The organism is Promicromonospora sp. NPDC052451 (assembly GCF_044547525.1).
Taxonomy (GTDB): Bacteria; Actinomycetota; Actinomycetes; order Actinomycetales; family Cellulomonadaceae; genus Promicromonospora.
On sequence record NZ_JBIUAP010000002.1, the window covers coordinates 429,621 to 487,291 of the forward strand.

Here is a 57,671-nt window from a genome sequence, read left to right on the forward strand (position 1 = left end):
GGTCGGTGCCCGCCGCGGGCGCGCCGGCCGGGTCGTGCGGGACGACGGCGGTGATCACGCCGTCGGCGACGTGCAGGTCGGACCGGGCACCGCCCCAGGGGCGGACGTCGCGCAGGACGGTGACGGGGGAGGTGCTCATGGGGTTCCTTCCGATGGTGACGGCGATGTCGGTGGCGATGTCGATGTCGATGGTGATGGCGCGGGCAGCGTGACCGGGACGATCGACTGCGGGCGTCCCGGGACCTCGAGCTCGTACGACTCGTCGGTACCGTCGAGGGCGGCCGCGAGCGGCAGCACGGTCAGCCCGTCCCAGGCGCCGTCCTGGGTGTAGCCGCCGGCCAGCACACCGAAGGCGGCGCCGCCGTCCTGCCAGACGGCCACCGTCTCGTGGCGGCGATCCGTGGGCAGCACCACCGAGCGGCCGTCGGGGGCGACGACCTCGATGCTCGCGCCGCTCGCCGCGTTGCCGAACGGTCCGTTCCCGGCGATGACGAGCGTGCCGTCGTCGGTGCGGGCCACGCCGTGCTGGTGGGTGTCCGCCTGGAGGGCGGTGGTCGTGACCCGGCCGGAGGCGGGGTCGACGCGAGCCAGCGCCCGGCCCTGGTACGGCAGGAGCAGGTCGCCGTCCGGGGTGAGCACCGCGTAGTGGGGCTTCTCGAACGACGCGAGCCCGCCCTCGGTGCCGAACGGCGCCACCTCGACCGAGCGCGTCGCGGACGTCGCGGTGTCCACCACGGTGACGGTGAACCCGTCGTGGTCGATCGTGTAGACCTCGCTGCCGTCGTCGCTGATCAGCACGTCGAACGGTCGCCGTCCCACCGGCGTCGAGCGCTCGACCGTGCCGCTGTCCACGTCGATCGTCTCCAGGAACGCCGCGTCCCCGGTGCTGACGGCGACGTGCACGGTCGCGCCGTCGGGGGAGACCGCCAGGCCGAGCCCGCCCGGACGGTACTCGCCCCAGGCCACGCGGTCGGGACGATGCCGGTAGGCGAGCAGGTGGGTCCGTTCGCGCGTCGCGAGGTCGACGACGGCGACACCCTCCGCCGTCGACACGAACGCGCGCCCGGACCCGGGGTGCACCGCGACGTCCCACGGCGCGGCGCCGACGGTGATCTCGTCGACGACGGCGGAACCGTCTCGGTCGCGCGGGTCGACGAGGGCGATCGAGTCGCCGTCGGCCTGGGTGGCCAGCAGGAGGTGCTGCTCGGGGGCGGGCGTCGTGGCGTCGGTGGCGGATGCGTGCTCGCAGGGGGTGCCGGCGGAGTCGGAGGTCTCGTCCTGGGCGTCCGTCGAGGGGGCGGTGTCCGCGGTGGTCCTCGGGGCGCCGGGTGTGGCGTCGCAGTGAGGTGTGGCCTGCTGGGTTCCGGTCCCGTCGGCAGGGGTGTCTTCCGGGTCGGCGCCGGGGGACGTCGTGGCGCACCCCGTCAGGAGGGCGCCGGCCAGTGCCCACGCCGTGACCATCGCGCGGCGGGTGGGTCTCCGGGCCGCTCGGGGGTACGCGGCCCGCGGTCCGGTGGTTCGGGCACGCGCCGGAGGTGTGGCACGGCGGGTGGGGGTGGCGGGCATCGCAAAATGGTATCCCATTTGGGAACGGGGCTTGTCTTGCGGAACGGGCGGGTGGTGGTGGGCGTGGCGGTTGGGTCGCCCTGGGTGGGTGGCGGTGGCGGGCGTGGGTGGGGTTCGGTCGCGCTGGGTGGGTAGCCGGTGGCGGGCGTGGCGCCTCGGTCGCTGGTGACCGGGTGCGGGCGTGGCGTCCGGCACCGGTGCGGCGGTGCGCGGGTGGCAGGATGGCGGGCATGAGCGGGGGAGGAGCGGTGGCCGGGGCGGGGGAGTTCGAGCCCGAGTCGGTGCGGGTCGCGCAGGTGGTCCGGGAGCAGATCGTCGACGGAACCCGCGCGCCCGGCAGCCGGCTCGTCGAGCGTGACCTCGCCGCCGAGCTGGGTGTGAGCCGGATCCCCGTGCGGGACGCCCTGCGTGCGCTCGCAGCGGAGGGACTCGTGACGCCGCGTCCGCGGAGCTGGGCGGTGGTGCGGGAGTTCAGCGACGCCGACGTCGCGCACCTGCAGGAGGTGCGTGAGGCCACCGACCCGCTGCACTTCCGGCTGGCCGCCCTGCGGCGCACGCCCGAGCAGCTCGCCGCGCTGACCGAGGCCTGGGAGCGGGAGTCCGCCGCGGCCGGCCGGGGGGACGCCGTGGCGGCCCGGCGTGCCGGGGCGGACTTCCACGAGGCGGTGGTGCGCGCCGCCGGCAACCCGGTGCTCGCCGAGCTGCACGCCGTCACCGCGAGCCGGGTGCGGTGGCTGCTGGCCCAGCACACCGACCTCACGCGCATGGCGGACGAGCACCGGGCGCTCCTGGACGCCGTCCGCGACGGCGATGCCGAGGCGGCTGCCCGGCTCGCCGGAGAGCACCTGCGCACGAGCCGCGCGGAGGCGGCCGGGCGGGGTGGGTGAGCGGGGTGGCCGGGCGGCCCGGTGGCCCGTGTCGCCTCGGGATTGCTCGATCGGTGCGCGGTACGGCCGCCGAGTCGGCCGGATTGGCGCGTGGCGTCGCAAAGTCACGCTCTACCCAGTCATCAGGCCCAGAACTAGCGTGGATTTTGGGCTTGATGACTGGGTAGAGCGTGACTTTCGGACCTGAGCCCGGCCCGCACCGACCCGGCGCGCACCGACCCGGCCCCGGCCTGCACCGACCCAACCCCGCCCAACCCCGCCCGACCCGGCCCGCACTGACGCCGCCCGACCCCGCCCGGCCCGGCCCCGGCCCGCACCGACCAAGCGTGCCCCGCAGCGGCCCGGCCCGCACCGACCCGGCCCGCACCGACCCCGCCCGGCCCCGCACCGGCCCGGCGCGAGCCCGGTCCGCACCGGCTCAGGGTGTTCGCGGCGTGCTCTCCCGGACCACCAGCGCGTGCGGGGCCGTGACCTCGACCGCCGGCGTGTCCGGGTCCTCGATGCGCGCGGCGATCCGCCCCACCGCCTGCCGGGCGATGAACGGTGTGTCGAGCGAGACCGTGGACAGGCTCGGATGCGTGTACTTGCCCTCCTCGATGTCGTCGATGCCGATCACGGCGACGTCGTCGGGCACGCTGCGGCCGGCGTCGAACACGGCGCGCATCGCGCCCATGGCGAGCAGGTCGGAGTAGCAGAAGATGGCGTCGGGCGGTTCGGGGAGGGTGAGCAGCGCGGTCGCGGCGTCGTACCCGTCGGCCCGGCGGTAGTGCGCCGCGGGGCGCAGCAGCTCGCGGTCCGGTGCGAGACCGGCCTCGGCCAGCGCCCGTTCGTAGCCCAGCGTGCGCTGCCGCGGGGTGGTGTAGTCCTCGTCGGGCTGGACGCCGATCGCGGCGATGCGGGTGCGGCCGGTCGCGATCAGGTGGGCCGTCGCGTCGTGGGCGGCCTGCACGTTGTCGATGGCCACGTGGTCGTAGCGACCGTCGAAGTCGTGCTCCCCCAGCAGCACGAGGGGCATCGACCGGCTGGGTTCCATCTGGGCCAGCTCGCCGGGTGTGACCAGGGGGCTGAACAGGACGCCGTCGAACAGCATGGTGCGGTCGGCGCCCGTGAGCAGCTCGCGCTCGCGCTCGTGGTCGTGACCCGTCTGGTCCACCATGACGCGGTAGCCCAGCGCCGCGGCGGCATCGATCACCTCGCGGGCGAGCTCCGCGAAGTAGGGGACGTCGATCTCGGGGACCACGAGCGCCAGCACGCCGGTGCGGCCCGTGCGCAGGGTCCGGGCTACCGGGTTGGGCCGGTAGTCCAGCTCCTCGATGGCGGCCTGCACGCGCTGTCGGGTGCGTTCGCTCACGTGCGTGTACCCGGCGACGACGTTCGACACCGTCCGCACCGAGACCTGGGCTTTCTCTGCCACGTCGCGCAGTGTGATCGGCACCGCGGTCCCCTTTCGTCCTGGTGGTCCAAGGATAGGCCTTGCAACGTGTGCAAAGCAGCAGTAGTTTGCACACGTTGAAAACGACGCGGGGCCCCACGCACCGCGCAGGCACGAGGGAGTGCTCATGCACCCGAACCACAAGACCCCCAGGGCGGTGGGCCGCCGCACCGCCACGGCCCACCGCGTCCGTACCCGGCGCGGCCCCGCCGCGGCCGCCGGCGCCGTCGCTCTCGGGCTCGCGCTCGCGGCGTGCGGCCCGTCCATCACCAGCGGCGACGCCGACGCCGCCGGCACGGCACCGGCGGCCGACCGCCTCCAGGCCCCCGGTGAGGAGTCACCCCAGGGCGAGATCACCGTCTGGGACCGCTCCGGCGACCTGTTCGCCGTGTTCGAGGCCGTGATCGACGACTTCAACGAGGTGTACCCGGACATCACCGTGCACCACGAGGCCGTCGACATCGACGCCAAGCTCCAGAACACGCTGATCACCGGCGCTGACGTACCCGACGGAGTGTTCCTCGACGACGCCAAGGTGGCCGGATTCTCCGACCATCTGTGGGACCTCACCGACGTGCTGGCGCCCTACTCCGACGACATCGCACCCCAGAAGATCGACGTCAACTCGGCCGGCGGCGCCATCTACGGCGTGCCGTTCGACCTCGACCCCGGCCTGCTCTTCTACAACGAGAAGGCGCTGACCGACGCCGGGATCGACGCCACCGAGATCGAGACCTACGACGACCTGCTGGCGGCGGCCCGCGAGTACCAGGAGGCAGTGCCCGGCTCGAAGCCGATCCATCTGGAGCAGAGCCCGTTCCTGGGCCAGCTCCAGCTCGAGATGTACGCGAGCCAGCTCGGCACGGCGCTGGCCGACGAGAACGGCGAGCTGCGGCTCGACTCCGACGAGTACCGGCAGGTGCTCGGCTGGCTCGACACCGTCAACCAGGAGGGCCTCGGCACACGGGCGGAGTATCTGTCGCCCACGGACGTCGGCGCCCTGGAGTCCGGCGACCAGGTGTTCTACCCCTGGGCGATCTGGTTCAGCTTCGCCCCCGAGCAGCAGCTCACGAAGACCAGCGGCGACTGGCGCGCCATGCCGCTGCCCGCGTGGGAGGACGGCGGGGCGCGCTCCGGTGCCATGGGCGGATCGTCGTTCGTGCTGCCGAAGGACGGCGAGAACTCCGACCTGGCCTGGCTGTTCTACGAGTTCCTCATGTTCCACGAGGACGGTTACAGCGCCGTCTGGGGCGAGAACGACACCTACCCGAACGGCCTGGCGACGTCGATCCCGGCGTACGCCCCGGCGGCCGACCCCGCGAAGCCGCTGTTCGGCCCCGTCGAGGGACTCGGCGGGCAGGACCTGTGGACCACCGCGGTCGAGGCCGGCGCGCAGATCCCCGGCGGGGCACCCGCGCCCACCTGGTGGACCGGTGCCGTCGACTACCTCGGCACCGACATCCAGCGGATGTACGACGGCGACATGACCCCCGACGAGGTCATCGAGCAGTCGACCGCGGACATCCAGACGAACCTCGTCGACCGGCAGTGAGCACGCTCGTCGCTCCCGGGCGCAGCCAGGGCCGGCCGCTGCTGCGGCCCTGGCTGCCCCGCAAGGTCGCGCCGTACGTCTTCGTCCTTCCCTTCGTCGCCGTCTTCGTCGCCTTCAGCGTCTACCCGATGCTGTTCACGCTGCGCCTGAGCTTCACGGACTGGCGCGGCTCGGGCGCGGCGACGTGGGTCGGCTGGGACAACTACGCCTACCTGCTCGGCAACGACATGATCTGGGGCTCGCTCGGCAACTCGGCGGTGCTCTGGCTGATGATCGTGCCGGTGCAGGTGGTGCTCGGACTGCTGGTCGCGGTGCTGCTGAACAACGCGAAGGTCCGGATGCGCTCCTTCTACCGGATCGCGTTCCTCGTGCCGTTCGTGACGCCGCTCGTGGCCGTCGCCCAGATCTGGGTGGTGGTCTTCGACCAGGAGTTCGGGGCGGTCAACGGGCTGCTCAACGTGTTCGGCCTGCCCGACGTCGGCTGGCTCACCACCAGCGAGTGGGCCAAGCCCACGCTCGCGCTGCTGTTCCTGTGGAAGACCACCGGCTTCATCGTGATCATCCTGCTGTCTGGGCTCCAGTCGATCGACGCGAGCGTCTACGAGGCCGCCTCGATCGACGGTGCCTCCCGCAGCCGCCAGCTCTGGAGCATCACCGTGCCGCTCGTGCGCCGCACGCTCATGTTCTCCGTGGTGCTCCAGACACTGGCCGTCTTCCAGATGTTCGCCGAACCGTTCGTCGTGACCGACGGCGGGCCGTACAACTCGACGACCACCGCGGGCCTGCACCTGTACGAGCACATCACCCGCGGCGACCTCGGCACCGGAGCGGCCAACTCGTTCCTGCTGGTGATCGTCGTCATGGGCCTCTCGCTGCTGTTCGTCCGGTTCCTGCGGACGGAGGACTGACATGACCACCACGCACGCCCCCAGCCCGGCCGGGACCCGGCCGGCCCGGACCCACGCGACGGCGCCCCGGCCACCCCGGACGAGCCCTCGCGGGCTGCCCGGCGCCGTCGGCTCCCAGGCCTTCCTGCTGCTGCTCGCCCTGGCCTTCCTGGCCCCGGTCGTCTGGGCGCTGGCCTCGGCGTTCAAGCCGGCCACGCAGATCATCAGCGACCCCCTGGGCCTCGACCTGACGGCGCTCACCCTGGACAACTACCGCCGGATGTTCGCTGACGTGCCGATCGGCCAGGGCTTCCTCAACACGGCCGTCGTGCTGGTCACCAAGGGCGCCATCACGCTGTTCTGCGCGCCCCTGGCCGCCTACGCGTTCGCCAAGTACCGGTTCCCCGGACGCGACCTGCTGTTCGGCACCGTGCTCATCACGCTCATGCTGCCCACCATCGTGCTCATCATCCCGCTGCTGCTGGAGATGAAGGCCCTGGGCTGGGTGAACACCTACCAGGCCCTGATCCTGCCGGGCGCCGTCGACGCCTTCGCCATCTTCTGGATGCGGCAGGTGATCGCCGACGTCCCGGACGAGCTGCTCGACGCCGCACGCGTCGACGGCGCGGGCGAGCTCGGCATCTTCACCCGGATCGTGCTGCCCGTGATCCGGCCCGCGCTCGCGGGCCTCGCGGTGCTCACCGTCATGAACATCTACAACGACTTCGTCTGGCCCGTGGTGGCCGCGAGCTCGGAGCGGATGGCCACGCTGCAGGTGGTCCTGTCCACCCTCGCGCAGAACATCACCGGCAACCGCGTCGGTGCCGACTACGCGACCGTGACCGGCGAGCTGCTGGCCGCCGCGTCGATCGCCCTCGTCCCCCTCCTCGTCGTCTTCATCGCGCTCCAGCGGCACTTCATCAACGGCATCCTCGCCGGAAGCGTCAAGGGCTGACCGCGCACTCCAGAAAGGCACACCCCACATGACCTCGGCTCCTCCGCAGCCCGACGCCGTCCGCGCCGCGCTCTCCGCCGCTCCGCAGGCAGCGCCCGCATACCCCCGCCCCGACCTCGACCGGTCCCACCGCTGGACCAGCCTGGACGGCGTGTGGGAGCTCGACGTGCCCGGCGGCGCAGCACCGACCACCGTGCCGATCACCGTCCCGTTCGCCTGGGAGACGGCGGCGTCCGGTGTCGGCCGCACATGGCTGGAGCACGCGACCTACCGGCGCCGCATCGCGGTCCCTGCCGAGTGGGCCGGGGCGCGCGCCGTGCTCTGCTTCGGCGCCGTGCACCATCACGCCGTCGTGCGGGTCGACGGTGCGGTCCTGGCCGAGCACGTGGGCGGCTCGACGCCGTTCGAGGTCGACCTCGACGGAGTGCTGGCCCCCGGTGCCGAGGGCGTCCTGGAGGTGGAGGTGCACGCGCCCGCCGACAAGCGCGCCATCCCGCACGGCAAGCAGCGATCCATCCCGCGCGACGACTACGACGGTGTCTCGTTCACCCCGACCTCCGGCATCTGGCAGCCTGTCTGGCTGGAGGCGCGCGGTCGCACCTACGCGGCGCGGGTCACGGTGCGGGGCGAGTCGCTGACCGGGTTCGACGTGACGGTCGACGTCGCGGGGGACGCCCCGGCGGGTGCGCTGGTCACCGTCGAGGTCGCCGCAACCGCCGGCTCCGACCCGGGCGCAGGTCCCGGCGCGGGCGGCACCACGCCGGGCGCGGCCGAGCGCATCGAGCTCGTCGCCGACAGCACCGGGACGGCGTCGGGCCGGGTCGAGATCGCGGAGCCCCGGCTCTGGAGCCCGGCCGGTCCGCACCTCTACGTCCTGACGGTGACGACGGTGCCCGCGACCGGCGGCGAGCCCGACCGGGTGGCCGTCACCGGCGGGCTGCGGCGCATCGAGCGGCGCGGCGAGCACCTGTACCTCAACGACGAGCGGATCTACCTGCGCGGTGTGCTCGACCAGGGCTACTGGCCGGAGTCCGGTCTCACCGCCCCTGACGTCGACACCCTGGTCGCCGACCTGGAGCACGCCCGCGCCCTCGGCTACAACCTGGTCCGCAAGCACATCAAGCTGGAGGACCCGCGCTGGCTGCACCACGCCGACCGCACGGGCATGCTCGTCTGGGCCGAGCCGCCCGCGCCCAGCCGGTTCGGCACCGAGGCGGCGCAGGCCTTCGAGGCGCAGATCGCGCCCATGGTGGAACGGGACGGCAACCACCCGAGCATCGTGGTCTGGGGCCTGTACAACGAGGAATGGGGCCTCGACTGGGACATCCCCGGCAGCCCCGACCGGGCCGACGCCGCGGTGCGGGCCTACGAGACGCTCCACGCCCTGGACGACACCCGTCCGATCGTCGAGAACTCCGGCTGGGCCCACGTCCGCACCGACCTCGTGGACTGGCACTACTACGACGAGGACCCGGCGGCGTGGGCCGCGAACGTCGCGGCGCTCGCGGCGGGCACCCGCGAGGACTTCCCCGTGCGGCTGGCCCCGGACTTCCTCGCGAAGAAGTCCCTGTACGGGTCGGCGGACCATCCGCGGTCGGGTCTGCCGATCCTGAACAGCGAGTACGGGGCCGGGTTCACCAGCCTCGAACGGGCCTGGCACCTGCGCTGGCAGACCCAGGAGCTGCGTCGGCACGACCGGTTCGCCGGGTACGTGTACACCGAGCTGACCGACGTCGAGCACGAGATGGCCGGCCTGCTCGACGTCGACCGCCGGCCCAAGGACCGCGGCGGCCTGGACCCGCGCGACGTCAACACCGAGACGGTGCTCGTCGTCGACCTGGTGCCCGTCCACGCGGGAGCCGATCTCGCCGTCCCAAAGGCCGACCTCGTTCTCGGCGTGCACGTGTCACACCACGGCCCCGGCGTGGTGCGCGGGCAGGTCCGCGCGGCGTGGGTGCCCGCGGGCACGCCGTTCGGAGAGGGCGGCGTCGGCGAGCCGCTCGGCACGGGATCCGAGACCGTCGAGGCCAAGCCGTTCGAGCTCAGCCCCGCCGTCACGGTCACCGTACCGCCGCCCGGGCCGGTGACCGCCGCCCGTCTCCACCTCTGGCTCGTGGACGACGGCGGCGCCGTGCGGGCGCGGACGTTCGTCGACGCGGCGCCGATCGAGGAACCCAACCGGCGCGGCCTGCGCTGGGACGGCTGACGGGCGGCTGGCGCCGGAGCGGCGGCCGGGCCCCGGACGACCGGCACGGTCGCTGTCGACGCGATCAGCCGCCGTCGCTGTTCGCCGCCGCCGGGCTCGGCCGGACGTCAAGGGTCTGCCCGATCTGCCGGACGGCGCGCTCGAGCAGGTCGTCCTGGTCGGTGTCCCACATGACGGCCTTCTGTGCCAGCACCCCGTCGAGCGTCAGTGCCGCGAGGCCGTGCCCGAGTGCCCAGAGCGTGATGCCGAGGGCGTGCGGGTCGCTCACGCCGAGCCGGTCGACGAGGTCGGTCAGGACCTTGAGTGCGGCGTCGCCCGCCTCCTGCACCGCCGGGTGCTTCTCCGGCTCGGACAGCTCCGGGCGGAACATGACCTGGAAGTGGGCGGGCCGGCGCCGGGCGAACGCGACGTAGGCGGTCACGGCGCGTCCGACGTCGTCGGGCCCCGCCGCGGCCGTGGAGGGGCCGACGGCGACCGCGAGCTCCTGCGTGAGCAGCTCGAAGCCGCGGGCCGAGATGGCGGACAGCAGCGCAGCCCGGTCGGGGAAGTGGTGGTAGGGCGCGCCCGGGCTCACCCCGGCCTCGCGTGCGACGCGCCGCAGGCTCACCGCGCCGATCCCCTCCGCCTCGATGAGCCGCACGCACGCGTCGACCAGCTCCTCGCGGAGCGAACCGTGGTGGTAGGTCTCCCGCTTGCGTGACCCGTTGACTGCCATGCCCGCAATCTATACGGTGCTCATAATCTGAACACTGCTTAGACTGGAGACGCGATGTCGAGGGTTCTTGTCACCGGCGCCACGGGATACATCGCCGGCCACACGATCGAGGAGCTGCTCACGGCCGGCCACGAGGTGCGCGGCACGGTGCGCTCCCTGCGGGATCCCGAGCGGGTGGCGCACCTGCGCCGGCTCGCGGAGTCCGCCGGCGGCCGGCTGGAGCTGGTCGAGGCGGACCTGTCCGCCGACGCCGGCTGGGACGACGCCGTGGCCGGGCAGGACTACGTGCTGCACACCGCCTCGCCCTTCCCGTCCGCGCCGCCGCGCGACGAGGCCGAGCTGGTGCGGCCCGCCGTCGACGGCACGCTGCGGGTGCTGGGGGCGAGCGCGCGGGCCGGGGTGCGGCGGGCCGTCATGACGTCGTCGCTCGCCGCCGTGAGTGCCGCGGGCGGGCGCGACGACCGGCGGTACACCGAGGAGGACTGGACGGACCTGGACAAGGCCGCGCCCTACGCCCGGAGCAAGACGCTGGCCGAGCGTGCCGCCTGGGACTTCGTGGCGGACCACCCCGGCCTCGAGCTGGTGACCATCCAGCCGGGGCTCGTGCTCGGCCCGGTGCAGCACGCGGCGGCCCGGACCTCCGTCTCGCTGGTGCGGCGGCTGCTGGCCCGCGAGATCCCGGCCGTGCCGCAGCTCGGGTTCGCGCCGGTCGACGTGCGTGACGTCGCCCGGGCGCACCGGCTGGCCATGGAGCTGCCGGACGCCGCGGGCAACCGGTACATCTGCGCGGGCGACAACCTGTGGTTCGGCGACATCGCGCGGATCCTGGCCGACGAGTTCGGGCCCCAGGGGTACCGCGTCCCGACCCGGCGCATGCCGGTGTGGGCGCTGTGGGTGATCGGGCGGTTCGACCGCGAGGTGCGGCTCGGCCTCGACTTCGTCGGCGAGCCCGAGCAGGTCAGCGCCGAGAAGGCACGGCGTGAGCTCGGCTGGGAGATGCGGCCGGTGCGGGAGACCGTCGTCGACACCGGCCGCAGCCTTGTGGGGCTCGGGGTGGTGCGGGCGCGGTGATCCGGCGCGGGGGCAGGCCCCCGCGCCGGGCTCACGCGGTGGCGTCGACCAGGTCGGTGTCGTTCGCCGGTGTCGGTCCCGGCGGGGGCACCGGGCGCCGGGGCCCGAGCACCAGCACCGCGACGAACAGCACGGTCATGACGGCGACACCGGCCCACATGGCGCCCTGCCAGCCCTCGACGAACGCCTCCCGCGCGGCGCGGACCAGCTCCTGCGCCGCCGATCCGGCGTCGTCCGCCGCGCCGAGCGCGTTCGCGACGCCTTGGCGGGCGGCGTCGGCGGCCTCCGGTGGGACGCCGTCGAGCCGGGACTCGACGGCGCCGCGGTAGCCCGCGGTCAGCACTGCGCCGAGAAGGGCGACGCCGAGGGCCGTGCCGAGCTCGCGGGTGACGTCGTTGAGCGCGGACGCGACGCCCTGCCGTTCTTGGGGGAGCGTGCTGGTGATGGCCTCGGTGGAGGGTGTCATCGACAGCCCCATCCCGACGCCCATCGCGAGCATGCCCGGCAGGACGGACGGGTAGCCGCCGTCGACCGAGACGAGGAGGGCCATGAGCGCGAGCCCGGCGCCGGCCAGGAGGGTGCCCGTCGCCATGGTCGCGCGGGGGCCGACGCGTACGGACAGCCGCGGGGCCAGTGCGGAGGCGAGCATCATCAGCACGGCCATCGGCATGAACGCCAGCGTGGACAGCAGTCCTGACCAGCCCAGCACGGCCTGGAAGAACGGGAACAGGACCACGAAGATGCCCGCCTGCACCCCGAAGACCACCAGCAGGGTGACCGAGCCGGCGGCCAGCGGCCGCCTGCCGAAGAGCCGGACGTCGAGCAGTGCGGCGTCCCGGCGGCGTGCCTCCAGGATCACGAAGCCGACGGCGGCGGCGACCCCGGTGGCCAGCGCGGCGAGGGTCGGCGGGGCGGTCCAGCCGCGCTCGGGCCCCTCCTGGAGCGCGAACACGAGGCCGAAGACGGCGACCACGGACGTGAGCGCCCCGGCGGTGTCGAACGGGTGCCGGGTGGTCTCGCGCGAGTCGGGCACCGAGCGCAGCGTCATGACCAGCGCGGCGAGCGCGAGCGTGACCGGCAGCGCGAACAGCCAGCGCCAGCTCACGAGGTCGACGAGGACCGCCGAGAGGAACATGCCGAGGATGCCGCCGCCGCCGGCGACGCCGGTCCACACGCCGATCGCCTGCCCGCGCTCCTCCTCGGGGAAGGTCGAGGTGATGACGGCGAGCGTGACGGGCATGATCATCGCGGCGCCGACCCCGCTCAGCAGGCGGGCAGCCACCATGACCTCGGCCGACGGCGCGAACGCCGCGACCACGCCCGCGACGCCGAACACCACCAGCCCGGCCACGAGCACGGGCTTGCGGCCCAGCCGATCGCCGACCGCCCCGAGGGGCAGCAGGAGCGCGGCAAGGGTGAGCGTGTAGGCGTTGATCATCCACAGCACCGTGCCCTGGGAGACCCCGAAGGTGACCGCGAGGTCGGGTTGGGCGACGTTGAGCCCCGAGACCGACGCGATGACGGCCATGAGCGCCGTGCAGACGGTGACGAGGACGGCGCGACGCCGGCGCGCCTCCGGGCCGGTCACGCGAGGGCCGCCTCGGTGTCGGCGGTGACCAGGTCGGCGTTGATGTGTGCGCCGGCCATGGCTCCGGCCGCCGCCGATGCCCCCACCTGGGCGGACGGGTCGCCGACGTTGCCGGCAACCCACACGCCCGGCACCTCGGTGGTGCCGGCCGGGCCGGTGACGACGTGGCTTCCCATGCCGTTCGGCAGGTCCTGCACCGGCAGCCCGAGGCCTTCCAGGCCCTCGGTCCGCGGCAGCATCGTGGTCGCGACGGCGAGCACGCGCCGGGCGACGACCTGCCCGTCGGCGAGGCGCACCCCGGCGATGCCGCCGGCGTCGTCCGCCACCACCTCCTCGACGGCGGGCTCGACCACGCGGATGCCGCGCGCGACCAGGCGCGCCCGGGCGTCGTCGTCGAGCCCGGTGCCCCGCTCGAAGTACACCAGGTCGTCGGTGAGCTGCCGGAACAGCAGTGCCTGGTGCACGGACGCGGGACCGGCCGCGATGATGCCGATCGGCTCGTCGCGCACCTCCCAGCCGTGGCAGTACGGGCAGTGCACCACGCCGTGGCCCCAGTGCCGGGCCAGGCCGGGGACGTCGGGCAGCACGTCGCGCAGGCCGGTGGCGACCAGGAGGCGGCGGGCGTGCAGGGTGTCGCCGTCGGCGAGGTCGACGGTGAAGCGAGGGTCGCCGCCGTCGGCCGGCGTGGCCTTGACGACCTCCCCGGTCCGCACCGTGCCGCCGTAGCGTCGCACCTCCGCGCGGCCCCGTTCCAGCAGCTCCGCCGGGGGAGTGCCGTCCAGGGCGAGCAGCCCGTGCACGCCCTCGGCGGGGGCGTTGCGCGGCGTGCCGCTGTCGACGACGACCACCGAGCGGCGGGAGCGGGCCAGCATCAGCGCGCCGTTCAGTCCGGCGGCGCCGCCGCCGATCACCACGACGTCGACCGTGTCGGCCGGCTCGGCGCCGGTCGCCGGGGTGGTAGGAGTGCCAGGCATGTCTGTCCTCTCTGTCGCGGCCCCCGGGTCGGGGCCGGACGGTGACGAACGTAGCCCGGCCTTGCGGCAAAGACATACACTCTTGCGTATGACGCAAGAAGATGGCGAGCTGGACAGCCTCGTACGCAAGCGCATCCGGGCGCTGCGGGTGGCGCAGGGCTGGTCGCTGGAAGACCTCGCCACCCGGGCCCGGGTCAGCCAGTCCACGCTCAGCCGCATCGAGAACGGCCGGCAGCGCCTCGCTCTGGACCAGCTCGTCACCCTGGCGCGCGCCCTCGACACGTCGCTGGACCAGCTCGTCGAGACGGCCACGGACGACGTGGTCATCAACCCCGCCATCGACGTCGCGCACGGCTGGAAGCGCTGGCCCATCAGGGCGGAGCCCGGGATGAGCGTCGTTCGGCAGCGCCTGACCGACCCCGCGCCGGACAACCCGTCGCGCCTGCGCGCCCACCCCGGCCGCGAGTGGCTCGTCGTCATCTCGGGCACGGTGACCCTGCTCCTGGGCAACCGGCGGTTCCGCCTCGAGACCGACCAGGCCGCCGAGTTCCCCACCATGCTCCCGCACGCCGTCGGCGCGGAGGGCGGGCCGAGCGAGGTGATCGGCATCTTCGACCGGGACGCGCGGCGGGGGCACCAGCGGGGGGAGAGCGCCGGAGACCAGGCGGCACGGCCCGGCGCGCGCCGGTAGGACGCCCGGGCGACCGGCGCCGTTCACACCCGGGCCACGCCCGGTTCGCCTGACCGTCCCTCGCGGTTCAGCCCCGCCCACGACGCTGCCTGCAGACCCGTGGGCGCACCTGCCACGGGCGTGAGGCACCAGGAGAACCTTCATGACCGAGACAGGTACGAGCCGGCGCGGGTTCCTCCGCGGAGCGGGAGTGGCGTCGGCGGGCATCGTCGGGTCGCTCGCGGCGTCGGCCGCCCCCGCCGAGGCCGCCGGCACGGCGAGCGCCCCGGGCGCCCGGGGCCGGCAGAAGAAGCGCGGCTACCACTGGCTGGCGGGCGACCACCACCTGCACACCCTGTACAGCAACGACGCCATGTTCCGGGTCGACGACCAGGCCCGCCGCGCCCTGGCCGGCGGGCTGGACTGGATCGTGCTGACCGACCACGGCAACGCGCCCTACCGCGACCACGGCCTCGACCGCGCCCACGCGGACGTCACCGCCGCCCAGCGCGCCCACGGGGACGACCTCCTCGTGTTCTGGGGCCTGGAGTGGAACATCCCCGGCGGCGAGCACACCACGCTCATGCTCGCCCCCGGTGCCGACGACCGCGAGGTCATGCGCCGGCTGGTGTCGCAGTACGACGCCACCGTCGTCGGCGCCCGTGACGGCACCCCCGAGAACGAGGCGCTCGCGGGCGAGGCGCTGCGCTTCCTGGCCGACGCCGTCCGGCGGCGCCGGGTCCGCGACGCGCTCGTCCTGCCCAACCACCCCGCGCGCAAGGGCATCGACTCGCCCCACGAGCTGCGCGACTGGCAGGACGCCGCCCCCGGCATCGTGATCGGCTTCGAGGGCTCGCCGGGGCACCAGGCCGCCGGCCTGCCGGCCCCCGGCATGGCCCGCGGTCGTGGGCTCTACGACGGCGGCGCCGGCACCTGGTCGCACCCGGGCTACCCCGAGGAGTCCTACCGCACGTGGGGCGGGTTCGACTGGATGACGGCGACCGTTGGCGGGGTGTGGGACAGCCTGCTGGCCGAGGGCCGCCGGTGGTGGATCACCACCACCTCCGACGGGCACCAGGGCTGCGGCGACTGGGTGAAGAACCCGGTGGACCCGCTCGACCAGACCGGGTACGACACCATTCCCTACAACGAGGCGGGTGACACGTTCGCGAGCACGGGCCAGTACCCGCCGCCGGTGAACGCGGGCCGGCCCGTCACCGAGTACAGCGCCCTGCCCCCGGGGCACTACAACAAGACGTGGGTGGGCGCCGAGGACCGCAGCTACACCGGCGTCATGGAGGCGATGCGCGCCGGGCGCATGTGGGTGTGCTTCGGCGACCTCGTCGCCGGGCTCGACGTGCAGGTCCGGCGGCGGGGCCGTGCGCACGCCGGCGTCACGCTCGGTGGCACGCTCTCCGTCCGGCGCGGGAGCGAGGTCGAGGTCGTGGTCACGATCGACCTGGCCGACCAGGTCAACGCCGCGGGCCTGCTGCCCGAGCTCGCCCGCGTGGACCTGATCCTCGGCGCGGTGACCGGGCCGGTCCCCGACCGGGACACGATCGTGGCCCCCGACACCCGCGTCGTGCAGTCCTGGGACACGACCGGCCGTTCGGGGACGATCGAGCTCGTCTACCGGTTCACGGCGGACCGCGCGTCGTACGTGCGGCTGCGGGGCACCGACGGGAAGCGGAGCCAGGTGGGCTACCTGGGGGCCGACGTCGACCCGGCCGGGCCGGCCATCGACGTCCTCGGCGCGGCGGACCCGTGGGAGGACCTCTGGTTCTACACGAACCCGGTCTTCGTGGAGGTCACCGACCGGGGGTGAGGCACCGGTCCGCTGCGAGCAGGCGGTTGTGCATGGTTTCGGCGCCGAACCCGTGCGCAACCGCCTGCGCGAGGCGGGCATCCGGTCGCTGCCCCGCTCGGCGCCGTCGTGCTGAGCTGCGGTATTGCCGTTGGTGGCTGCTCGGCGCGTGAGTAGGGTCGCGGATCGTGATCGTGAGCGAGGTGGACGGACTGCCCGTACGGCTGCGGGCGCCGCACGACCTGTCCTTCGTGGCCCGCTGGGGCACCGTGTTCGCCGTGCTCGACCAGCAGGACTCGGGCAACCTCTGCCTCGGCGTCGAGGGTCCGGGCGGCCGGGTCTTCGTCAAGTACGCGGGTGCGCCCACCGCACGGTACGACGGCGCGCTCACCGACGCCGTCGACCGCGCCCGCCAGGCCGGTGCGGTGTACCGGTCGCTCGCGCACCCGTCACTGGTCCGCCTGCGCGAGGCGGTCGACGTCGGCGCCGGCCACGCGCTGGTGTTCGACTGGACCGACGCGACGCCGGTGGGCCGGCAGTACGAGCGCTCCCACGTCGTGCGCTCGCTCCCGCTGCCCGCCCGGGTGGACGCCGTCCGGCAGATCTACGACTTCCACGTGCACGCGGCGGCGCGCGGCTGGGTCGCCGTCGACCTGTACGACGGCTCGGTGATGCTCGACCCGGCGACGGGCCGTGTCGTCCTGTGCGACCTGGACCTGTACGAACGCGCGCCGGTGGTCAACCGCATGGGGCGCATGTGGGGCTCGACCCGGTTCATGTCCCCGGAGGAGCACGAGCTCGGGGCGGTGATCGACGAGGTGACGAACGTCGTGGCGCTGGGCGCCCTCGCGCACACCTTCCTGGGCCACGACGAGACGAAGTCCCGGGCTGCCTGGGCGGGCTCGGACGCGCTGTTCGACGTCGCCGCGCGGGCTCTGCGCCCCGAACGCGGCGCGCGCTGGCCGTCGGTCGCGGCGCTCGCGGAGGCGTGGCGGGAAGCGGCGTGAGGAGCACGCGACCGAGTAAGCCCTGGCCGTCGGTGGCTCGCGGTGCGGTGCGGCCCCCGGGCCTTCGACCGCGCCAGAATGAGCGCATGAGCACGCGCCGCCGGCCCCCGCACCAGGATCCCTCGACGATGAGCGACGACGAACGGGAGGACCTCGCCGAGCGCCTGCGCGAGCGGGTCTACGTCACGTTCGCCTCGCTCGCCGTCATCCTCACGCTGCTCGCGCACGCCCACGGGCTCACCGCCGGGACCGCGGCGGCGTCGCTGACCATCACCGCCGTCGGCACCGTGGCCGCCGCCTGGCTCGCCGAGCTCATCGCCCACCTCGCCGCGCACGGCGGGTTCCCCGCCCGCCCGCACCTCGCGGCCATGACCCGGACCAGCGGCGGCGCGCTCCTCACGCTCGTGGTCCCGCTCCTGGCCCTAGCGGCGGCGGGCCTCGGCTGGTGGGAGGTCACGACGGCGCTGCGCGTCGGCGTCGTCGTGCTCATCGCCACGCTGGTGCTCATCGCCTGGCTCGGCGTGCGGCGCACGAAGCTGCCGTGGCCCGTACAGGTGCTGGCCCTGGGGATGCTGGCGGCGCTCGCGGTCGGGGTGGTGGGGTTGAAGCTGCTGGCGCACGGGTGAGACGCGGAGATCACACGGCCCTGGCCGATATCCGCTAGCAGCCACGCCCCGCCGCGAGCGAGGATCGAGGCGTGACATCCTCCCCCCGCTCCGGCGCCCTCGCCTTCTGGTCGGACCTGCCGAACGACGGCCGCTGGCTCCTGTCCACCGTGGTCGTCCAGTTCTTCGGCCGTGGCCTGACGCTCCCCTTCACCATCATCTACCTGCACGAGGTGCGCGGGTTCTCGCTCGGCCTGTCCGGCACGCTCATGGGCCTGATCGCCGTGGTCGGGCTGCTGGTCACCGGCCCCGCCGGCGCCCTGGTCGACCGATACGGCGCCCGGCGCGTGATGCTCACCGGCCTCGTGTTCGCCGTCGCCGGATACTCGGTGCTGGCGCTGGCCACCACGCCCGTGGTCGCGGCGGTCGGCCTCGCCCTGTTCGGTGTGCAGCTCGGTGTCGGCTGGCCGTCGGTCAACGCGCTCGTGGCCACCGTGGTCGACGGCGACCTGCGCCAGCGGTACTACGGCGTCAACTTCGCGCTGCTCAACCTGGGTGTCGGCGTGGGCGGCGTGGTGGGCGGCCTCGTGGTCGACGTCGAGCGGCCCGGCACGTTCGTCGCCGCCTTCCTCGTGAACGCCGCGACCTTCCTCGCGCCGATCGTCGTGCTGCTCGGCCCGCTGCGTCACCTGCACGGACGCGCCGAGCGGCCCGACGACGCCGGCGCGGCCGAGGGTTACCTCAGCATCCTGCGCCGGCCCGAGGTGCTGTGGCTCTCGGGGCTCGGGCTGCTCGCCGCCTTCGTGGGCTACGGCCAGATGGAGGGCGGGTTCCCGGCGTTCGCCCGGCAGGTCGCGGAGGTCTCGACGCGGACCATTGGCTTCGCCTTCGTGGTCAACACCGTCGCGATCGTGGCGCTGCAGTTCTGGGTCATGAACCGCGTCAGCGGACGACGCCGCACGCGCGTGCTCGCCCTCATGGCCGGGGTGTGGGCCCTCGCGTGGCTGCTGCTCGGCGTCACCGGCATCTTTCCCGGCGGGACCACCGCCGTCGTCATCGTGCTGGCGTTCCACGGGGTGTTCGGGCTGGGGGAGACGCTGATGCAGTCCACCCTGCCTGCCCTGACCAACGAGATGGCGCCCGCGCACCTGCGCGGCCGGTACAACGCGCTGGGCTCCGGCGCGTTCCAGGCGGGCACGATCGCGGGCCCGGTCGCGGCCGGGTTCCTGCTGGAGCACGGCCTCGCGGGCGCGTTCATCGCCGTGGTGGTGGTCGGGTGCGTGGGCATCGCCGGGATGGCGTTCGCGGTCGGACGGCGGGTCAGCCCCCAGGTGAACGGGGTACGACCGGAGCCGTCGGCGACGTCGGCCTGAGGCCTGGCGGACGTCCCGTGGCGCTGGGTCTGGGGTTGCTGGGTCTGGGGTGCCGGGTCTCAGGCGCCAGGTCTGAGGCGCCAGGTCTGAGGCGCCAGGTCTGAGGCGCCAGGTCTCAGGCGCCAGGCCCGCGGAGGGAACCCGGATACTGCCCGGCCGGGCGGGGTGCTCCCGCGGAGGTCGGTCACTCCGTGTAGACGTTGTCTACTCTCGGCAACCTGTCTCCGCGAGGGTGGTTCGCCCCCTGCCGACACGCTGGGAAGCAGGACACGCCCGGGCGCGCCGACCCGCTGGCGCGCCGGCCCGCTGGGCATGCGGGACCCGCTGGTCGTGCGGGACCCGCTGGGCGCGCCGGACCCGCCGGGCGCACCGGCGCGTCATGGCCCCGACCCGGCGAGGCGCCGTCCCCCAAGGGCGCGACCGTCCGCACAACCCGCCCCGCCCCGGGACCACAAAGGTGCGCTTCTACCCAGTCATTGGGCCCGCAATCAGCGCGATAGCTGGGCGTGATGACTGGGTAGAAGCGCACTTACCGTGCGCCCGCGGCGGGCAGCGGGACTACCGGCGGCCGGCGATGCCGAACGCCGACGTGATCTCCTGCGTCACGGCGTTGCCCGCGTCGTCCGCGGCCGTCGCGCGCAGCGAGACCAGGGAGGCACCGCGGGACGGGATGCGCAGGCGCGCCTCCCAGCGGCCGTCGTCCTCGCGGAGGCGGACGGCGGACCAGGTGGTGCCGCCGTCGTAGCTGACCTCCAGCGTCGCGTCCGTGACCGTGCCGGCACGGGGTGCGCCCGGCACGGTGTACGGCTCGACCGCGAACGGGACGACGGTGCCCGCGCGGACCGTGCCGTCCAGGGCCGTGTCCACGTCGTAGTCGAGCTGGACCAGCGGCAGCGGGGTGCCGTTCTCGCCGGGGACGGCCTCGTCGGCCTGGTCGGCCACGAACGTCCACGAGGTGCGGGTGCTGGTCGAGTAGCGGTGGGCGTCGTCCGCGGCGTCGGTGTCGATCTCGAACCGGTAGGTCTGCGGACCCTCGGCCGCCGGGACCACGGTCTGGACCGCCTGGCCGATGCCCTCGTCCACCAGGGTCTCACCCTGGTAGAGGCGCGAGGTCACCGGGGTCTCGCCCCACGGGAAGCCGCCCGTGATGCCGTCCTGGCCGCTCGCCGGGGCGACGTTGACGGCGAACCAGTCGCCGCTGTGCCACGGGCCCCAGTAACCGTCGCCGGTGCGGGGCGCTGTCACGGGAGCCCACCAGTCGCGCACCGTGGTGGTCCGCGGTGCGTACGCCTGCCGCACGCCGCGCTGCTCCCACGTGCTCTCGTGCTGCACGTTCTCGTACCAGGTGACGTCGTCGTAGGTGGAGACGTAGTCCGTCCGCTCGGCGGCCGTGGGCTGCAGCACCCGGACGCTCAGGCACGGCGGCCACTGGTAGTCGCGGCAGTCGGCGCGGTCGTCGACGGCCAGCCGCTCCTCCGTGTCGTTGTAGCGGCTCTCCACCGTGGCGAGCTGGCGCGCCGAGGGAGCCAGCGCCAGGTCGGCGGGGATCTCGCCGGGCCAGCTCTTCGAGACGTCGTACAGGTACGACGGGAACTCGACGGCCTGGCCCGTCAGCGTGAGCAGCCCCTTCCTGGCGGAGGCGAGCAGCTTGCGGCCCTGCGCGGCCGGCACCGAGACGACGGGCAGGTCGTCGCGCGTGACCTGCTCGACCAGGGTGCCGGGGCGGTCGTTCACGACCACGAGCAGCGCGGCACCGGCCGCCTGCGCGGCGGCCTCCCGCTCCTGCGCGGACACGGCGTCGTCGCGGGTGACGAGCACGGCGCGACCCTTCGCGCGGACACCGTCGTACTCGTCCGCCGTGCCGGTGCCGGCCGTGACGGCCCGCAGCGCGACCCGGCCGTCGAGGCGTGCGGACCCGGCCTGGTAGACCGGGTCGAACGCGGCCGGCAGCGGGGTCCAGGCCCGGACGTCGAGCGCCGGCTCCGAGGCGCGCCACCGCACCGCGAAGTCGAAGTCCGTGCTGTCCACCGAGCCGGTGGGCGCGGCGTAGAACGAGTCGACGTCCACGGGAACCTCGTACGTGGCGGCGAACGCCGCGTACAGGCCGCCGATGCCGGAGTCGTTGTAGAACTGGAAGCGCCGGTAGTCCACGGTGCTGTCCCGCGGCGTGTCGAGCGTCAGCTCGGTGGCCTCCCGCGCGTCGAGCACGAGCGAGCGGTCCGCGTCCGAGATCACGACCTGCGGGTCGCCGACCAGCGCGACGCCGGTCGAACCGGGCCCGCCCGACCCTTCGACGTCGAGGAAGGCCGTGGCCGAGTAGATGCCGGGCTCCAGCCGCTGGGTCGGTACCTCGCCCGTGGCCGGGTCGATCGGCAGGCTGCTGACGAACTGGTCGCCGTAGCGGTAGAAGTCGACGTACCCGGTGGCGGGCTCGCCGGACCGGTCCAGCGCCGTGATGTCGAGGCCGTACCGCTCCTCCTCCTTGACCAGTGCCGTCGCGGTGCGGACGGTCACCTCGCCGGAGGAGTCCGTGGCCACGACGGCGCCGCTGTACTTGCCGGCCAGCGGGGCGTCGTCGGCGTCGGCGGTGATCGTGACGTCCGCGCTGCCGCCCGCCGGCACCAGCACCTCGTCGGCGGACAGCGACACCAGGTCGCTCGCCGCGCCGTCCGGCCCGACGACGTCGGTGCTCAGCGCGAGCGTCACGTCGGCGTCCGTCGAGTTCGTGTAGGTGACGGTGCCGGAGGCGGGCTCGTCGCCCTCGTGCGGCCAGCCGTAGAAGCCGAGGAAACCGTCGCCGGAGGCGTCCACGCCGTCGAGCGACGCCGGGACGTCCAGACGGCCGGTGCCCACCTCGTACGCCGGGGCGTCGATGTCGGCCGCCGAGGAGACGAGCGTCGTCTTGAGCTGCTCACCGGTCAGCTCCGGGTGCGCGCCCTTGAGGATCGCCGCCGCGCCCGCGACGTGCGGGGTGGCCATCGACGTGCCGTCCATCGACACGTACCAGCCCTCGCCGCCCGACTGCTGCGAGCGAGCCGCGACGATGCCGACGCCGGGCGCCGTCAGGTCCGGCTTGATGGCGTGGTCGCCTCGGCGCGGGCCGTAGCTGGAGAACTCGGCGCGCACGTCGCCGTCGTCCACCGCGCCGACCGTGAGGGCCGCGTCCGCGGTGCCGGGGCTGCCGAGGGAACCCTCCGTGTAGCTGTTGCCCGCCGCGACGACGAACAGCGCGCCCGTCTCCTCGCTGATCGCGTTGAGCGCCTGCGCCATGGGGTCCGTGCCGTCGTTGAGGCTGGAGTCGCCCAGGCTCATCGAGACGATGTCCGCGTTCGCGGCGCCCCACTCCATGCCGGCGATGATCCAGGAGTCCTGGCCGTAGCCGTCGTTGCCGAGCACCTTGCCGACCAGGAGGTCCGCGCCCGGGGCCACGCCCCGGTACCGGCCGTCGGCGGCCGCACCCGTGCCCAGCACCGTGGAGGCGACGTGCGTGCCGTGGCCCTGCACGTCGTTCGTGACCTCCTCGCCGGGCACGAACGACCGCGCGTCGTCGATCTGGTCGGCGAGGTCGGGGTGCGTCGCGTCGATGCCGGTGTCGAGCACCGCGACCGTGGCGCCCGCGCCGTCGAACCCGGCGGCCCACGCCTCGGGGGCGCCGATCTGCGCGGTGCTGTGGTCCAGGGTGGCCTCGGCCTTGCCGTCGAGCCAGATCTTCTCGACGCCGCCGCGGAAGGTACCGGCGCCCGTAGCGCTCGATCGGGTCCCCGCAGCGTCCGCCGCGGACGGCGTGGCCACGGCCGACCAGAACGCCGTCGCCTTCTCCTTGTCCGCGGACACCGCGGACGCGTCGATGCTGGGCAGGTCCAGGGTCTGGGTGGCTCCCGGCAGCGCGGCCGCCCGCGACCGGGCGGCGGTGCGCTCCAGGATCAGCGGGGTCGCGTCCACGGTCTCGTCGTCGTACTGCATCTCCAGGAGCGCGGTGACGTCGAACAGGCGCCGGTCGAGCGTCCCGGCGGCCAGGTACGGCAGCGCCGCGTCGGGGATCACGTGCACGTGGCCGCCCACCTGCTGGGTGCGCACGGCACCACCGCCGGCCGGCTCGACGCCGAGCGTCAGCACGCCGTCGTCGGTGGTCGTGACGTCGACGACGTCGCCCGTCACCAGGGTGACCGTGGTCCGGCCGTCGGCCAGTGCCGGGGTCTCGGGTGCGGTCACCACCGGGGTGCCGGCACCGGCAGATCCGGACAGGGCGCCGGGGGTGGAGGCGGAGGGGTCGGTCGCGGCGTGCGCGGTGGTGGCCATCGCCGCGACCAGGACGGCCGGCAGGATGGCCGGCACGGTGCGCCGGAGTCTGGGTCTCATGGACGTGGACACTCCCAGCGAGCGCGACACGTCACAAGATCCGGCACGTGGCGGCTTTACGGCATGGCGTGACTCCGCCAGAGTAGGGCCGCGACCGACCTGACGGAGGAGTGCCATGCTCGGCGACGTGCTCGGACTGACCCCTGACGAGACCATCGCGTACAGCGAGCTCGTCGCCATGCCGTCGGCCACCGTCGCGGACCTGGCGGCCGCGCTCAGCTCCTACGGGACGTCGCTGAGCGACACGCACCGGCTGCTGCGCCGGCTGGAGGACCACGGGCTGGCCGCCCGGATCACCGGTGACGAGCGCCGGTTCGCCGCCGCCCCGCCGGCGATCGCGCTCGGCGCCCTGCTCGCCCGGCGGCAGGACGAGGTACGGCACGCCGAGGTCGAGCTCAACCGGCTCGAGGAGGTCTACCGGGTGGCCGCCGCCGGCCGTGGACCCACCGACGTGATCGACGTGGTGCGCGGCGAGGACGCGGTACGCCACCGGTTCGAGCAGCTTCAGCTCGGGGCGCGCGAGACCGTCGACGCCTTCGTCCGGCCGCCGGTCATCGTCACCTCCAGCCAGGAGAACTCCGCCGAGGACCAGGCGGTCGCCCGGGGCGTGCAGTACCGCGTCGTCGTCGAGCGGGGGATGCTCGAGACCCAGGACGTGACGGTCGAGGAGACCGTGGAGGCCGCGGACGCGGGGGAGGAGGTCCGGTTCGCGCCGAGCGTGCCGCTCAAGCTCATCGTCGTGGACCGGGAGCTCGCGCTCATGCCGCTCACGTCGTCCGGCGACGTCGTGGGGGCGCTGCTGGTCCGGGAGAGCACGCTGCTGGACGCGCTGATGGCGCTCTTCGAGATCGTGTGGGAGCAGGCCACTCCGCTGCTGCTGGGCACGTCCGGCCTGGCCGGCGACCTGGCCCACCAGGTGGACGACGACGACGCGCGCATCCTGGGGCTGATGCTCTCCGGCCTCACCGACCAGGCCGTGGCCAAGCAGCTCGGCACGTCGCTGCGCACGGTCCAGCGACGCGTGCGGGCGCTGATGGACCTCGCCGAGGTGGAGACGCGCGTGCAGCTCGGCTGGCACGCCGCGGTGCACGGCTGGGTCCGGGCGGGGGCCCGGCCGGGCGTGCCGACGCCGGGCGTGCCGACGGCGGGCGCACCGGTGGAGACGCGACCGGAGGAGCCCGCGGCCGACGTCCCGCCGGTGGCGGCGGGCGTGTAGCCGCGGGGCTCGCTCAGGCGGTGCCGACGACCAGGTGCCGGGCCTGGAACCCGAGCACCTGCTCGGCGGCCGTGAGGTCGTACGGCACGGCGCGGCCCTCCAGCGGGCGGCGCAGCGGGACGCCGGGGTGGTACCGGCGCAGCAGCTCCGCCGTCGGCTGGGGCACCAGGGTCTCGGGCGCGGCCACGTGCACCACCGTGGCGCCCTCGCCGGGGCAGCCGAGCGCCAGCCAGGCGGCCTCCGCCGCGTCGCGGGTCTCCAGGTAGGCCCACAGGCTGCGCGCGCCGAGCGCCGGGTCCCGCGCGAGGGAGTCTGCGTGCTCGACCAGCCGGTCGTCCAGGCCACCGATGAACGGGTAGCGCAGCGCGACCACCGTCATCCCGTACCGGCGCGCCACCATGTCGGCGGTGAGCTCGTCCGTCCGCTTCGACAGGGCGTACGGGTCGGCGGCCTGGTCGGGTGTGTTCTCGTCGACCGGCAGGTAGGCGGGGTGCAGCTCCTGCGGCGCGAAGGCGGTGCCGGAGGCGGCCTGGCTGCTCGCGATCACCGCCCGGCGCACGCCGGCCCGCCCCGCGGCGTCGAGCACGGTGAACGTGGACAGGGTGTTGGTGCCGAAGACGACCTCCGGCGGGTCGGCGAGCGGTGTCGGGATGGCCGCGAGGTGCACCACGCCGTCAGCGCCGTCGAGGGCGCGCGCCACGATCTGGGGCGAGCGGGCGTCGCCCACGACCACGCGGTCGGCGGCGAGGTCGCCCGGATCGTCCAGGACCAGCGCGGTCGCGGCCACCGACTCGCGCCCGAGGACGTCGAGGACGGCGCGGCCGATGCGTCCGGCCGCGCCGGTCACCAGGACGCGCACGTCAGGCCGACAGGCGGAAGATCGGGAAGACCCGGCCCTCGGCGGTCTTCTCGTACTCGACGAAGCCGCTGGAGAGCTGCTTGAAGCGCTCCCACATCTCGTCGCGCTCGGTGCCGGTCAGCTCCTCGACCTTGGCCTGCACGGTCTCGACGGGGTCGCCGGGCACCTCGATGTCGACCTGCTCGGTGCGGCGCAGGCCGTAGACCCACGCCGGGTTCCGGGGCGAGCCCCCGGCCGAGCCGACGACGTGCCACGCGCCGTCGTCCTGGATCGCCGCGAGGGGTGCGATCCGGATCGAGCCGTCCTTGCGCGGTACGTGCACGAGCACGAGGCCCTTGCCGAAGGGGGCGGGGTCGTTGACCTCTCCGCCGTTGGCCCGGAAGGTGTCGATGATCTGCTGGTTGAAGTCCATGCCGGGGGCAACGTCGCACGTCACGTGGCGCATTCCACCGGACGGCCGCCGGCGGACTTTCGTTGCCCTTTTCGCCCGCTCTCTCCCAGAGTGTGACCGGGCGCACGCTCGTGGGCCCGTGGCTGCGCCTCCTCGCGGAGGCGCTTGCACCCCGGAGGCAAGATGCACAGTCGCATGTCAGCCAGACGTGCGCCGGTCGCCCTCGCGGCGATCGGTGCTCTCGTGGCGACGACCGTGGGCGTGGCGCCCGCGTTCGCCGCCCCGCCGACGCCGGCCGCACCACAGCCGGTCCCCTCCGCCGACGTCCCGCGGCATGCCGTGGACAAGATCACGCCGGCCGTCCAGCAGCGGTTCGAGACCAAGGACTCCGCGGACTTCTGGATCAGGTTCGCCGACGCCCCGGATCTCGCGCCGGCACAGGACATCGCGGACTGGGACGCGCGCGGCCAGTTCGTCTACGACGCCCTGACCAGCACCGCGAAGGCGGCGCAGGCCGGCGTGGTCGCCGAGCTGGATGCGGCGGGCGTCGACTACGAGTCGTACTGGATCAGCAACGCGATCCTGGTCGAGGACGGCACCGCGGAGCTGGCCGAGCAGGTGGCCGGCAGCCGGGAGGTGAAGCAGGTCCACGAGCGGTTCGCGGCCCAGCAGATCGAGCCGGTCGAGCGGAAGGCACCGACGGCGAGCGCGCCGCTGGCCACCGAGTGGGGCCTGGACGCCATCAACGCCCCCGACGTCTGGGCGCAGGGGTTCACGGGTGAGGGCATCACCGTGGCCAACATCGACTCCGGCGTCGACGTCGAGCACCCGGCGCTGCTGGAGCACTACCGGGGCTACCAGGGCGAGGGCAGCCTGAGCAACGACTACAACTGGTTCGACGCGGGCGGCTTCTGCGACGGCGCGCCCTGCGACGTCGACGCCCACGGCACCCACGTCATGGGCACCATGGTGGGCGACGACGGCGCGGGCAACCAGATCGGCGTCGCCCCGGACGCCGACTGGATCGCGGCCAACGGCTGCGCGAGCTGCTCCGACGCCGACCTGCTGGCCTCCGGCCAGTGGATCCTGGCGCCGACGCGCGCCGACGGCTCCGACCCGGACCCGTCCCAGCGACCCCACGTCGTGAACAACTCGTGGGGCCAGCAGGCGCCGGGCGCCATCGACGACTTCATGTCCGAGGAGATCGCCGCCTGGGAGGCCGCGGGCATCTTCGGGGCGTGGGCCGCCGGCAACGCGGGCGAGGCGGGCTGCCAGTCGACGTCGTCCCCCGGCGCGAACGTGGCCACCTACGCGGCGGGCGCCTTCGGCGAGGACGGCGAGATCGCGGTGTTCTCCTCGCGCGGCCCGGGTGCCGACGGGGAGACGAAGCCGAACCTCTCGGCCCCCGGCGACCTCGTGCGGTCGTCGGTCCCCGGTGGTGACTACGCCGAGTTCAGCGGTACCTCGATGGCGTCGCCGCACCTCGCGGGTGCCGTGGCGCTGCTGTGGAGCGCCGCCCCGGCGCTGGTCGGCGACATCGAGGGCACCAAGCAGCTCCTCGACCAGACCTCCGTCGACGTCGACGACGACTCCTGCGGCGGCACCGCCGAGGACAACAACGTGTGGGGCGAGGGCAAGCTCGACGTGGCGGCGCTGGTGCAGAACGCGCCGATCGACGGCTACGGCTTCCTGACCGGCACGGTCACGGGCCCGGACGGCGAGCCGGTCGCCGGCGCGCGCGTCGTCGCCGGCGAGCGGGCCGACACCACCGACGCTGCCGGCGCGTACCGTCTCGGTCTGGAGGAGGGTTCCTACGAGGTGAGCGTCTCCGCGTTCGGCTTCCTCGACGCGACCGGCACGGCCGACGTCGTGGAGGGCGAGGAGGTCACGCTGGACCTCACCCTGGAGGCCGCGCCCACCAGCACCGTGACCGGTACCGTCACCGACGGTGGCGGGCACGGCTGGCCCCTGGACGCGCGGGTCACGGTGCAGGGTGCGCCGAGCAGCGTCGTGGCGTGGACCGACCCGTTCACGGGCGAGTACTCGATCGAGCTGCCCCAGTCCACGACGCACACGCTCGTGGTGCGGCCGTCCCTGACGGGGTACGCGACCTTCACGCGGGACGTCGAGGTCGGCACCGGTCCGACGACGGCGGACGCCGCGCTGGACGTGCTCGCCGAGTGCACGGCGCCCGGGTACGCCCTGACCGGGGCAGGCGCTGTCGAGGAGTTCGAGTCCGGCGAGGTGCCCGAGGGCTGGACGGTCGAGGACCTGGCCGGCACCGAGCAGGTCTGGACGTTCGACGACCGCTTCGACGCGTCCAACCAGACCGGCGGCGAGGGCCTGTTCGCCGAGGTGAACAGCGACGCCTACGGCGAGGACGGCGCGCAGGACACCACGCTCACGTCGCCGTCCTACGACCTGACCGGGCTGGACGCGCCGCTGCTGACGTTCGACCAGGCGTACGGCGCCTGGGGGGACGACTTCGCCGACGTGGACCTCAGCCTCGACGGCGGCGAGACCTGGGAGACGGTGCTGCACCAGACGTCCGACGCGCTCGGGCACACGGCCGTGGCCCTGCCGGGTGCGGGCGGCCAGTCCGACGTGCGGGTCCGGTTCCACTACGGCGACGCCGTGTGGGCCCTGTTCTGGCAGGTCGACAACGTGGCGATCGGCTCGTGCGAGCCGGTCGACGGCGGCCTCGTGTCCGGGTTCGTCCAGGACCTCAACACCGGTGACGGCGTGGACCGCGCCACGGTGACCGCGGGCGAGGTGAGCACGACGAGTGCCGACCCCGAGAACCCGACGGTCGGCGCCGGGTACTACTCCCTGTTCACGGCACCCGGCGAGCAGCAGGTCGCCTACGCGGCCAAGGACTACGCCGGCCAGGAGGCCGCCGTGACGGTGACCGCCGACGCGGTGACGCGCCAGGACGTGGAGCTCGCCGCCCCGCTCCTGACGGTCTCGCCCGGTGAGCTGAACCGGGAGGTGCGGCTGGGCGGGACCAGGTCCGGCCGGTTCACGGTGACGAACGAGGGCACGGCGCCCGCGGACGTCGAGGTGGCGCCCGGGTCCTCGGACTTCGAGATCCTGGGTTCGGCGAACCGTACCGGCGTGATCCGGGGGGCCACCGCTGGGGTGACGAAGGTGAGCACCGTGGAGTCCGGCACGGCGTCGGGCACGGCGTCGTCCCCGGCGTCGGGCACGGCGTCCGGCCGCTCGACGGCGGCCGCCGCCGACGACGGGTTCGCCCGGCACGGCAAGCCTGGCCGCGCGGTGACGCCGGCGGCCCCGCCGGCGCTCCTCGCGGAGGGGACCACCCTCACCCACTCCTCGTCGCAGGACGTCACCCCGGGCAACTCCGTGGGGTGCGTGGGTGCCCAGACCCAGTGGCTGCGCACGTTCACGCTGGAGGACTTCGACATCCAGGGCGAGTTCGCCGTGACCGACGTGTCCTTCGGCGTGGAGACGGCCGCGGCCGGCTCCGCGGTCACGGTCAACCTGTACGAGCTCGACGGGGACTTCACCTACGCGAACATGACCCCGCTGGGCTCGGCCGACGTGACCCTGGAGGCACAGGAGCTCACGATGGTCGACGTGCCGGTCACGGGGACGGCGTCCGCGGGCAGCACGCTCGTGGTCGAGGTGGTCAGCGCCGACGAGTTCTTCATCGGCTCCAACGCCGAGCCGGAGACGGCGCCGTCGTACATCGCCTCGGACGACTGCGGTACGCCCGAGCCGAGCACGGTCGCGGACCTCGGGTTCCCCGACATGCACACGGTGCTCAACGTGACCGGCGAGACCACGGTGGACGTGCCGTGGCTCGACGTCCAGCCGCCGGCGTTCACGCTGGAGCCGGGCGAGTCGGCCACGGTGCTGCTGGACATGGACAGCAGCCGGGTGGACCAGCCGGGCACCTACACCTCCGCGGTGGTCGCCGACGGCGGCACGCCGTACGGCGAGCCGCGGGTGCAGGTGTCGCTGTCGGTCACGCCGCCGCCGAGCTGGGGCAAGATCACCGGCACGGTCACGGGCGCCACCTGTGACGGCGAGACCGTCCCGCTGGAGGGGGCGTTCGTGGTGATCGACGGGTCCGAGTACGACGTCACGCTCGTCACCGGGCCCGACGGCGGCTACGCCCGCTGGATGGGCGTGTCCAACAACCGGCTGAACCTGCTCAGCTCGGCGACGGGCTACCCGCCGGAGTCGAAGTCCGCGCGCATCATCAAGGGCCAGACGGTGGTGCACGACTTCGAGCTGGACGAGTACTGCGGCTGATCCTCGGGCTAGGCGTGCTGCCTGGTCTGGTCACCTTGACCAGACCAGGCAGCACCCGCGATGATCGGGACATGACTGTAGTGAACGTCCAGGAGGCGAAGACACACCTCTCCCGTCTGATCTCCCGTGCTCAGCACGGCGAGGAGGTCGTGGTCGCGCGCTCCGGGCGGCCTGCGGTCCGTCTGGTCCCGGTAGAACCGGTGGCCGAGCGCACGTTCGGCACGGTGCCGCTCTCCGTCCCCGACGGTTTCTTCTTCGACGAGCTCGACGAGGCGGAGCTCGCCACGTGGGAGTGACCTACCTTCTCGACACCCATGCGTTCGTCTGGCTGCTCAGCTCGCCCGAGCGCATGACGGAGACGCTCCGCGCACAGCTCGGGTCGACCGCGAACAGGCTCCTGGTCTCGGCCGTCTCGGCGATGGAGGTCGCCGCCAAGGTGCGCCTCGGCAAGCTCGATGCGGCCGCCACCCTGGTGAGCACCTGGGAACGCCGGGTCGATGATCTCGACGCGGAGACCCTGGACCTCACGACCGCGCACGCGCTGCATGCCGGATCCATGCCGTGGGCTCACCGAGACCCGTTCGACCGGTTGCTCGCTGCTCAGGCGATCGTCGAGAACGTCGTACTCGTCACGACCGACGCCGCGTTCGACACGCTCCCGGACGTTCGCACCGCCTGGTAGAAGCCACGCCGGAGCGGTCCTTCCGAACGGTTCAGACCGCGTCCCACGGCACCGCAGCGAGACGGTCCACGAGGGGCGTGAGCAGCGGGGACGCGTCGGGCAGCGGGACGTCGTCGATCGAGGCGACGGCGACCACGCCGATCGAGTTGACCAGGAAGGCGCCCGCGAACCCGCCGACCTCGGCGAGCGGGACGGGCCGGCTGACCGACGGCGTGGTCGCCTCGACCAGGCGCATCGCCGTGCCGTGGAGCTGCGGGGCGTCGGGCCACACGACCGAACCGTCCGGCTCCAGGAACCCGATGTTGGCGATCGACGACTCCGCGACGGCACCGTCCGGGGTGGTGAGCACGGCGTCGTCGTACCCCTGGCGCCGCACGCGGCGGGCCCACTCGATCTGGGCGAACCCGCCCAGGTGCTTGAGGTGCGCGAACGGGCGCACGTAGGGGACCGACCGCAGCCGTTGCGGCTGTGCCGGAGGACGGTTCGGGTCGGCCACGGACACCACCACGTGCTCCGCGTCGCGGAGCGTCACGCGCACGGAGGCGTCGGCGGTCCCGGCCAGGGCATGGCGCACCAGGTCGCGGACCCGCTCGCCCGGCAGAGGCCGGTCGAACAGCTCCCGGTGCGCGGCATCGAGCCGGCCGAGGTGGTGCGCCAGCCCCTGGACGCCGCCGTCGCGCACCTGCATGGCGGTGAAGTGGCCGTACGTGCTGAACAGGTCGGACGGCGCGGCGGGGTGACCGTCGGTCTCGATACGCACCGTGCGACCTTATCCGGCGGCGCGGTGGCTCAGCCGGCCAGGTCCGCCAGCAGCGTGCGGGGCGGCACGAAGAAGGTGCTGCCGGTCAGCGGCGTCGAGAAGTCGAGGATGCGGTCGTGCAGGCCGGGCGGGTCCCCGACGAACATGCGCTCCAGCATCCGCTCGATCACCCACAGGCGTCGCGAGTACCCGATGAAGTAGGTGCCGAACTCACCGGCGCCGGGGCGGCCGAACGGCATGTTGTCGCGCAGGATCTCGTACTCGCTGCCGTCGTCGGCCGTGATCGTGGTCAGCGTCTTGTGCGACTTCTGCCCCGCGGTCGCGTCGTCCAGCTCGACGCCGTCTGCCTTGGTGCGCCCCACGATCTGCTCCTGCTGCTCGGTGCTCAGCGCCTGCCACGCCGCGAGCGGGTGCACGTACTTCTGCACCACCACGTAGCTGCCGCCCGCGAACTCCGGGTCCTCGTCGCCCACCAGCGTGGCCTCGGGAAGCTCGGCGCCCACGGGGTTGGCCGTGCCGTCCACGAAGCCGAGGAGATCCCGCGTGTCGAAGTAGCGGAACCCCGACACCTCGTCCGCGGTGGTGACGGCGGTGCCGAGCGCGTCGAGCAGCAGGCGCTCCAGCTCGAAGCAGAGGTCCTGGCGGTCGGACCAGATGTGGAACAGCAGGTCACCGGGGGTGGCGACGGCGGTGTGCGCAGCGCCGGCGAACTCCCGGAACGGGTGGAGCTCCGCCGGGCGCTCGCGTCCGGTCAGCTCCGTCCAGACCCGGCTGCCGATGCCGGCCGTGCACGAGACCGGATGCTGCAGGTCGCGGAAGCCGACGGTCTTGACCAGGTCGTCGAGCCCGGCGAGGACCTCCCGGACGGTGCGCCGAGCCTCGTCGTCGTCGCGAACCTCCAGGACGAGGAAGACGGCGGACCGGGCCAGCGGCGCACCGACGGCCTGGGGTGCGACCGGCGCGCCGTGCGCGGCTGGTCGGTGGGGTGTGCTGTCCGGCATGTGCCGAACATTAACCGAGGATCCCCAGGTGGAGAGCGCGCAGGACGGCGTTGGTCCGGTCGCGCGCCGAGAGCTTGAGCAGGATCGCGGAGACGTGGTTCTTCACGGTGCCCTCGACCACGGACAGCCCTCGGGAGATCTCGCGGTTGGTCCAGCCCTCGGCCATCAGGCGAAGCACCTCCAGCTCCCGCTCGGTCAGCGGCTGAGCCGGTGGGGTGTCCGGACCGGCGACGTTCGGGACCGAGCGGATGCCGCGCAGCATGCGGCTCGTGATCGACGGCGCGACCAGGGTGCCGCCGTCGGCCAGGGTCAGCACCGCCCGCGTGAGCTGCTCCACGGTGACGTCCTTGAGGAGGTACCCGCGTGCGCCCGACCGCAGCGCGTCGAGGACCAGGGTGTCGTCGTCGAACGTCGTGAGCACGAGCACGGGGACCTCGATGCCCTGCTCACGCAGTGTGCGGAGCGTCCAGAGGCCGTCGTACCGGGGCATGCGCAGGTCGAGCAGGACCACGTCCGGTGCGGTGTCCGTGACGACCGCCAGTGCCGCCTGTCCGTCGTCGGCCTCGCCCACAACATCCACGTCGGCGATCTCCAGGAGCGAGCGGATGCCGTGCCGCACCAGGGTGTGGTCGTCGACGATCACCACCCGCGTCACGTGGGCACCCGCGCGGTGACCCGGAAGCCGTCGGCGCCGTCCAGCTCCACGTCGCCGCCCAGGGCCGCGAACCGTTCGGTCATGCCCCGCAGCCCGTTCCCGGGGACGAGCTCGTGGAACCCGCGACCGTCGTCCGCCGCGGTCAGGACGAGGCCCGGCGGCCGGGCGGCCACCTCGATCCGCAGCGCGCGGGCGTCCGCGTGCCGGAGGGTGTTGGTCACGATCTCCTGCACGGCGCGGACCACGGCGGAGGCCTGCTCCTCGTCGACCCGCACCCCGGGCTCCACCTCCACGCTCACCTCCAGGTCGGGCAGATCGCGCACCACGTCCCGCAACGCCTCGCTCAGGTCCGACGAGGCCGTGCGCAGCTCGCTGACCGTGCGCCGGACGTCGGTCAGGAGGTCACGCGCCACCTGGTTCGCCCGGTCCACGTGCTCGCGTGCCTGCTCCCCGTCCCGGTGCCGGGCAGCCTCCAGCTCCAGGGTGAGCACCGTGAGCTGGTGGCCGATCAGGTCGTGCAGATCGCGCGAGATGCGCAGCCGTTCCCCGGCACGGGCCGATTCCGCGAGCAGTACTGACGCTGCCCGCAGGTCGACGTGTGCCTGGCTCAGCTCCCGCCGCAGCCGCTGCTCCCGGATGAGCGTGACGGAGCTCAGCATCGTCGCCACCTGGATGAGCAGGTAGAAGCCGACGGTGACCAGGACGTCGGCCGTTCCGCGGTCCTGCAGGACCATGGCCGTCGCGATGACCACCGTGTTCAGCGCCGCCAGCACGAAGCCGGCGCGCAGCGGCATGACGTACACGCTCAGCGCCGCGGTGATCACGAGCAGGATCGGCAGCAGGCCCACGCCTTGCGTCGTGAGCAGCACGGCCCAGGACGTCACGACGCCCGACGCGAAGACGACGCACCGCGCCCGGCCCGGCTCGAACACCAAGGCGACCAGCAGCGCGAGGATCAGCGCGGCGAACAGGACGACCCACCAGCCGCGCGGGATTGCGAGGTCCACCGCGCCGAACACTGCCGGCGCGCCGACCCCGACCGAGACGGCGAGCATGGCCAGTCCCGACCACTCGTCCGTACCCAGTCGTCGCATACGAACCACCCTACGGTTGGTGGCGGCGCGGCGAAGGTGCCAGAAGTCATGGTCCACAACCCTGACGATCGGCACGCGCGGGTGTGCCTCCGTCGCGCCTAGCGTCGCTGCCATGAGTCCACGACCAGCACCGCACCAGTCCCGGAGCCGCCCTGCCCCGAGCCGGCCGCGGGCCGCGATAGTCGCCGAGCACCTGCACAAGCGGTACCGCAGCACCACTGCCCTCGCCGACGTGAGCCTGCGCGTGGAGCAGGGCGAGGTGGTCGGGGTGCTCGGCGTCAACGGCGCGGGCAAGACCACCACCGTCGAGATGATCGCAGGCCTGCGGCGCCCGGACGGGGGAACCGTCCGGGTGCTGGGCCTGGACCCGCAGCGGGACAGGGGCCGCGTACGCCAGCTCCTGGGCGTGCAGCTCCAGGATGCCTTCCTGCACGGGGCGCTGACCGTCGCCGAGCTGGTCGGGCTCTACCGCAGCTTCTACCCCGACCCGCGGCCGGCCGGCGAGCTGCTGGACCTGGTCGGCCTGGCCGGGCAGCGTGACGTGCGGTTCGAGAGGCTGTCCGGCGGCCAGCAGCAGCGGCTCTCGATCGCCCTGGCGCTCGCCGGACGTCCGCGTGTGGTGGTCCTGGACGAGCTGACGACCGGCCTCGACCCCCGGGCCCGCCGCCGGATGTGGGCCACCGTGGAAGGCCTGCGGGGCGACGGCGTCGCCGTCCTGCTGGTCAGCCACACGATGGAGGAGGTCGAACGCCTCTGCGACCGCGTGGTGCTCCTGGACGCCGGGCGGGTGGTCGCGGTCGACACACCTGCGGGCCTGGTCGCGGCCGCGGGCACGGACACCCTCGACGACGCGTTCGTCGCACTCACCGGGAAGCAGCTGGAGGCCGCCGAATGAGCACCCTCGTCGTCCCCGCCGTCCGCCGCCCGGGCATCCGGTCCTGGCTGGTCCTGGTCGCGTGCGAGGGAAAGATGGTCGTGCGCGACACGGCCGGTCTCGTGGTCCCCATCGTGCTGCCGCTGCTGATCCTGGTGATGAGTGCCGGGTCGGCGGGCGACCAGCCCGTGGGCAACGGGTACACGGCACTGGACGTGTTCGTGCTTCCCCTCGTCCTGACCGTGGTGCTGGGCACGATCGGCGTCATCAACATGCCGAGCTTCCTGGCGTACTACCGGCGCACCGGGATCCTGCGGCGGCTCGCGGCCACCCCCGCATCTCCGGCGATGGTTCTGGTCGCCCAGGTGGTCGTGAGCGTGGCACAGGCCCTGATCGGGCTCACCGGGGCGTTGGCTGTGGCGTTCGGGCTGTTCGATGCCCGGCTCCCCGCCGACCTCGGTGCGGCCGTCGGCGTGTACGCCCTGGCACTGGCGGCCATGTACGCCGTCGGCATGGTGGTCGCCGCCGTCGCTCCCACGCCGAACTCGGCCGTGGCGATCGGCCTGATCGCGTTCTTCGTCCTCGGTGCGCTGGGTGGCATGTTCGGCGGCCTCTCGACGGTGCCCGGCGTGCTCGCGACGGTCGGGGAGTGGCTGCCGTTCGGCGCCGCCGTGGCCGCGATGTCGGCGGCGTGGGTGGGAGCCGCGGTGGACCCGCTGCACCTGCTGGCCCTGGCGGCTGCCGTCATGGTGGGTGCGACCTTGTCGGCACTCTTCTTCCGCTGGACATGACGACGGGGCGTCGCCACGTGACGAGGTGTCGGAACGCTTCCCCCGAGCCGGTGGGAAGTAGGGTCTGGACCCATGGCCCGTCTGCCGCACCGCGTCGCTCGTGCTCGTGCCGTCCGGCAGCGCGGGCCGGTGGTGGGGTTGCCCGCGCAGCCGTTCGGCTACGCGATGCTCGCCACCCTCGGCGTCGGTGCCGGGCTCGGTGTTCTCGGCGCCCTGGCCGCGGTGGCGACGGTGCTCGTGTACGTCGGGCTCGCACTGTTCCTGGCGCTGGCCCTGGAGCCGGCCATCCGGTTCGTCGCGAGCCGTGGGCTGCCCCGCTGGGCCGCGGCGACTGTGGCGATCATCGGGTTCGTGCTGGTCATCGCGCTCTTCGTCGTCGCGGTGCTCCCGCTGGCCGTCCAGCAGGTCGGCATCTTCGTGGACCTGCTCGTGGATGCGCTCCGCGACCTGCCGAACCAGGCCTGGTACGCGTGGACCACGCAGAACCTCGTGGCGCTGGACCTCAACGGCCTGCTGTCGTCCCTGACCGAGCTGCTCACCGACCCCCAGCAGCTCACGGCCATCGCGGGCGGCGTGCTGCAGGTCGGTACCGGGCTGGTCAACGGTGTCACGGCTGTCGTCGTCGTGACCGCGCTGACCATCTACTTCGCCGTCACGCTGCCGACGATGATCGCGGCGCTGCTCCGGCTCGTGCCGCGCTCCCGGCGGGCGCTGACGGGGTCGCTGCTGACCGAGGTGCTCGACTCCGTGGGCCGGTACGTCTCCGGGCAGCTCGTCCTGGCGACGGTCAACGCCACCTTCACCCTGATCCTGACGTTGTTCGCGGGCAGCCCCGCGCCGATCCTGCTCGCCGTCATGGCCTTCGTCGCCGCCCTCATCCCGGTGGTCGGCACGGTGATCGGCTCGACCCTCGTGGTGCTGGCCACGCTGACGGTCAGCCCGTTCGCCGCCGTGGTCGTGGCGGTGCTCCTGCTCGTCTACATGCAGGTGGAGGCGTACGTGCTGGCGCCGCGGGTGATGAGCCGCGCCGTGGCACTGCCCGGCGCGCTGGTCATCGTGGCAGCCCTGGCCGGGGCGGCGCTCGGCGGGATCCTGGGCGCGCTGGTCGCCGTGCCGGTCGCCGCGGCCGGGCTGCTGATCGTGAACCGGGTGGTGCTCCCGTACCAGGAGGCTCGCTGAGCGAGCCTCCTGGTACGGCACGCCGTCACCCCTCGCCGGGTGCTTGCGCGGGGTCGGCGTCCGGTGCGGGCGGGGTCGCAGTCGGAGCCGACGCCGCAGGTGACCGGGTCGGTGCCGCGGGCGACGGGGACTGACCGGCGGGCGCCGACCGGGACGGAGCCGGCGACGACGGCGACGGGGCTGCCGTGGGTGCCGCAGAGGACGGGGACGGTGCCGGTGCGGACGTCGACGGTGTCGGTGTCGGTGCCGGTGAGGTCGGCGTGGGCGAAGGAGCAGGCAGGCTCGGTGTCGGTGTCGGTGTCGGTGTCGGTGTCGGTGTCGGCGTCGGCGTCGGGGACGGCTCGGGCGACGGCGACGGGCCGGCCGCCGGCGGTGTCGGGTCGGGTTCCTCCGGCGTCGGCCTGGGAGTCGGCCTCACTGTGGGGTCGCCCGGCTTCGCCGCCGGGCTGCTCGGCGTGGGCGGAGCCGCGGGATCGCTGGGCCGCGGCCCGGGGGCGGGCCTGGCCGGCTGCGGCGCCCGCGGCGTCTCGCGCGCCTCGTCGGGCGCACCGGTCGCGGGGCGGCGCGCCTCGTGACCGTCCGGTCGGAGCTGTCGTACGGGCTCGGCGCCGCCGTCGGCGGAGACCGGTGCGCCGCCGTCCGCGGGGGACGGCGCCTCGTCCGCCGGGTCGCCCGGGGTCCCGGTGCCCACGTCGGACGGGTCGATCGCCCGCTGCGGGATCGCTCCCGCCGCGAAGAACTCGAAGTGCCACGGCTCCGGCTTCGTACCGTCCGGGCGCGCCCACGACGGGTTGTCCCAGCCGTACCGCGGGCCATGCACCCGCAGCCACACGTACTCAGGCGAGGCGCCGCCTGAGATGGGCCGGCCCAGGTCGACCGCCAGGCCCCAGCCGTGGTTGGAGGTGCCGGGAACCGCCGCCAGGTGCGGCTTGGCGGCGGCCACGGCGATCTGCGCCGCGAACGACCGGTAGGAGTCCGTGATGGGGATCGGGTAGCCGAACTCCCGCTCGAACTCGTCGCTCAGTGCCATGAGCCGCTCCGCGGCGTCACAGCGCAGTAGGTGGCCGGGCGCGAAGTCCAGGGGGCACAGCACCGAGGCCGGGATCCGCCCGTTGGCGTACTCGACGGTGGACTCCCCGAAGGACGAGACCACGTCGAGCAGACTCTGCCGCAGGGTGAGGCCGGCGCCCGCTGCGTCGGCCCGCAGCAGCGCCGACTGGTCCCGGCTCTGGCCCGGCGCTCGCACCTCGACCGGCGCGCCTCCGAGCGCCAGGTCGAGCAGGCTCGCCAGCCGGACCGTGGCCAGCACGACCTGCCGGTACGTGACGGGCTCGGTGTCGTCCGCCGCTTCGTCCGACCCGAGGTCGTGCGCGACCAGCCTGCTCGGCACCTCGTCGTCCGCGCCCGACCCGTCCGCGCCCGACCCGTCCGCGCCCGACCCGTCCGCGACCACCTCGGCCCGGCCCTCGTCGTCCCCCGCCCCGCGCGCGACCGGCGCGTCCTCGACCCGCAGCCCGCCGTTCCGCTCGCCGGTCACCAGCCGCTGCGTCCGGTACGTGGTGTACAGCATCCCGAGCTCGGCGGCCGCCTGTGCCACCGCCGGCCGGAGGTCCGGGCCGAGCTCCGGCACCTGCCGCTCGGCACGGGCCAGTACCGCTGTGACCTGCTCGAACGTCACGTTCCAGGGCGCGGACGACGTCTGTACGACCACTCTGTCACCCGAGGACCCGGCAAGGCTGTCTCCGCCGGACGACCCGGCGCTCCCCACCACGCCGAACGCCCCGCGCGACATCCCCGCGAGCGGTGCCGTCCGGTCTCGTTCGGTACCGGCCAGGTGCATGCCCGGTGCCGCGGTGAACAACAGACCGCCTGCCGTCACCGTGGCGACGGCGCCCGTCCAGGCGGTGCGCAGCAACCTGCGGTTGCCGGGTCGGGTCGGGGGTGTCACGAGCTCGTTCGCCTGGTCCTGCACGCGTCGCTCCTTCTGTCGGTCCTGGTTTCGCGATGTGCGCTGCGGTGATCCGGATCGTTGGTTTGGTCAAGAAGTCCTTCGCGGCAGACAAAGGAGTATCACGAGTCGCTCCCGCCCACGCGCCGAGCGGGGCGTCGCGGGTGCGGTCGCGGGTGTTTCCGGCGGCGCACGCCCCCTTGTCGGGCGTCGGCGCCTCAGAGGCGCCATGGCCGACCGGCCGCTCACCTCGTCGTTTGGGCGCCGGACTGCTCGGAGGGGGTGAAAAACGTCCGGAAGTTGATGATCTAGTTGGTGATTTCTTGGGTCCTGGCTGGTGATCGGGCGCGAAGTGGATGGCATTGATTACGCCGTACTGGATGCGGACCGTTCGGTTCGCGAGCGAGGGGACAGCAGATGCGCGTACCAAGGCCGACGACGACGAAGACCCGCCGCGGGTTCTCTCTCGGTCGATACAGACGAGGCCCGGCGATCCTGATGACGCTCAGCCTGCTCGGGGCGGGCCTGGTGGCCACGTCGTTGACGTCGGGGACGTCGAGCGCGGTGGCCGCGCCGGGCAACCCGGGGGTGCCGGGTGACCCGCAGGTGCTCTTCGTCGAGGACTTCGAGAACCGGGCTGCCGGCTCGAACGTGCTCCTGACGGACTACACGGGTGCGGACGGGACCACCTACACGGCCGACCCGTTCTGGGTGGACCGCAACAACTGCAACGGCTTCATCATCAACCAGACCAGTACCCGCGTGGCCGGGGACTGCAGCGGGACGCAGCCCGACGCCTTCGGCGCAGCGACGTTCACCTCGCTGACGGCCCTGCCCTACACGCTCGGCGTCATCAACGGCACCGACCCGGCGGGCAACGCCGCGGCGTCGTCGTACACGTCGGGCAGCTCCGCGGACAACCAGGTCCAGTTCCGGACGGCCAGCCCGCTGGCGCTGACGACCGAGGGCCGGTTCGTCACGTTCTCGGTGGACGCGGTCGCGCAGAACTGTCAGGCCACGCACCCCGAGCTGCGGTTCTACCTCGTCGACGGCGAGGGGACGGAGATCCCGGTGTCCAGCACGGCGATCGACCCGTGCACCGATCCGCGGGGCACGCAGTACACCTCCCCGACCCAGGACGGCACGACCCGCGTGGTCACCGGCGGCCGCTTCCCGGCCGACGGCTCGACGCTCGTCACCGGCGGAGAGTTCGGCATCGTGATGCGCAACGAGAACGGCGACGGGACCGGCAACGACGGCGCGTACGACAACATCCGCGTGCTCGACGTGACGCCGCAGCTCGACAAGGCGTTCAGCCCGACCTCGGTCGCCACGGGCGGTGTCTCCACCCTGACGCTGACGATCACCAACACGAGCGACCTGGCCGCCAAGAACGGCTGGTCGTTCACCGACGACCTCCCCGCCGGCCTGGTCGTCGCCGACCCGTCCGCCGTCGCCACCACCTGCCCGGCCGGTGACGTGACCGCCGTGGCCGGGGCCGCGTCGGTCGCCGCCACGGGCAACCTGGACGCAGGCATGGCGTCGTGCACCATCACGGTGGACGTCACCGCCGACGAGGCGGGCAGCTACACCAACGGTCCCGACAACATCTCGGCGATCGGCCTCGACTACCCGGACCCCTCGACCGTCACGTTCGGCGACCCCAGCCTGGCGCTCGTCAAGACCGCGGGCGAGCCCGTGGACGTCAACGAGAACGGCATCACGGACACCGGTGACACCATCGCCTACACCTTCGAGGTGACCAACACGGGCGACGTCGCGATCGACGACCTGGCGATCGACGACCCCACGGTGGGCGCGATCACCTGCGAGGCGACCTCGGTCGAGCCGGGCGACACCGTCACCTGCACCACCGACGAGCCCTACGTGGTCACCGACGAGGACGTCGAGGCGGGTTCCGTCGACAACTCGGCGACCGCCACGGGCACCCCGCCCGGCACGGACACCCCGATCAGCTCGCCGCCCTCGGAGACGAGCACGCCCGTCGAGGCGCCGGACCCCGCCCTCACCGTCGTGAAGTCGGCGTCGCCGTCCGGCCCGGAGGCCTTCACGGTGGGGCAGGAGATCACGTACTCCTTCGAGGTGACCAACACCGGCAACCTGTCGCTGAGCGACATCGCGATCGACGAGACGGAGTTCTCGGGCACGGGCGAGGTTCCGGTCGCGACCTGCCCGGCGGACGTCCTCGCCCCGGGTGACTCGCTGACGTGCACGGCCACCTACACGCTCACGCAGGCCGACGTCGACTCGGGCGAGGTGGCCAACACGGCCACGGCCACCGGCACGCCACCGGGGGACACCCCGCCGCCCACGTCGCCGCCGTCGACCGTCGAGGTCCCCAGCACCCCGGCGCCCGGGCTCGACGTGGTCAAGACCTCGGACACCGAGAAGATCACCGAGGTGGGCCAGGAGGTCGTCTACTCGTTCGAGGTGACCAACACCGGCAACGTCACGCTGACCGACGTCGAGGTCGACGACTCCGACTTCTCCGGCTCGGGGGAGCTGTCGCCTGTCGAGTGTCCCCAGGAGGCCGGCAGCCTCGCGCCGGGGGCGACGGTGACCTGCACCGCGAGCTACGTGGTCACGCAGGCCGACCTCGACTCCGGGAAGCTGACCAACACGGCCACGGCCACCGGCACCCCGCCGGGGGACACCCCGCCGCCCACGTCGCCGCCGTCGACCGTCGACATCCCCGGGACCCCGAAGCCTGGCCTCGAGGTGGTCAAGACCTCGGACACCGAGAAGATCACCGAGGTGGGCCAGGAGGTCACCTACAGCTTCGAGGTGACCAATACCGGCAACGTGTCGCTGGCCGACGTCACGGTCGACGACTCCGACTTCTCCGGGACGGGTGAGCTGTCACCGGTGGAGTGCCCGCAGGAGGCGGCCGACCTGGCGCCAGGGGCGTCCGTGACCTGCACGGCGACCTACGAGGTGACCCGGGCCGATCTCGAGACCGGTGAGCTGACCAACACGGCCACGGCCACCGGTACCCCGCCGGGCGGCACGCCGCCGCCCACCTCGCCGCCCTCGACCGCGACGGTCCCGGTCGCCCCGGACGACGCCGGCCCTCCGGCGCCCCCGGCACCCGCCCCGGCCGACGGCCCGGCTGACGGCCCGGACGGCGCGCTGGCCTCGACCGGTGCCGACATCGCCGGGGTGACCGGCCTGGCGGTGCTGTTCCTGCTGACCGGCGTGGCGGCCCTCATGATCGCCCGACGCCGCACGGTGGGCTGACCCGCACCGTCCCCTCGCGCCGCCGTCGTACGTGGCGGCGCGAGGGGACGCCGGCGTGGCGCGCGACGGGGAGAAGAAACGGTCAATTGCCATCTGTGCGGCATATCTTGACCGCCGTTTCGAACGCCCTGTGAATCGGTTTATCGAATGTCTTATAGTGCCGTCGAATGGTTCGTCGGAAACGACGGACCACTCCTGCAGCACCCGTGCCGGTGCGCCCTTGAACAGGGAAGACGCCGGAGACGCCGCTCGTTCCGCCCCCGCCCGCGGGTCGTGGGGCCACACGGCGCCCCGGCGCCCGCACCCGGCATCGCGGAAGCGCGCCGACGGCACGGTGGAAAGGGGATGCACCCACTTTGTCCGACGATGTTGCGTGGGCGGAGCCGTCCGCACCGGTGTTCCGGGCAGGGACCGGCCGGACTCTTGACGACGGCGCTCTGCGGGCCTTCTCCGCGGGAGACCTGGACACGCTGGAGGACCTGGCGGACCGCTGGTGGTTCGAGCTGCCCGCCCGCTACGGCACGGAGCTGCTCGGCCTGCTCGAACGGCTGCCCGCCACGGTGACTGCCCGGCGTCCCCGGCTGCTCATGGCCGGCGTGCTGGCCTACCAGCTCGCCGAGGCGGGTGACGACGTCCGGCTCCGGGCCGCGATGCGCCTGTTCGAGCTGCACGGCGTGCGTCTGTCGAAGCGGCTCCGCTCGTTCACGCGCCCCGGCGACGCGGTCGCCGCCGGGGTGCTCGCGATGCACGCGGCGCGGACCCGCGGCCAGTACCGCACGGCGGAGGGGATCGGCGCCTGGCTCGAGGAGCACCTGCTCCGGACGGATGCCACCGGTGCGCTGCCCTGGAGCGCGGACCGCCGCGTGGGGCGTCCGGGGCTGATCGCCCTGAACCGGGGCGTGACGGAGATGCTCGCGGGACGTCCCGCCGACGCGGTCGGGCACCTTCGGCGCGCCCACGAGCAGGCAGGCCCGCCCCCGTTCCAGCACTTCGCGGGCGCCTCGGCCGCTGCGAACCTCGCGCTGCTGGCCGCCGTGCGCGGGCACCACGGGATGGCCGGGGCCTGGCTGGAGCGCATCCGGCGCAGCGGGCCGGTGCCGGCCTGGCTCGAGGGGCACCTGCTCCTGGGTGCGACCATCGCCCAGGCCCTCCTGGCGATCGACCGGCTGGACCTCTCCACCGCGCGGCAGGCGCTCGACCGGGCGGGTTCCGCCGAGGAGCAGGGTGACCTGTGGCCGTTCCTCGCGGCCGCCCGGGCGGCGTACGCGGTGGCCTCCGGGGAGCCGGTGAGCGGTCTGCTCGGGCTGGACGCGGCCTGCTTCGCGCACGGGATGGCGGCCCGCCCGGGCCCTGGCGCGCACCCCGTGCTGCTGCGCGCGCACGCCGACCTGCTGGCCGCGAGCGGGGAGGGCAACCGGGTGGTGGCGCTTGCCGAGAGCGCCGGTGCCGGCGACCTGCTGCCGCCCGTCGCCCGGGTGCGGCTCCTGGCCGGCGACACGGACGGTGCGCTGGCGGTGGCCGGGCGGGCGGCGCGCGACGCCGCGGTGACCCCGCGCGACGCGCTGGAGCTCCAGCTCGTCATCGCCCTGGCGCACCTGCGCACGGGAGATCTCGACGGGGCCCGCGCGCGCTTCGAGCACGCGGTCGAGGTCGGGCGGCAGGGGCTGTACGCCCCGTTCGCGCTGTTCCCCCGCTCCGAGATGCTGGAGCTGTGCCGGCTGACCGGCACGGACCCCCGCGACGTGGGGGCCATGCGGTCCGCCGACGACGACCGGCACCCCACCTCCGGACCGATCGTGCTGCTCACCCGGCGGGAACGCGCGGTACTGGCCGGGCTGGCCGCCGGTGACAGCGCTGTACGCATGGCGGCGGCCCACGGCGTCTCGGTCAACACCGTGCGTACCCAGGTGCGCAAGGTCTACCGCAAGCTCAACGCATCGAGCCGCACCAGTGCCCTCGCGCGCGCCGGCCAGCTCGGCCTGATCCCGCCGGAGACACCCCGGAGCGCCTGACCGCGTCAGCCCCAGAGCTCGCCCAGCCGCTCGGCGAGGGCCTTGCCCTGGTCTCGGCCGGCCCGGGCGGCGAGCGGCCGCAGGGTCCCGTCCATCGCGTTGACGCCGAACAGGTGCTCCGCGTCGGGGCCCGGGGCCACGGTCTCGACCCGGCTGCCGCCCGCCCGCAACGCCTCGACCTGGGTGGCGAGGTCGAGGCCCCAGGCGGCCGGCGTGAGCGTCCGGCCGCCCAGCGGCGACAGCACGAGCACGCGCGCGTACCCGGCGGCCAGGTCGGCGTTCTCGGCGTTGGTGCGGTAGCCGCCGTCGATGTACCGGCCGTCGCCGATCGCGTAGGCGGCGCCGCTGGAGCAGCTCGCGGCCACGGCGTCGGCCAGGTCCACGCCGCTGGACCGGTCGAACACGACCGGGGCGCCCGTGCGGGCGTCCACGGCGGTCAGCAGCACCGTCCGCCGGGGCCAGGTCTGGACGGGCAGCCGCGCGGCGACGATGGCCCGCCACCGCTCCTGCCGGTGCTCGTCCTGCGTCCCGGCCAGGTCGAGGGCCGCCGCGCCCACCCTGCGGCGCAGGTCGGCCGGGTCCGTGGCGGCGTCGATGATCGCGCGCATCCGTGCGAGGTGGTCGGTCACCGGCGCCGCGGGGTCGGTCCTGCCGTGCGCCGCCGGGGCGGTCCGCCCGGTGCTCGCCGGAGCGGTCCGGGGCGGAGGGGCCGTCAGGGCGCCGTCGAGCAGCTCGGCCGGGCTCGCGCCCGCGAGCTGGGCCGCGGCGGTCGAGCCGGCCGACGTGCCGACGGTGAGGTCGGCGGTGGTCACGTCCAGCCCGGCCTCGGCCAGACCGGCGACGACGCCGATCAGCCACGCGTTGCCGGTGGATCCGCCACCGCCCAGGACGAGCGCACGCTCGCCGGCGGGTATGCGCCCGGTGGCGTCGACGGACGGTACGGGGGGCAGGGCTGAGGAAGGTGTGGTGCTCATGGGAGTCGCCTCTCGCGTGGTGCGTGGGCGGGTGCTCCCGGAGGCGGCTAGCGCCGCCGCGCGATCGTGGGCTGCGGGGGAGCACCCGGTATGGTCACTGCGTCCACGGGTCTCACCTCCTCGGCTCGGGTCACGATCTGCGGCGACGCTAGCACACGTCGTCAGGCGCCGGTCTCGTCCGCCACCACCAGGGCGACCTCGCAGAACATCGAGTCGGCCCACGAGAACCACGGGCGGGAGTACGCGGTCGGGTCCGAGGCGTCGAACGACTCGTGCATGCGCCCCGTGCCGCCGTCGGTCCGGGCGAGGACGTCGAGGATCCGGACCCGGTCCTCGGGCGTCCCCGTGAGCGCCTCGACGGCCAGCGCGATGGGCCACACGCGGCCCGGCAGGGTGTGCGGGCTGCCGACGCCGCTCGCCGCCGTGCCCGTCGTGTAGTACGGGTTGGCCGGGCTCAGCACGAACTCCCGGGTCGCGCGCCAGACGTCCGCGTCGAGCACGTCGGGGGCGATCAGCGGCAGCGACAGCAGCGACGGCGTGTTCGCGTCGTCCATCCGCAGCACCCCGTCGAGCCCGTCCACCTCGTAGGCGTACGTGCGGACGCCGGGCGCGTCGCCTGACGGACCGGGCTCCGTGACGATGCCGAACTGCTCGACACCCGTCACGAGCTCGCCCGACAGCGTCCGCGCGTCGTCGGCCAGCCTCTCGTCGCCGAGCACCTCGGCCGCGAGGTCGGCCACGGCGAGCAGGGCCTGTGCCGCGAACAGGTTCGCCGGGACGTTGTAGCCGTAGGTGCAGGCGTCGTCGGACGGGCGGAACCCGCTCCACGTCATGCCCGTGCGCCCGACCGCGGTGCCACGTCCCTCGCGGGCCAGCGTCTCGGTCGGGATGGTGGTGTCGCGCTGGAACCGGTAGGCCGACGCGTCGTGGTCCTGCTCGGTCCGGAGCTGGTCCACGATCGTGCGCAGCACCCGGTGGGCCCGCTCGTCGAGAAAGTCCGTGCGGCCCGTGGCCCGCCACAGGGTGTGGGCGAGCGTCACGGGGTAGGCGAGGCTGTCGATCTCGTACTTCTGCTCCCAGACGTGCGGGTCGTCGCACACGTCCTCGGGGTCGTAGTGGGCGCCCGTCGGCCCGTCGTTGAACGCGTTCGCGTACGGGTCGTGGTCCAGGCAGGCGAGCTGGCGGCGCACGACGGCGGCCACCAGGTCGGCCAGCGGCGGGCACGAGCCGAGGAACCGCAGGTAGGGCGTGAGCTGGGTCGTCGAGTCACGCAGCCACATCGCGGGGATGTCGCCGGTGATGACGAACGCGCTGCCGTCCTCGCCGAGGGTGATCGTGTCGGTGAGGGTGCGCAGCAGCGCGGCCTCGACCATGTCCCCGACCCGGGCGCCCGAGGTGGCGCGGACCCGGTCGGCGGCGTCCCGCAGCGTCGTCGTGATCGCGGGGTCGAGGTGGGTGGACGTCATCGTTCCCAAGGAGTGGCTCCGTTCTCGTCGGTGACCCGGACCGTGACGGCGCCGGCCGGCGGGTCGGGCTCCGGTGTGCACCAGATGCTGAGCGTGACCGGGTCGGCCACGGGCTCGCCGCCCGCCCACGACCCGAGCTGGTCGAGGCCCAGGTCGAACGGCACCGTGGTGGTGCCGCCCGCGGGGACGACGGTACGCCGCACGGCGAGGAGCTGCCGACGCCGCGGCCGCACACCCGGCTCGTGCCGGCGGCCGTAGAGCGGCACGGAGAGGGACCGGTCCGTCGCGGCGGTGCTCGTGACCTCGACGGTCAGCCGCACCACGCCGCCGTCGGCCAGGGCAGCCGCCGTGATCGCCGGCCCGCCCGCGGTCCCGGCCAGACGCGACGTCGTGCCGTCCGTGTGCGCGGTGCCGAACGGCAGCGCCCGGAGCACGTCCGTGTCGACGTAGCCCCGTGCGGTCTCGCGCCGCTCGTCGTGCGCCACGGGCAGCACCCCGTCCGCGGCGGGGAACGTCGCGGGCAGCCGGCCGGAGGCCGTCCCGTCGCACAGCGCGGCGGCGACCGCCTCCCCGCCGGCCGGGCCGGGGAACGGCACCACGAGCAGCGCGTCCACCAGGTCCCGGAGGGCGGTCAGCGCGCGGGGCCGTCCGTCGATCACGACGCCGACCACCGGCACCCCGGACTCGCGCGCGGCGCGGGCCACGGCGAGCTGCGCCTCGGGCAGCGCCACGGACGACAGGTCGACGCCCTCGCCGTTCGTCGTGTCACGCGCGGGACCCGCGACGGCGCCGTTGTCGGCGAACTCGTCGTCGTAGGTGCGCCGGCTGGTGCCGCCGAGCACGACGACGCAGACGTCGGCGCCCGCGCAGGCGGCCCGCACGGCGTCGAGCGCGCCGGGATCGTCGAGCGGCCCGCGCAGGCGGCTGCCCTCGGCGTGCCGCACGCGCTCGGCGCCGAACCGCGCCATGAGCGCGGAGCGCACGGTCGAGGCAGCAGGATCGGGCACGGGGCGCGGCGGCGTGTAGTCGCCGAGCTGCGCCTCCAGGTCGTCCGCGTTCGGCCCGACGACGGCCACCGTCGCGCCCGGGCGCAGGGGGAGCAGCCCGCCGTCGTCGACGAGGACCACGGACTGCCGGGCGGCCCGCTCCACGAGCGCCACCACGTCACGGCCGGCGGTCCCGTCGGCCTGCCCTGCGGCGTCGCGAGGTGCGTCGCCGAGCAGGCCCAGCCGCCGCTTCAGGCCGAGCACCCGGTCGACCGCGCGGTCCAGCGTCGCCTCGGCGACGAGCCCGCGGTCGATCGCGGTCTCCAGGTGCGTGAACGCCTCGTCCCAGAGGCTCAGGTCGACGCCGGCCCGCAGGGCGAGGGCCGCGGCGGAGGCGGGGTCGGGCGAGCTGTCGCGGAGCCGGTCGACGGCGGTGCCGTCCGCCATGACGACGCCCTCCCAGCCCCACCGCTCACGGAGGGTGCCCGTGAGCAGGTCCTCGTTCGCGCTGCAGGGCACCCCGTCGATGTCGTTGTAGGCAGCCATGAAGCCGGCGACGCCCGCGCGTGCGGCGGCGTGCGCGGGCCGCAGGTGGATCTCGCCGAGCTCGCGCCGGCCGATCGGCGCACCCGAGCCGTTGCGCCCGCCCATGCCGGCGCCCTGGGCGGCGAGGTGCTTGGCCACGACGGCCACGTGCGCGCCGTCGATCGGGTCGCCGGCCGAGGCGGTGCCCTGCATGCCCCGCACCGTGGCCGTGACCAGCAGGGCGGCCAGCGCCGGGTCCTCCGAGAAGCACTCCTCGGCGCGGCCCCAGCGTGGGTCGCGCAGCACGTCCAGCCCGGAGACCAGCGCGACGTGGGTGCCGCGGGCCCGGGCCTCGGCGGCGACGGCGGCCGCGAGCTCCTCGGTCAGGTCGGCGTCCATGCCGGCGCCGAGCGCGAGGTTCACGGGCAGCGTGGTGCCGCCCAGCGCCATGAGGCCGTGGGGCGCCTCCTCGACGAACAGCACCGGGATGCCGTCGCCGTAGGTGGTCACGTGCTCCTGCACGGCGGCGTAGGCCTCGGCGCTGCGCTCGGGCGGTACGCCGTTGTCCCAGTGCACCGCGGACCACGGGTCCGCGCGGAGCACGCCGTAGACCGCGCCGAGCCCGCCCCAGCGGTCCACCTCGCGGCGCAGCACGTCGGTGACGCGGGGTGCACCGTCGACCCAGCGGACCGCCTCCCAGCCCTTGAGACGCTGGTTGACCTGGCCGATCCGGGTGACGAGCGGCAGCGACGCCGCGCTCGTGCCGGACGTGCGGGTCACCGGGGTGGCCCGCACGTCCGACAGGTGTGGGTGCGTCATCCCTTGACCGCCCCCGACAGCAGCGCGCGCTGCATCTGGCGCTGGAGCACGGTGTAGACGAGGTACACGGGCAACAGTGTGAACAGGGTGCCGGCCATCAGCACGCCGTAGTCCGTCCCGGCGTCGACCTTGAGGGTCGGCAGGGCCACCTGGATGGTGCGCTGTGCGGTGTCCGGGCCGATCAGGATCAGCGGGTACAGGTACGCGTTCCAGAACGACAGGAAGTTCAGCAGCAGCACCGTCGCGATGCCCGGCACGCAGATGGGCAGGTAGACCTGCCGCAGCACCTGGAGCGACGACGCGCCGTCCATCGAGGCCGCCTCCTCCAGCTCGCGCGGGATGGTGCGCATGAACGAGGTGAGGATGACGATCGACAGGGGCAGCGCGGTGGCCGGCAGCAGGAACACCACGAACGTGCGGGTGTGGAACAGGCCGAGCGCGGCGGCGAGCAGGAACGTGGGGAACAGGGCCGCGAACGACGGGATGAGGAACCCGAGCGCGAAGACGCTCTCGACGATCTTGCCGGCCCGCCCGCGCGCCCGCGCCAGCGCGAACGACGCCGGCAGCGCGAGCAGCAGGGTCAGCACGAGCGCGGCGACCGTGGTCAGGGCGGAGTTGGCGACGGCGAGGCCGAGGTCGGCCTGCCGGATCGCCGTCGTGAAGTTGGAGAAGTCGAACGTCGTCGGCAACGCGAGCGGCGACTCGAAGATCTCCTCGTTCGTCTTGAACGAGGAGACGATGAAGTAGTAGAAGGGGATCACCAGCAGTGCGGCGTAGATCCACGCGAGCGTGCCGCTCGTGATCGAGCCGATGCGGTCGCGCAGGGGGAGTCGCCGGGCGACGGTGGCGCGCTGAGCCATGAGGGTCTCCAGGGCAGGTCGTGAGGCAGATCGGGCGGGGATCAGTGCGTGGCGCGGAGCGTGCGGCGGATCGCCCACATCCCGAGCAGCCCGATCACGAAGAGGACGACGCCGACGGCCTGGCTGTAGCCCAGGTCGGTCTCGACGAACGCCTTGCGGTAGATGAGGTACGCGAGCGTCGTGGTCGCGTTCTCGGGCCCGCCCTGCGTGAGCAGCAGCACGGTCTGCGCCGAGTTGAACAGCATGGACAGGAACTGGAGCATCGCGACCACGCCGATGAAGTCCTGGGCGATGGGCCAGTACATGCGCCAGGCCAGCCGCCAGTCGCCCGCGCCGTCCAGGCGTGCGGCCTGCACGATCTCGCTCTCGACGCCGTCGAGCCGCGATGCGATGAGCACCGCCGAGTAGCCGATGCCGCTCCACAGCTCGACGGCGATGATGGCGCCGAGCGCCGTGGCCGGGTCGGCGAGCCACTCGTTGCCCTCCAGGCCCAGCGGGCGCAGGAACCCGTTGACCAGGCCGTCCGGGTTGAGCATCGCGTAGAAGACCATCGCCGTCGCCGGGGCGGAGATGAGCGCCGGGATGAACAGCAGGTACCGCAGCACGCGGTGGCCGCGCGGCTTCTGCACCACGTAGAAGGCGAGCAGGAACGCGAGGCCGATCATGATCGGCAGGCCGACGACGATCTGGACCGCCGAGTTCGCGGTCGCCGTCCAGAAGGTCTCGTCGGCGAAGACGCGGGCGAAGTTGTCGAGGCCCGCGGGGGTGGGCGTGGTGAGCATGCCCGGCCACGAGAGGAACGCGATGACGAACATCGCGACCACGGGGCCGATCATGAACACCGCGTACCAGATCAGCGCGGGCAGGGCGAGGCCGGGGAACCGGTCGCGGAGGGTTCCGCGGCGGCGGGCGGGCGTGGCGGCGGCGGTGCCGTCACCGGTGGTGTCGGGGCGGCCGGCGTCGAGGAGCGCGGTCATGGGTGGGGTCCTTTCCCAGCTCGAGCGGTCAGGCCGCCTGGTACGACTTCTCGAAGGCGTCGATGATGCGGTCGGCGGGGGCGGACCCGTAGGCGAGCGCGGTCGCCTGGATCATCGGCTCGAACACGGCGTCGGGGATGAGCAGGTCGGGCAGCATCACGGGGGTCACGTCGTCGTCGGTGAGCCGTGAGCCCTGGGCGACCAGCGGGAAGTCCTGGCTGACGGTGTCGGTGATGCGGCTCATGTCGCGGCCGGACCCGAGGATGAACTGGTCCGTGACCTCGGGGGTGTACAGGTTCTGCACGAACGGCTTGATCAGGTCGAGCTTCTTGAGGCCGTTCTCGCTGATCCAGATGCCGTGGCCGTTGAAGCTCTTGATGACGCTGGGGCGTTCCAGCACGCCGCCGCTGGACGGCATGGGCCAGCCGCCCACGGTCACCTCGGCCGCGCGCTCGTTCGGCACCAGCGCGAGGGCCGACGACATCGCCGGGACGATGGCGGCCTTGCGGGTGTTGAACTGCGTGAGCTCGGAGTCGGACGTGTAACCCTGGACGTTGTCGACGAAGACGCCGGCGTCGCGCAGCTCGACGAAGTGCTCGACGCCCTTGATCGCGCCCGGGCTCTCGGAGATCTTGCCGGTGGAGAACACGGTGCGCGCCTCGTCCTGGGTGATGAAGCCCTGCAGGATCTGCAGGAACATCTTCTGGCCGCTCCAGTCGGAGCCGCCCACGGTCACGGGGCCGATGCCCTTGGACCGCAGGGCGTCCGCGGCGGCGATCAGCTCGTCCGACGTGGTCGGGATGGCGCCGACGCCCGCCTCCTCCAGCAGCCCGGTGTTGAACGACACCGGCCAGTTGGTGCGGGTGAACGGGAAGGCGCGCAGGCGGCCCTCCTCGTCGGTCCACTCCGCCAGCGCCTCGGGGATGATCAGGTCCCGCAGGCCCCAGTCGTCGAGGTAGTCGTTCACCGGCACGGTGGCGCCCAGGCGGGTCCAGGACAGCGTGCGGCCCATCATGTTCACGATGGCGACGTCCGCCTCCTTGCCCGCCAGGGTGCTCGTCTCGAAGACGATCGGCAGGTCGGAGCCGTTCTTCAGCAGCGCGACCCTGCGCGCGGTGGCGCGCTGGTAGGCGGCGACGACGTCGGAGAACACCTGCGCGCCGGCGACGGCGCCGCTGATCTGGGTGTGCACGGTCAGGGCGTTCGGGCCGCTGGACGCGGGCACGAGCGCCCCGCACCCGGACAGCAGCGGCGCGATGATGCCGCCGCTGAGCGCCGCACCGAGCAGCGTGCGTCTGGTGATGCCCTGTGTCACGGGACCTCCTGGAGCTTCGATCCGGAACTGCGATGTATCGGCCGAGACGGCGGGGCACGTCCGCGTGCCGGGCCTTGTAAAGCGGTACACAATCTGGCTGGCCGCGAATGTATACCGCTTTACTTTGGAGGGTCAACCCCCGTAGTGTCTGGCACGTGACCGAAACACCCCCGAAACGAGCAACGATCGCCGCGGTGGCCCGCCGTGCCGGCGTGTCGCCGTCCGCGGTGTCCCACGTCTTCAACGGGCGGCCCAACGTCTCGGCCGCCACCGCCGAGCGCATCCGGCAGGCCGCCGACGAGCTCAACTGGCGCCCCAACTACGCCAGCCGCAAGGTGTCCGGCCAGGGCGGGCGCAGCCTCGGGCTGGTGATCGCCCGCGCGAGCGACACCTTCGGTCGCGACCCCTTCTTCATGCGCCTGGTCGCCGGGCTCACCCAGCCCCTGGCCGACATCGGCTGGTCGCTCTCGCTCACCCTTGTGGGAGCGGACGACGAGGCGCGCGTCTACCGCGAGTGGTGGGCCGAGCAGCGCGTCGACGCGTTCCTGCTGGTCGACGCCCGCACCGACGACCCACGGCTCGACCTCGTCGGCCAGCTAGGTGCCCCCGCCGTGGTGCTCGGCGCGCCCGTGGACGCCGCGGTGCCCGCCGTGACGGTGCGCGACGACGCCGCGTTCGCCGACGTGCTCGCCCACCTGACCGGCCTGGGGCACCGTCGCGTCGCGCGGATCAACGACGCGCCCGGCCTGGCGCACACCCAGGCCCGCGACCGGCGGTTCGCGGCCGCCGCCGCCGATCACGGCGTCGAGCCGTCCTACGCGGTCTGGGACGCCGAGGCGGCCGACCCCGTGTCCGACCTGCTCGGCCGCATCGGCGACGTCACGGCGATCATCGTCGACAGCGAGGTGATCGCCGCCGAGATCGTCGCGCACGCCCCCGAGCTCGGGGTGAGCGTGCCGGACCGGCTCTCCGTGGTCGCGTGGGAGGACTCCTGGGTGTCCACCCTCGTGCGGCCCCGCCTGACCGCGCTCGACGCGCCGGTCGAGGAGAGCGCCCGCACCGCCGTCGCCCTCCTGGAACGGCTGGTGCGCGGCGAGGACGTCACGTCGCAGATGGTCGGCGGACGCCGGCTCATGGTGCGCGAGTCGACGTCCGCCGCCCCCGGCACCCGCGCCTGAGTTGCCCCGCCCGGGCTGCTTGCGCCCGGGAATCCTGAGTCACCTGAGAGGCAGGCCCTTGACCACCACCCCGCGCTTCGGCGTCAACTACACCCCGTCGAAGGACTGGATGTTCCAGTGGATGGCGATCGACCCGGACGTCGTGCGCGCCGACTTCGAGGCGATCGCGGCGCTCGGCGTCGACCACGTCCGGGTCTTCCCGCTCTGGCCGGTGCTGCAGCCCAACCGCACCCTGATCCGGCAGCGGGCGCTGGACGACATCGCGCTCGTGGCCGACCTCGCCGCCGAGCACGGCCTCGACATCGCGGTGGACGTGATCCAGGGCCACATGTCGGGCTTCGACTTCGTGCCGGCCTGGCTCGTGAACTGGCACGACGGCAACATGTTCACCGACCAGCCGGCCATCGAGGCGCAGGCGGCGCTCGTCGCGGCGGTCTACGACGCCGTCCGCGACAAGCCCAACTTCCTGGGGCTCACGCTCGGCAACGAGCTCAACCAGTTCCAGCGACCCAACCCGGCCGCGATGCCCGCCAAGCGGGACGAGGTGACGCACTGGCTCACCTCGCTGCTCGGCGCCCCGCGCGACCGCGACCCCCGGCACGTGGTGACGCACAGCGAGAACGACCACCTCTGGTACCGCGACGAGCACCCGTTCGTGCCGGTGCACGCCGCGCGCCAGGGCGACATGACCACGGTGCACTCCTGGATCTTCAACGGCACCGCCGCGACCTACGGCGCGCTGTCGCCGCAGTCGGTGCGCCACGCCGAGTGGATGATCGAGCTGTCCAAGGCGTTCGCCACGGACCCGAACCGGCAGGTGTGGCTCCAGGAGGTCGGGGCGCCGTCGATGAACCTCGCCGAGGCGGAGATGCCGGAGTTCTGCGCGCGCACGATCGAGGCGGCGCTGACCACGGACGACCTGTACGCCGTCACCTGGTGGTGCTCGCACGACGTGACCCGTGAGCTGGGCGACTACAAGGACCTCGAGTACTCCCTCGGCCTGCTCGACACCGAGAACCGGGTCAAGCCGCTCGGCCGGCGCTTCGCGGAGCTCGTGGCGGACGCCCGGCGCGCCGGGTCCGCGGTCACGCCCGAGCGCACGGTCGCCGTGGTGGTGGACGTCGACGCCGACGACCTGCCCGTCTCCCGCGCCGCGCTCGGCCCGGGCGGCGCGGTCTTCGAGCGCTGGCACGCGCTGCGCGAGGACGGCGTGGCCGTGGCCGTGGTGACCAGCGCGACGGCTGCGGACGGCGCTGCGCTCGACGCCCGCGGGATCCGGGACCTGGTCCGTGTCGACGCGGGCTGAGGTCTCGGGGGTGCGCGCCGTGGCCGCCTGCGGCGCGGTCGTCGCGGGTGCGGGTCGCCCCGGCGCGGCCGGGCCGGGCGCAGGCGGCTCCCGCGCGGCCCGGCCGGGCGCCGGAGCGGAGGCCCGATGACCGGCGACCTGCTCCTGCGCGGCGGCCTGGTCGTCGACGGCAGCGGCGCCCCGCCCGTGACCGGCGACGTGCTGGTTCGCGACGGGAGCATCGCCGCCGTCGGCGGACGGATCGACGCCCCGGGCGCGCGCGTGATCGACGCCGACGGCCTGGCCGTCGCGCCTGGCTTCGTCGACATGCACGCGCACTCCGACCTCGCGGTCCTGGCCGACGGCGCGCACCTGGCGAAGGTGACCCAGGGCGTGACCACGGAGGTGATCGGGCAGGACGGGCTCTCGTACGCACCGGTCACCGACGAGACGATGGCGACCGTGCGCGAGCAGATCGCGGGCTGGAACGGCATCCCGGACGGCGTGGACTTCGCATGGCGCTCCGTGGCGGAGTACCTCGCCGAGGTGGACCGGCGGGGGAGCGCCACCAACGTCGCGTACCTGCTGCCGCAGGGGACCATCCGGATGAACGTGGTGGGCACGGACGACCGGCGCGCCACGCCGTCCGAGATCGCCGCGATGCGCGCGCAGGTGGACCAGGGCATGCGCGAGGGGGCGTTCGGCATGTCGTCGGGGCTCACCTACGTGCCCGGCATCTTCGCCGACACGGACGAGCTGGTCGCGCTGGCCGAGGTGGTCGCGCGGCACGGCGGCTTCTACGCCCCGCACCAGCGCTCCTACGGCGCGGGTGCCCTGGACGCGTACGCCGAGATGGTCGACGTCGCGCACCGGGCCGGGTGCGCGCTGCACCTGACGCACGCCACGATGAACTTCCCGGAGAACCGCGGGCGGGCCGGCGAGCTGCTCGCGCTCGTGGACAGGGCGATCGAGGCGGGCGTCGACGTCACGCTCGACTCCTACCCCTACCTGCCCGGGTCCACCACGCTGTCCGCGCTGCTGCCGAGCCGCGCCGCCGTCGGTGGTCCGGAGCGCACGCTCGCGCGGCTGCGCGACCCCGGCGAGCGGGCGTGGATCGCGCACGAGGTCGAGGTCGTGGGCAGCGACGGCTGCCACGGCGTGCCCGTGGACTGGGACAGCATCGAGATCGCGGGCGTGCGTGACGCCGCGCTCGGCGACCGGGTGGGCCGCACCGTTGCCCGCATCGCGCTGGACGAGGGACGCGCGCCCGCCGAGGTGTTCTTCGACCTGCTGCTCGCCGACCGGCTCGGCACGAGCATCCTGCAGCACGTGGGCGACGAGCAGAACGTGCGCGAGATCATGCGGCACCGGCGGCACACCGGGGGCAGCGACGGCATCCTGGTCGGCGCCAAGCCGCACCCGCGTGGTTCGGGCACGTTCCCGCGGTACCTCGGGCGGTACGTGCGGGAGGAAGGTGTGCTGTCGCTCGCGGAGATGGTCGTGCACCTCTCCGCCCGGCCCGCGGCGCGGCTCGGACTGACCGACCGCGGGCGGATCGCGGAGGGGTACGTGGCCGACGTCGTGGTCTTCGACCCGGCCACGGTGTCCGACCGGGCGACGCCGGACGAGCCGCGTCTCACCGCCGCCGGCATCCCGTGGGTCCTGGTGGGTGGTACGCCTGTGGTCGAGGACGGCATCCGCACGACGGCCCGGCCGGGGCGGGCGCTGCGGCACGGTTCGGGTTTGGTGGTCGGGATGTAGGTGTTTGATGGTGGGTGTTTGGTTATGGGTGTTTGGTTCGGTGGTTCGACGTTGGTGGCTGGTTGGTTCGGCTGGTTGGTTCGGCTGGTTGGTTGGGCTGGTTGGTTGGGCTACGTGGTTCGCTGCCTGGTGGTGGCTGTCTGGCTCGGGTGTTCGGCGGTGACCTGCTGTGGTGGCTGCTCGGCCTCGCGTGCGTGACCCGTCCGGCCCCCGGCCCCGGACCTGACTTCGGTCACTTGAGGGGCGGCAGACCGCGGCATCGGTCGCTTGCTCCGAGATCGGTCCATCGGAGGGCCGATCTCGCGGCAATTGACCGATGTCACGCGTGAGGTAAGAGCAAGGGACCGAAGTCGTGCGCCGGACCGGGGCACGACGCCGGTCTCGCCGGGAGCCAGCCGGTGCCGAGAGCGTCAGGTCAGCCGGGTCAGGTCAGCCGGGTCAGGTCAGCCGGGTCAGGTCAGCCGGGTCAGGTCAGCCGGGTCAGGTCAGCCAGCCAGGACAGCCAGCCAGGACAGCCGGCCAGGACACCCAGCCAGTGAGCCGCCGCCGGGACAGCCGGCCGCCGCCGGGACAGGCAGCGGGGTGGGCGGGGGCCCACCCGGCCCTTGCCAGGGCGGCTCATCTGGTATGCAATATATTGCATGCCCATTCCAGCGAGCGTCCCCGCCATCGGCCGTCGTCTCCTGCGCGACGACGTCTACGGCCGCCTCCGCGACGCCATCGTCGACGGCAGCTTCGCCCCGGGTGAGCAGCTGCGGGACGGCGAGCTCGCGGCCTGGCTCGGCGTCAGCCGCACGCCGGTGCGCGAGGCGCTGCTCCGCCTGGCGGAGGCGGGGCTGGTCGTGGCCAGGCCGGGCAGCTCCACGACGGTCGCCT

The 57,671-nt window shown here is 73.7% G+C and carries 44 protein-coding genes (2 of these 44 cut by a window edge); 24 read left to right on the forward strand and 20 right to left on the reverse strand.

Going from position 1 to position 57,671, the window contains the following annotated elements:
• Positions 1-139: the start of an amidohydrolase gene (locus ACIG47_RS04825; protein ID WP_397429833.1), read on the reverse strand. Its footprint begins 1,076 nt before the window's first position; only the first 139 of its 1,215 coding nucleotides appear in the window; it begins with the start codon at positions 137-139; its stop codon lies off the left edge, out of view.
• Positions 136-1,566: a YncE family protein gene (locus ACIG47_RS04830; RefSeq protein WP_397429834.1), complete on the reverse strand. Its 1,431-nt coding sequence runs from the start codon at positions 1,564-1,566 to the stop codon at positions 136-138. Before ACIG47_RS04830 ends, ACIG47_RS04825 begins: the two co-directional genes overlap by 4 nt.
• Before the next feature lie 230 nt (positions 1,567-1,796).
• Between ACIG47_RS04830 and ACIG47_RS04835 the strand changes: the two genes are divergently transcribed.
• Positions 1,797-2,453 carry a GntR family transcriptional regulator gene (locus tag ACIG47_RS04835; protein ID WP_397429835.1) on the forward strand — a complete coding sequence of 219 codons (657 nt, stop codon included), beginning with the start codon at positions 1,797-1,799 and terminating at the stop codon, positions 2,451-2,453.
• A gap of 418 nt (positions 2,454-2,871) precedes the next feature.
• On the opposite strand, the gene ACIG47_RS04840 is transcribed toward ACIG47_RS04835, so the two are convergent.
• A complete protein-coding gene (locus ACIG47_RS04840; protein ID WP_397429836.1) occupies positions 2,872-3,867 on the reverse strand; it encodes a LacI family DNA-binding transcriptional regulator in 996 nt (331 codons plus the stop codon).
• A 145-nt stretch (positions 3,868-4,012) separates the two neighbouring features.
• Between ACIG47_RS04840 and ACIG47_RS04845 the strand changes: the two genes are divergently transcribed.
• Genes ACIG47_RS04845 through ACIG47_RS04860 form a run of 4 tightly spaced genes read left to right on the forward strand, consistent with a single transcriptional unit; the run spans position 4,013 to position 9,485 of the window.
• On the forward strand, positions 4,013-5,437 hold the full coding sequence (locus ACIG47_RS04845) for an ABC transporter substrate-binding protein (RefSeq protein ID WP_397429837.1): 1,425 nt from the start codon (positions 4,013-4,015) through the stop codon (positions 5,435-5,437).
• Positions 5,434-6,345 (forward strand): carbohydrate ABC transporter permease, encoded by a 912-nt coding sequence (locus ACIG47_RS04850; protein ID WP_397429838.1) that lies wholly within the window; start codon positions 5,434-5,436, stop codon positions 6,343-6,345. Before ACIG47_RS04845 ends, ACIG47_RS04850 begins: the two co-directional genes overlap by 4 nt.
• 1 nt (position 6,346) lies before the next feature.
• Complete coding sequence (locus ACIG47_RS04855) at positions 6,347-7,279, forward strand: carbohydrate ABC transporter permease (protein WP_397429839.1); 933 nt, start codon at positions 6,347-6,349, stop codon at positions 7,277-7,279.
• Positions 7,280-7,307: 28 nt separating this feature from the next.
• Positions 7,308-9,485, forward strand: a complete 2,178-nt coding sequence (locus ACIG47_RS04860; RefSeq protein ID WP_397429840.1) for a glycoside hydrolase family 2 protein — start codon at positions 7,308-7,310, stop codon at positions 9,483-9,485.
• A 64-nt stretch (positions 9,486-9,549) separates the two neighbouring features.
• On the opposite strand, the gene ACIG47_RS04865 is transcribed toward ACIG47_RS04860, so the two are convergent.
• Entirely contained in the window at positions 9,550-10,200 is a 651-nt protein-coding gene (locus ACIG47_RS04865) for a TetR/AcrR family transcriptional regulator (protein ID WP_397429841.1), read from the reverse strand.
• Positions 10,201-10,254: 54 nt separating this feature from the next.
• Between ACIG47_RS04865 and ACIG47_RS04870 the strand changes: the two genes are divergently transcribed.
• On the forward strand, positions 10,255-11,271 hold the full coding sequence (locus tag ACIG47_RS04870) for an SDR family oxidoreductase (protein WP_397429842.1): 1,017 nt from the start codon (positions 10,255-10,257) through the stop codon (positions 11,269-11,271).
• Between the two features lie 31 nt (positions 11,272-11,302).
• Here ACIG47_RS04870 and ACIG47_RS04875 read toward each other — a convergent pair whose 3' ends face one another.
• Positions 11,303-12,859 (reverse strand): MFS transporter, encoded by a 1,557-nt coding sequence (locus ACIG47_RS04875; RefSeq protein ID WP_397429843.1) that lies wholly within the window; start codon positions 12,857-12,859, stop codon positions 11,303-11,305.
• Positions 12,856-13,833: an NAD(P)/FAD-dependent oxidoreductase gene (locus tag ACIG47_RS04880; RefSeq protein WP_397429845.1), complete on the reverse strand. Its 978-nt coding sequence runs from the start codon at positions 13,831-13,833 to the stop codon at positions 12,856-12,858. Before ACIG47_RS04880 ends, ACIG47_RS04875 begins: the two co-directional genes overlap by 4 nt.
• Positions 13,834-13,921: 88 nt before the next feature.
• On the opposite strand from ACIG47_RS04880, the gene ACIG47_RS04885 reads away from it, so the two are divergent.
• The 5 genes from ACIG47_RS04885 (at position 13,922) to ACIG47_RS04905 (ending at position 19,292) form a co-directional block, all read left to right on the forward strand.
• Positions 13,922-14,524 carry a helix-turn-helix domain-containing protein gene (locus ACIG47_RS04885; RefSeq protein WP_397429846.1) on the forward strand — a complete coding sequence of 201 codons (603 nt, stop codon included), beginning with the start codon at positions 13,922-13,924 and terminating at the stop codon, positions 14,522-14,524.
• 142 nt (positions 14,525-14,666) lie between these two features.
• Positions 14,667-16,328 (forward strand): PHP domain-containing protein, encoded by a 1,662-nt coding sequence (locus ACIG47_RS04890; protein ID WP_397429847.1) that lies wholly within the window; start codon positions 14,667-14,669, stop codon positions 16,326-16,328.
• A 167-nt stretch (positions 16,329-16,495) separates the two neighbouring features.
• Entirely contained in the window at positions 16,496-17,314 is an 819-nt protein-coding gene (locus ACIG47_RS04895; protein ID WP_397429848.1) for a hypothetical protein, read from the forward strand.
• Between the two features lie 86 nt (positions 17,315-17,400).
• A complete protein-coding gene (locus tag ACIG47_RS04900) occupies positions 17,401-17,940 on the forward strand; it encodes a hypothetical protein (protein ID WP_397429849.1) in 540 nt (179 codons plus the stop codon).
• 71 nt (positions 17,941-18,011) lie between these two features.
• On the forward strand, positions 18,012-19,292 hold the full coding sequence (locus ACIG47_RS04905; protein WP_397429850.1) for an MFS transporter: 1,281 nt from the start codon (positions 18,012-18,014) through the stop codon (positions 19,290-19,292).
• Positions 19,293-19,850: 558 nt separating this feature from the next.
• Here ACIG47_RS04905 and ACIG47_RS04910 read toward each other — a convergent pair.
• Positions 19,851-23,651, reverse strand: a complete 3,801-nt coding sequence (locus tag ACIG47_RS04910) for a S8 family peptidase (protein WP_397429851.1) — start codon at positions 23,649-23,651, stop codon at positions 19,851-19,853.
• Positions 23,652-23,766: 115 nt separating this feature from the next.
• Here ACIG47_RS04910 and ACIG47_RS04915 point away from each other — a divergent pair, with 115 nt between their 5' ends.
• Positions 23,767-24,867 (forward strand): helix-turn-helix domain-containing protein, encoded by a 1,101-nt coding sequence (locus ACIG47_RS04915; RefSeq protein ID WP_397429852.1) that lies wholly within the window; start codon positions 23,767-23,769, stop codon positions 24,865-24,867.
• Positions 24,868-24,880: 13 nt separating this feature from the next.
• Here ACIG47_RS04915 and ACIG47_RS04920 read toward each other — a convergent pair whose 3' ends face one another.
• Complete coding sequence (locus ACIG47_RS04920; protein ID WP_397429853.1) at positions 24,881-25,726, reverse strand: NAD-dependent epimerase/dehydratase family protein; 846 nt, start codon at positions 25,724-25,726, stop codon at positions 24,881-24,883.
• A gap of 1 nt (position 25,727) precedes the next feature.
• Positions 25,728-26,162: a nitroreductase/quinone reductase family protein gene (locus tag ACIG47_RS04925; RefSeq protein ID WP_397429854.1), complete on the reverse strand. Its 435-nt coding sequence runs from the start codon at positions 26,160-26,162 to the stop codon at positions 25,728-25,730.
• Between the two features lie 150 nt (positions 26,163-26,312).
• Here ACIG47_RS04925 and ACIG47_RS04930 point away from each other — a divergent pair, with 150 nt between their 5' ends.
• From ACIG47_RS04930 to ACIG47_RS04940, 3 genes are all read left to right on the forward strand, one after another.
• Complete coding sequence (locus ACIG47_RS04930) at positions 26,313-30,395, forward strand: S8 family serine peptidase (protein WP_397429855.1); 4,083 nt, start codon at positions 26,313-26,315, stop codon at positions 30,393-30,395.
• A gap of 71 nt (positions 30,396-30,466) precedes the next feature.
• Positions 30,467-30,691: a type II toxin-antitoxin system Phd/YefM family antitoxin gene (locus ACIG47_RS04935; protein WP_397429856.1), complete on the forward strand. Its 225-nt coding sequence runs from the start codon at positions 30,467-30,469 to the stop codon at positions 30,689-30,691.
• Positions 30,682-31,077 carry a type II toxin-antitoxin system VapC family toxin gene (locus ACIG47_RS04940; RefSeq protein WP_397429857.1) on the forward strand — a complete coding sequence of 132 codons (396 nt, stop codon included), beginning with the start codon at positions 30,682-30,684 and terminating at the stop codon, positions 31,075-31,077. The genes ACIG47_RS04935 and ACIG47_RS04940 overlap by 10 nt, the downstream gene beginning before the upstream one ends.
• Positions 31,078-31,108: 31 nt before the next feature.
• Here the strand turns inward: ACIG47_RS04940 and ACIG47_RS04945 are convergent, their stop codons facing one another.
• From ACIG47_RS04945 to ACIG47_RS04960, 4 genes are read right to left on the reverse strand one after another with little or no spacing between them, the layout of a single operon-like run.
• The gene (locus tag ACIG47_RS04945) at positions 31,109-31,837 is read right to left on the reverse strand and encodes an aminotransferase class IV (protein WP_397429858.1); all 729 of its coding nucleotides are present in this window, start codon (positions 31,835-31,837) and stop codon (positions 31,109-31,111) included.
• Positions 31,838-31,866: 29 nt separating this feature from the next.
• The gene (locus ACIG47_RS04950) at positions 31,867-32,838 is read right to left on the reverse strand and encodes a Dyp-type peroxidase (protein ID WP_397429859.1); all 972 of its coding nucleotides are present in this window, start codon (positions 32,836-32,838) and stop codon (positions 31,867-31,869) included.
• A 10-nt stretch (positions 32,839-32,848) separates the two neighbouring features.
• Entirely contained in the window at positions 32,849-33,493 is a 645-nt protein-coding gene (locus ACIG47_RS04955) for a response regulator (RefSeq protein ID WP_397429860.1), read from the reverse strand.
• The gene (locus tag ACIG47_RS04960; RefSeq protein WP_397429861.1) at positions 33,490-34,587 is read right to left on the reverse strand and encodes a sensor histidine kinase; all 1,098 of its coding nucleotides are present in this window, start codon (positions 34,585-34,587) and stop codon (positions 33,490-33,492) included. Before ACIG47_RS04960 ends, ACIG47_RS04955 begins: the two co-directional genes overlap by 4 nt.
• A 112-nt stretch (positions 34,588-34,699) precedes the next feature.
• On the opposite strand from ACIG47_RS04960, the gene ACIG47_RS04965 reads away from it, so the two are divergent.
• The 3 genes from ACIG47_RS04965 (at position 34,700) to ACIG47_RS04975 (ending at position 37,431) form a co-directional block, all read left to right on the forward strand.
• A complete protein-coding gene (locus ACIG47_RS04965; protein WP_397429862.1) occupies positions 34,700-35,482 on the forward strand; it encodes an ABC transporter ATP-binding protein in 783 nt (260 codons plus the stop codon).
• Positions 35,479-36,252, forward strand: coding sequence for an ABC transporter permease (locus ACIG47_RS04970; protein WP_397429863.1), 774 nt, complete (start codon positions 35,479-35,481; stop codon positions 36,250-36,252). Before ACIG47_RS04965 ends, ACIG47_RS04970 begins: the two co-directional genes overlap by 4 nt.
• Positions 36,253-36,324: 72 nt before the next feature.
• Positions 36,325-37,431 carry an AI-2E family transporter gene (locus tag ACIG47_RS04975; RefSeq protein ID WP_397429864.1) on the forward strand — a complete coding sequence of 369 codons (1,107 nt, stop codon included), beginning with the start codon at positions 36,325-36,327 and terminating at the stop codon, positions 37,429-37,431.
• 25 nt (positions 37,432-37,456) lie between these two features.
• Here the strand turns inward: ACIG47_RS04975 and ACIG47_RS04980 are convergent, their stop codons facing one another.
• Positions 37,457-39,403 (reverse strand): D-alanyl-D-alanine carboxypeptidase family protein, encoded by a 1,947-nt coding sequence (locus ACIG47_RS04980; protein WP_397429865.1) that lies wholly within the window; start codon positions 39,401-39,403, stop codon positions 37,457-37,459.
• Between the two features lie 474 nt (positions 39,404-39,877).
• On the opposite strand from ACIG47_RS04980, the gene ACIG47_RS04985 reads away from it, so the two are divergent.
• Both ACIG47_RS04985 and ACIG47_RS04990 read left to right on the forward strand, forming a co-directional pair.
• Entirely contained in the window at positions 39,878-42,637 is a 2,760-nt protein-coding gene (locus tag ACIG47_RS04985; RefSeq protein WP_397429866.1) for a hypothetical protein, read from the forward strand.
• Between the two features lie 356 nt (positions 42,638-42,993).
• On the forward strand, positions 42,994-44,649 hold the full coding sequence (locus ACIG47_RS04990) for a LuxR C-terminal-related transcriptional regulator (RefSeq protein ID WP_397429867.1): 1,656 nt from the start codon (positions 42,994-42,996) through the stop codon (positions 44,647-44,649).
• Positions 44,650-44,654: 5 nt separating this feature from the next.
• Here ACIG47_RS04990 and ACIG47_RS04995 read toward each other — a convergent pair whose 3' ends face one another.
• From ACIG47_RS04995 to ACIG47_RS05020, 6 genes are all read right to left on the reverse strand, one after another.
• Complete coding sequence (locus tag ACIG47_RS04995; RefSeq protein ID WP_397429868.1) at positions 44,655-45,623, reverse strand: patatin-like phospholipase family protein; 969 nt, start codon at positions 45,621-45,623, stop codon at positions 44,655-44,657.
• 161 nt (positions 45,624-45,784) lie between these two features.
• Positions 45,785-47,089 (reverse strand): glycoside hydrolase family 125 protein, encoded by a 1,305-nt coding sequence (locus tag ACIG47_RS05000; RefSeq protein WP_397429869.1) that lies wholly within the window; start codon positions 47,087-47,089, stop codon positions 45,785-45,787.
• Entirely contained in the window at positions 47,086-49,419 is a 2,334-nt protein-coding gene (locus ACIG47_RS05005) for a glycoside hydrolase family 3 N-terminal domain-containing protein (RefSeq protein ID WP_397429870.1), read from the reverse strand. Before ACIG47_RS05005 ends, ACIG47_RS05000 begins: the two co-directional genes overlap by 4 nt.
• The gene (locus ACIG47_RS05010; protein WP_397429871.1) at positions 49,416-50,279 is read right to left on the reverse strand and encodes a carbohydrate ABC transporter permease; all 864 of its coding nucleotides are present in this window, start codon (positions 50,277-50,279) and stop codon (positions 49,416-49,418) included. Before ACIG47_RS05010 ends, ACIG47_RS05005 begins: the two co-directional genes overlap by 4 nt.
• A 41-nt stretch (positions 50,280-50,320) precedes the next feature.
• Positions 50,321-51,256, reverse strand: a complete 936-nt coding sequence (locus tag ACIG47_RS05015; protein WP_397429872.1) for a carbohydrate ABC transporter permease — start codon at positions 51,254-51,256, stop codon at positions 50,321-50,323.
• Between the two features lie 28 nt (positions 51,257-51,284).
• The gene (locus ACIG47_RS05020) at positions 51,285-52,571 is read right to left on the reverse strand and encodes an ABC transporter substrate-binding protein (protein ID WP_397429873.1); all 1,287 of its coding nucleotides are present in this window, start codon (positions 52,569-52,571) and stop codon (positions 51,285-51,287) included.
• Positions 52,572-52,726: 155 nt separating this feature from the next.
• On the opposite strand from ACIG47_RS05020, the gene ACIG47_RS05025 reads away from it, so the two are divergent.
• The 4 genes from ACIG47_RS05025 to ACIG47_RS05040 all read left to right on the forward strand — a co-directional run.
• Positions 52,727-53,749, forward strand: coding sequence for a LacI family DNA-binding transcriptional regulator (locus ACIG47_RS05025; RefSeq protein ID WP_397429874.1), 1,023 nt, complete (start codon positions 52,727-52,729; stop codon positions 53,747-53,749).
• Positions 53,750-53,807: 58 nt separating this feature from the next.
• On the forward strand, positions 53,808-55,055 hold the full coding sequence (locus ACIG47_RS05030) for a glycosyl hydrolase (RefSeq protein WP_397429875.1): 1,248 nt from the start codon (positions 53,808-53,810) through the stop codon (positions 55,053-55,055).
• Positions 55,056-55,181: 126 nt separating this feature from the next.
• Positions 55,182-56,795, forward strand: coding sequence for an amidohydrolase family protein (locus ACIG47_RS05035; RefSeq protein WP_397429876.1), 1,614 nt, complete (start codon positions 55,182-55,184; stop codon positions 56,793-56,795).
• A 641-nt stretch (positions 56,796-57,436) separates the two neighbouring features.
• Positions 57,437-57,671 carry the 5' portion of a GntR family transcriptional regulator gene (locus tag ACIG47_RS05040; RefSeq protein ID WP_397429877.1) on the forward strand. The gene runs 584 nt beyond the window's last position, so 235 of the gene's 819 nt are visible here — the first part of the coding sequence; it begins with the start codon at positions 57,437-57,439; its stop codon lies off the right edge, out of view.

Excerpts from the sequence above, each read along its gene's own strand:
- ACIG47_RS04860 (WP_397429840.1), top strand. The coding sequence starts at position 7,308 with ATGACCTCGGCTCCTCCGCAGCCCGACGCCGTCCGCGCCGCGCTCTCC.
- ACIG47_RS04970 (WP_397429863.1), top strand. The coding sequence starts at position 35,479 with ATGAGCACCCTCGTCGTCCCCGCCGTCCGCCGCCCGGGCATCCGGTCC.
- ACIG47_RS04900 (WP_397429849.1), top strand. The coding sequence starts at position 17,401 with ATGAGCACGCGCCGCCGGCCCCCGCACCAGGATCCCTCGACGATGAGC.
- ACIG47_RS04855 (WP_397429839.1), top strand. The coding sequence starts at position 6,347 with ATGACCACCACGCACGCCCCCAGCCCGGCCGGGACCCGGCCGGCCCGG.
- ACIG47_RS04935 (WP_397429856.1), top strand. The coding sequence starts at position 30,467 with ATGACTGTAGTGAACGTCCAGGAGGCGAAGACACACCTCTCCCGTCTG.
- ACIG47_RS05005 (WP_397429870.1), bottom strand. The coding sequence starts at position 49,419 with ATGACGCACCCACACCTGTCGGACGTGCGGGCCACCCCGGTGACCCGC.
- ACIG47_RS04830 (WP_397429834.1), bottom strand. The coding sequence starts at position 1,566 with ATGCCCGCCACCCCCACCCGCCGTGCCACACCTCCGGCGCGTGCCCGA.
- ACIG47_RS04950 (WP_397429859.1), bottom strand. The coding sequence starts at position 32,838 with ATGCCGGACAGCACACCCCACCGACCAGCCGCGCACGGCGCGCCGGTC.
- ACIG47_RS04915 (WP_397429852.1), top strand. The coding sequence starts at position 23,767 with ATGCTCGGCGACGTGCTCGGACTGACCCCTGACGAGACCATCGCGTAC.
- ACIG47_RS04835 (WP_397429835.1), top strand. The coding sequence starts at position 1,797 with ATGAGCGGGGGAGGAGCGGTGGCCGGGGCGGGGGAGTTCGAGCCCGAG.
- ACIG47_RS04865 (WP_397429841.1), bottom strand. The coding sequence starts at position 10,200 with ATGGCAGTCAACGGGTCACGCAAGCGGGAGACCTACCACCACGGTTCG.
- ACIG47_RS04995 (WP_397429868.1), bottom strand. The coding sequence starts at position 45,623 with ATGAGCACCACACCTTCCTCAGCCCTGCCCCCCGTACCGTCCGTCGAC.
- ACIG47_RS04845 (WP_397429837.1), top strand. The coding sequence starts at position 4,013 with ATGCACCCGAACCACAAGACCCCCAGGGCGGTGGGCCGCCGCACCGCC.
- ACIG47_RS04975 (WP_397429864.1), top strand. The coding sequence starts at position 36,325 with ATGGCCCGTCTGCCGCACCGCGTCGCTCGTGCTCGTGCCGTCCGGCAG.
- ACIG47_RS04870 (WP_397429842.1), top strand. The coding sequence starts at position 10,255 with ATGTCGAGGGTTCTTGTCACCGGCGCCACGGGATACATCGCCGGCCAC.
- ACIG47_RS04890 (WP_397429847.1), top strand. The coding sequence starts at position 14,667 with ATGACCGAGACAGGTACGAGCCGGCGCGGGTTCCTCCGCGGAGCGGGA.
- ACIG47_RS05010 (WP_397429871.1), bottom strand. The coding sequence starts at position 50,279 with ATGGCTCAGCGCGCCACCGTCGCCCGGCGACTCCCCCTGCGCGACCGC.
- ACIG47_RS04985 (WP_397429866.1), top strand. The coding sequence starts at position 39,878 with ATGACGCTCAGCCTGCTCGGGGCGGGCCTGGTGGCCACGTCGTTGACG.
- ACIG47_RS04910 (WP_397429851.1), bottom strand. The coding sequence starts at position 23,651 with ATGAGACCCAGACTCCGGCGCACCGTGCCGGCCATCCTGCCGGCCGTC.
- ACIG47_RS05000 (WP_397429869.1), bottom strand. The coding sequence starts at position 47,089 with ATGACGTCCACCCACCTCGACCCCGCGATCACGACGACGCTGCGGGAC.
- ACIG47_RS04930 (WP_397429855.1), top strand. The coding sequence starts at position 26,313 with ATGTCAGCCAGACGTGCGCCGGTCGCCCTCGCGGCGATCGGTGCTCTC.
- ACIG47_RS04880 (WP_397429845.1), bottom strand. The coding sequence starts at position 13,833 with ATGCCTGGCACTCCTACCACCCCGGCGACCGGCGCCGAGCCGGCCGAC.
- ACIG47_RS04965 (WP_397429862.1), top strand. The coding sequence starts at position 34,700 with ATGAGTCCACGACCAGCACCGCACCAGTCCCGGAGCCGCCCTGCCCCG.
- ACIG47_RS05035 (WP_397429876.1), top strand. The coding sequence starts at position 55,182 with ATGACCGGCGACCTGCTCCTGCGCGGCGGCCTGGTCGTCGACGGCAGC.
- ACIG47_RS04960 (WP_397429861.1), bottom strand. The coding sequence starts at position 34,587 with ATGCGACGACTGGGTACGGACGAGTGGTCGGGACTGGCCATGCTCGCC.
- ACIG47_RS04885 (WP_397429846.1), top strand. The coding sequence starts at position 13,922 with ATGACGCAAGAAGATGGCGAGCTGGACAGCCTCGTACGCAAGCGCATC.
- ACIG47_RS05015 (WP_397429872.1), bottom strand. The coding sequence starts at position 51,256 with ATGACCGCGCTCCTCGACGCCGGCCGCCCCGACACCACCGGTGACGGC.